The sequence below is a fragment of the Streptomyces sp. NPDC090499 genome (genome assembly GCF_044769305.1).
Classification (GTDB): Bacteria; Actinomycetota; Actinomycetes; order Streptomycetales; family Streptomycetaceae; genus Streptomyces.
Window position 1 is genome coordinate 56,144 of sequence record NZ_JBIVXP010000012.1, and the last position, 54,823, is coordinate 110,966.

A 54,823-nucleotide genomic window follows, 5' to 3' on the forward strand; every position below is an offset into this window, starting at 1 on the left:
GCGAGTTCTACGACCTGGCCGCCGACCCCTACCAGCTCACCAACCGCCTGCACGGCGCCACGGCCGGGCAGGAAGCGGCACTCGGGATACCGGAGTCGGCGGCGCGGCTGGCGGCGGCGCGGCGCGGGTGAGCGCTCAGGGGGCCACGGGGACGGCGCCGGCCAGGGCCTGCACCCGCTCCCGCCGCCAGCGCCGTACCACCGGCCAGAGCCCGGTGCCGATGGCCAGCGAGATCAGGTGGCCCCAGTTGGTCATCGGGTCCTGGAAGGCGATGAGGTCGGTGACGAGGCTGTAGCCGACCAGGGCGAGCAGCGGCCAGCGCAGCCAGGGGGCGAGGAGGCCGGAGAGCGCGCCGATGCTGGCGGCCACGCCGAAGCTGATGCCGTAGTCGAGGCGGTGCAGCGAGGTGTCGGGAAGGTGGCCGGCCAGGACGGCGAGGCCGACCGGGACCTCGGTCGCGAGGGTGGCGAGGACATGGCCCGCCAGGAAGACGAGGATCGCGCGGGCACCGCCTATCCGCCGCTCCAGCGCGGTCAGGACGAGCACGAAGGCCAGCGCGTACGGCGACAGCAGCCCGCCCGCGATCCACAGCGCGCTGGCCAGCAGGACGAAGACCGGGGTGCGCAGCAGGTGGGCGACGTCGGTGCTGGAGTCCTGGTAGAGCGCGTACCGCAGGCCGGGGCCGGCCCAGCTCGCGAAGAGCGAGGTGAGGGCCAGGATCACCGTGTAGGTGAACGTGACGGGGGTGCCGGTGGGGGTGGGGAGGAGCCGCCAGGGCAGCACGCGCCAGGGGCGCAGGGGGAGGGCGGTGCGCGGGGGCTTCGGGGCGGGCGCCGCGACCGGGCCGCGCTGGCGGGGCACGCCGTCCAGGAGGGCGGCGACGTCCCCGGCAGGAAGGGGCTCGGGCGTGGGCGTCGATGAGGCCCTCGCGGTCCGTTGCACGGTGAGGCGCTCCTTCCGTTTCACCCCACCTTTCGCTGTCCCGCGAACCGCTGTCTATGACCGAGGCCACCCACGGCACGATTCAAAGGATTTTCTGAAGAACCAAGAGGGGTCAGGAGGAACCATACGAGCCGCTTCCCGTCCCCAACGGGCGCGAAGCGCCGTGCGGCCCCTCGAACGGGTGACACCCGGGCGGCTGCCCGACACCCGTAATTCGGGTGGCCGCAAAGCCCTGTTGGGGCAGGATGGCCGCCATGACGACCTCGGCCTCCGCACCCGACAGCCCCCCGGTGGTCCTGGACCGGCGCGACGGGCCGTACGGCGAGGTGGTGCTGCGCAGGCACGGCGGACTCCTGCAGATCATCGCCAACGGCTGCTTCCTGATGGACACCTCCGACGGACGCTCGGAACGGTTGCTGGTGGACGTCGCGTTCCGGGCGCTGGACGGACGGCGCGAGCCGGCGGTGCTGATCGGCGGGCTGGGCGTGGGGTTCTCGCTCGCCCGTGCCGCGCAGGAGCCCGGCTGGGGGCGGATCACGGTCGTGGAGCGGGAGCGGGCGGTCGTCGACTGGCACCGGGACGGTCCGCTGGCCGCGCTCTCCGCCCACGCGTTCGCCGATCCGCGCACGGTGATCGTCGAGAGCGACCTCGTCACTTACGTCAATGAGACATCGGACACGTTCGACGCCCTGTGCCTGGACATCGACAACGGCCCCGGCTGGACCGTCGACGAGGCCAACGAGGGGCTCTACTCGGCGGCCGGACTCGCAGGCTGCGCAAGGGTGTTGAGGCCCGGCGGGGTACTTGCCGTATGGTCGGCACAGCCCTCTGCGGAATTCGAGGGAACCTTGTGGAATGCCGGTTTCCAACGGGTGCGTACCGAAGAGATCCCCGTTGCCCGGGGCGTTCCGGACGTCGTTCACCTTGCCGTCCGCCCTGGATAGCGGGTGCGCCTCCTGTCCCCGTAATGTGCATCCCTGACGCGGATCATTCAAGCGTCAATCGCAGTCATGGGATCACCCCACTGGTTCCGGAAAGCACACAGGGGCGGGCGATGGAGCAGACACACACCTCCCACAACGGCGCGGCTACGGCGACCCAGGGCGCCCAGCGCCGGGTTCTGGTCGTCGAGGACGACCCCACGATCGTCGACGCCATCGCGGCCCGCCTGCGCGCCGAGGGGTTCCTCGTGCAAACAGCGGGCGACGGTCCGGCGGCCGTCGACACCGCCGAGGCCTGGCAGCCCGACCTGCTGATCCTCGACATCATGCTGCCCGGCTTCGACGGTCTGGAGGTCTGCCGGCGCGTGCAGGCCGCCCGGCCGGTGCCGGTGCTGATGCTCACCGCGCGGGACGACGAGACCGACATGCTGGTCGGCCTCGGGGTGGGCGCCGACGACTACATGACCAAGCCGTTCTCCATGCGGGAGCTGGCGGCACGCGTGCACGTGCTGCTGCGGCGGGTGGAGCGGGCGGCCATCGCGGCCTCCACGCCCCGCTCCGGCATCCTGCGCCTCGGCGAGTTGGAGATCGACCACGCGCAGCGCCGGGTCCGGGTGCGCAGCGAGGACGTGCACCTCACCCCGACCGAGTTCGACCTCCTGGTGTGCCTGGCGAACACCCCGCGCGCGGTGCTCTCCCGTGAGCAGCTGCTCGCCGAGGTGTGGGACTGGGCGGACGCCTCCGGCACCCGCACGGTCGACAGCCACATCAAGGCGCTGCGCCGGAAGATCGGCGCCGAGCGCATCCGCACCGTGCACGGTGTGGGCTACGCGCTGGAGACCCCGACGCCATGAGCGCCGGGCCGGCCGGACCAAGAGGCCCCGGGGGTCCCGGGGGCCCGGGGGGCTCCGCGGAGGAGCCCTGGGGCGGTGTACGTCCGTTCTCGATCAAGACCAAGCTGGGCGCGCTCGTCGTCGTCTCGGTCCTGATCACCACCGGTCTGTCGATCGTCGCGGTGCACACCAAGACGGAGCTGCGCTTCATCACGGTCTTCTCGATGATCGCCACACTGCTGATAACGCAGTTCGTCGCGCATTCGCTCACCGCGCCGCTGGACGACATGAACGCGGTGGCCCGGTCGATATCGCAGGGCGACTACACGCGCCGGGTGCGCGAGAACCGCCGGGACGAGCTGGGCGACCTGGCCGAGACGATCAACGTCATGGCCGACGAGCTGGAGGCCCAGGACCGCCAGCGCAAGGAGCTGGTCGCGAACGTCTCGCACGAGCTGCGCACGCCCATCGCGGGGCTGCGGGCCGTCCTGGAGAACGTCGTCGACGGGATCGCCGAGCCGGACACCGAGACGATGCGCACGGCCCTGAAGCAGACCGAGCGCCTCGGACGGCTGGTGGAGACCCTCCTGGACCTGTCCCGGCTCGACAACGGCGTGGTCCCCCTGCGCCAGCGCCGCTTCGAGGTGTGGCCGTACCTCTCGGGCGTGCTCAAGGAGGCCAACATGGTCGCCGGGGCACGCGGGGGCATGACCTCGGGCTCGGGCAACCACACGCGTACGGACGTCCATCTGCACCTCGACGTCTCGCCGCCCGAGCTGACCGCGCACGCGGACCCGGAGCGCATCCACCAGGTCGTGGCGAACCTCATCGACAACGCGGTCAAGCACAGCCCGGCGCACGGCCGGGTGACCGTGAAGGCGCGGCGCGGACCGCAGCCGGAGTCGCTGGAGCTGGAGGTCCTGGACGAGGGTCCCGGCATTCCGCGCTCGGAGTGGCACCGCGTCTTCGAGCGCTTCAACCGCGGCACGGTACGGCGGCCGCACGGTCCGGGCAGCGACGGCGGCACCGGACTCGGCCTGGCGATCGCCCGGTGGGCGGTGGATCTGCACGGCGGCCGGATCGGCGTGGCCGAATCCGACCGGGGCTGCAGGATTATCGTCACCCTCCCAGGGCTTTCATCCGTCCCAAGTTGACGTAAAGTTCGATCCGGAGCCTCAAGATCCATCTGTGATCGGCACGGCCGTCCGCGCAGCCGGACACGTGTGATCAGGTGCGGCCCCCGCGCATGTCGCGCGGGGGTTCGGCGCGAGGTGATCACCGGCCTGGCGGAGCCATGCCTGGTTCGGTCCCTTTTGCAGCGCAACCACGCTTGTTTCCCGCCACATCAGGCCTCGAAACACAGTTTTCGATGTGACTTACGCGACGATGAACCGGCCCGACCTGACCTTCACGGTCTTGGAGGCGTAGCCTTTATTCCCGCTGTCCATAACCTTGTGAAGCGGAAGAGGGCGGTTGCCGCCGTGTCGCCACAGTCCCCCAGTAACTCGAGCATCTCGACCGACGCAGACCAAGCGGGCAAGAACCCCGCAGCCGCGTTCGGACCGAACGAGTGGCTCGTCGACGAGATCTATCAGCAGTACCTCCAGGACCCGAATTCGGTAGACCGAGCCTGGTGGGACTTCTTCGCCGACTACAAGCCGGGGGCGCCCGCCGCCTCGGCTCCGGCGGGTACCGCGGCCGCGGGGGCCGCGGGCACCACCTCCACGACGCCCGCGCCGGCCCAGCCGGCGGCTCCGGCGCCCGCCGCGGCCGCTCCCGCCGCCCGGACGCCCGTCGCGCCCGCTCCGGCCGCGCCCGCCGCCCCGAAGGCCGCAGCGCCGGCCCCGGCGCCCGCGAAGCCCGCCGCCGCACCGGCCCCGGCCCCCGCCCCGGCTCCGGCCGCCGCGAAGCCGGCCGCCGCCAAGGCCGCGGCGCCCGCCGCCGAGGCCCCTGAGGGTCCCGAGCTGGTCACGCTGCGTGGTCCCGCCGCGGCCGTCGCGAAGAACATGAACGCCTCGCTGGAGCTGCCGACGGCCACCTCGGTCCGCGCGGTCCCGGTGAAGCTGCTCTTCGACAACCGGATCGTCATCAACAACCACCTGAAGCGCGCCCGGGGCGGGAAGATCTCCTTCACGCACCTGATCGGCTTCGCGATGGTGCAGGCGATCAAGGCCATGCCGTCGATGAACCACTCGTTCGGCGAGAAGGACGGCAAGCCGACCCTGGTCAAGCCGGCCCACATCAACCTGGGCCTGGCCATCGACCTGGTGAAGCCCAACGGTGACCGCCAGCTGGTCGTCGCGGCCATCAAGAAGGCCGAGACGCTGAACTTCTTCGAGTTCTGGCAGGCCTACGAGGACATCGTCCGTCGCGCCCGCGACAACAAGCTGACGATGGACGACTTCACCGGCGTCACGGTCTCCCTGACCAACCCCGGCGGCCTCGGCACCGTCCACTCGGTCCCGCGCCTGATGCCCGGCCAGTCGGTCATCATGGGCGTCGGCTCCATGGACTACCCGGCGGAGTTCCAGGGCACCAGCCAGGACACCCTGAACAAGCTCGGCATCTCGAAGGTCATGACGCTCACGTCGACCTACGACCACCGGGTCATCCAGGGCGCCGCCTCCGGCGAGTTCCTGCGCTCGGTCGCCAACCTCCTGCTCGGCGAGAACGGCTTCTACGACGACATCTTCGAGGCCCTGCGCATCCCCTACGAGCCGGTCCGCTGGCTGCGGGACATCGACGCCTCCCACGACGACGACGTCACCAAGGCCGCCCGGGTCTTCGAGCTGATCCACTCCTACCGGGTCCGCGGCCACGTCATGGCCGACACCGACCCGCTGGAGTACAAGCAGCGCAAGCACCCCGACCTGGACATCACCGAGCACGGCCTCACCCTGTGGGACCTGGAGCGCGAGTTCGCCGTCGGCGGCTTCGCCGGCAAGTCGATGATGAAGCTGCGCGACATCCTCGGCGTGCTGCGCGACTCGTACTGCCGCACCACCGGCATCGAGTTCATGCACATCCAGGACCCGAAGCAGCGCAAGTGGATCCAGGACCGCGTGGAGCGCCCGCACTCCAAGATGGAGCGCGAGGAGCAGCTGCGGATCCTGCGCCGCCTGAACGCGGCGGAAGCCTTCGAGACCTTCCTGCAGACGAAGTACGTCGGCCAGAAGCGCTTCTCCCTGGAGGGCGGCGAGTCCGTCATCCCGCTGCTCGACGCGGTGATCGACTCCGCGGCCGAGTCCCGCCTGGACGAGGTCATCATCGGCATGGCCCACCGCGGCCGCCTGAACATCCTCGCGAACATCGTCGGCAAGTCGTACGCCCAGATCTTCCGCGAGTTCGAGGGCAACCTCGACCCGAAGTCGATGCACGGCTCCGGCGACGTGAAGTACCACCTGGGCGCCGAGGGCACCTTCACCGGCCTGGACGGCGAGCAGATCAAGGTCTCGCTGGCCGCCAACCCGTCCCACCTGGAGACGGTCGACCCGGTCATCGAGGGCATCGCCCGCGCCAAGCAGGACATCATCAACAAGGGCGGCACGGACTTCACGGTCCTGCCGGTCGCGCTGCACGGCGACGCGGCCTTCGCGGGCCAGGGCGTGGTGGCCGAGACCCTGAACATGTCGCAGCTGCGCGGCTACCGCACCGGCGGCACGGTCCACATCGTCATCAACAACCAGGTCGGCTTCACGGCGGCGCCCGAGTCCTCGCGCTCCTCCATGTACGCCACCGACGTGGCCCGCATGATCGAGGCCCCGATCTTCCACGTGAACGGCGACGACCCGGAGGCGGTCGTGCGCGTCGCGCGCCTGGCCTTCGAGTTCCGCCAGGCGTTCAACAAGGACGTGGTGATCGACCTCATCTGCTACCGCCGCCGCGGTCACAACGAGTCGGACAACCCGGCCTTCACCCAGCCGCTGATGTACGACCTGATCGACAAGAAGCGCTCGGTGCGCAAGCTCTACACCGAGTCCCTGATCGGTCGCGGCGACATCACCCTGGAAGAGGCCGAGCAGGCCCTGCAGGACTACCAGGGCCAGCTGGAGAAGGTCTTCACGGAGGTCCGCGAGGCCACCGCGCAGCCGGCCGCCGCGCCCGCGCACGAGCCGCAGGACGGCTTCCCGGTCGCCGTGCCGACCGCGATCTCCACGGAGGCCGTCAAGCGCATCGCCGAGTCCCAGGTCAACATCCCGGACTACTTCACCGTCCACCCGCGTCTGCTGCCGCAGCTGCAGCGCCGGGCGGCGATGATCGAGGACGGCACGATCGACTGGGGCATGGGCGAGACCCTGGCCATCGGCTCGCTGCTGATGGAGGGCACCCCGGTGCGGCTGTCCGGCCAGGACTCCCAGCGCGGCACCTTCGGCCAGCGGCACGCGGTCCTGATCGACCGGGAGACGGGCGCGGACTACACCCCGCTCCTCTACCTGTCCGAGGACCAGGCCCGCTACAACGTCTACAACTCGCTGCTCTCCGAATACGCGGTGATGGGCTTCGAGTACGGCTACTCGCTGGCCCGTCCGGACGCGCTGGTGATGTGGGAGGCGCAGTTCGGTGACTTCACCAACGGCGCCCAGTCGATCGTCGACGAGTACATCTCGGCGGCCGAACAGAAGTGGGGCCAGACCTCCGGCGTCACGCTGCTCCTCCCGCACGGCTACGAGGGTCAGGGCCCGGACCACTCCTCGGCCCGCATCGAGCGCTTCCTGCAGCTGTGCGCGCAGAACAACATGACGGTCGCGATGCCGACCCTCCCGTCGAACTACTTCCACCTCCTGCGGTGGCAGGTGCACAACCCGCACCACAAGCCGCTGGTCGTCTTCACGCCGAAGTCGATGCTGCGCCTCAAGGCGGCGGCCTCGAAGGCGGAGGAGTTCACGAGCGGGCAGTTCCGCCCGGTCATCGGCGACGCCTCGGTGGACCCGGCCGCGGTCCGCAAGGTCGTCTTCTGCACCGGCAAGGTCTACTACGACCTGGAGGCCGAGCGGCAGAAGCGCGGCGTCACGGACACCGCGATCATCCGCCTGGAGCGCCTGTACCCGCTGCCGGGTGCGGAGCTCCAGGCCGAGGTCAACAAGTACCCGAACGCCGAGAAATACCTGTGGACCCAGGAGGAGCCGGCGAACCAGGGTGCCTGGCCGTTCATCGCGCTCAACCTGATCGACCACCTGGACCTGGCGGTCGGTGCCGACGTCCCGGCCGGCGAGCGCCTGCGCCGCATCTCGCGGCCGCACTCCTCGTCCCCGGCGGTGGGTTCGGCCAAGCGCCACCAGGCCGAGCAGGAGCAGCTGGTGCGTGAGGTCTTCGACGCGTAGGCCTGCGGAGCACTGCCAGGAAGGGCCCGGTTCCCGTACGCGGGGGCCGGGCCCTTCGGCGTCCGCCTAGGCTGGTAGACGCCCACCACCGGGCACCCATCCATGCAGGCAGCAGGAGAGCACCCCATGTACTTCACCGACCGAGGCATCGAGGAACTGGAGAAGCGGCGCGGCGAGGAAGAGGTCACCTTCGAGTGGCTCGCGGAACAACTCCGCACCTTCGTCGACCTCAACCCCGACTTCGAGGTCCCGGTGGAGCGCCTGGCGACGTGGCTGGCCCGACTGGACGACGAGGACGAGGACGACGAGTAGGGCGCCGAGGGGGGCGCCCCCGCCAGGGGCGCGGGGAACCGCGCGACCAGCCCCCACCGGGCCCGCAGCCGAAGTACGGCCCGCCGGCCCCGGAACCTCGCTCAGTCCCGCGGAAACACCGCCTCGTACGACAGCTCCAGCCCCCCGTGCACCATCAGCACCGCCCCCACCACGGCCCACCCCACACTGCGCCGCCGCATCCCCCACGCGGCGGCCGGCAGCCCCACCGCCACCTCGGCCAGGGCCAGCCGATGGGCCCTGGGCACGCCTTCCGCACCCTGCGCCCCCGACGGCCGGGATACGGCCCTGGATTCATCCGTCGACATGAACACACGGTAAGCAATTCATCCAGTTATCGCCCGATATACGCCCCACTCGGACCCCGCCGACGTCAATGCGACCCCAACCAACCACCCCCACGGGTGTCTTGACTTCCGACGTCCGCGATATATCGTGTTTCATGGAAGACGCGATATGGCGCGAGCCGACCCTCGCGTTCGCGTCCGGCCCGAGGAGGTCCGCACCATGCCCAAGTCCGAGTGGTCCGTCGCCGAGCCCGAGAAGCTCGACTTCGACACCCCCGTCAGCGACCTGCACGTCCGCATCGTCAACGGAACAGTCAACGTCGTGGGCACCGACGAGGGTTCCACCCGCCTGGAGATCTCCCAGATCGAGGGCCCGCCCCTGGTCGTCACGCACGAGGGCGGCACCCTCACGGTGGCCTACGAGGACCTCCCCTGGAAGGGCTTCCTCAAGTGGCTCGACCGCAAGGGCTGGCGGCGCAGCGCGGTGGTCTCCCTCGCCGTCCCGGCAGACACCCGCGTGGAGGTGGGCGTGGTCGGCGCGGCGGCCGTCGTCTCCGGGATCACCGGCACCTCGGTGGTCAAGGGCGTCACCGGCGACACCACCCTGGTCGGCCTCTCCGGCGAAGTCCGCGCGGACACGGTGTCCGGGAACCTGGAGGCCCAGGCCGTCACCGGCAACCTGCGGTTCAACTCCGTCTCCGGCGACCTGACCGTGGTCGAGGGCTCGGGTCCCGCCGTGCGCGCCGACTCGGTCAGCGGCTCCATGATCATCGACCTGGACCCGGACGGTCCGACCGACGTCCGGCTGACCAGCGTCTCCGGCGAGATCGCCATCCGGCTGCCGCACCCGGCCGACGCCGAGGTCGAGGCCAACACCGCGAGCGGCACGATCTCCAACGCCTTCGACGGGCTGCGGGTGCACGGCCAGTGGGGCGCCCACAAGATCACCGGGCGGCTCGGGGCCGGCACCGGCAAGCTCCGCGCCACCACGGTCTCCGGCTCCATCGCCCTGCTGCGCCGCCCGCCCAAGGAGGACGACGACGAGCGCACGGCCTGGGTGGCCGAGCCGTCCACGGGCCCGGCAGAACCGGGAGCCGCCCCGGCCGATGCCCCGGCCGACGGCACGACCGACGGCACGACCGACAAGAAGGTGCTCTGACATGCCTCCCGTCTTCGCCCACGGCCGTCTCCGCCTCTACCTCCTCAAGCTGCTGGACGAGGCCCCGCGCCACGGCTACGAGGTGATCCGGCTGCTGGAAGAGCGCTTCCAGGGCCTCTACGCCCCGTCGGCGGGCACCGTCTACCCCCGCCTCGCCAAGCTGGAGGCCGAGGGCCTGGTCACGCACACCACCGAGGGCGGCCGCAAGGTCTACGCCATCACGGACGCCGGCCGCGCCGAACTGGCGGACCGCAGCGGTGAGTTGGCCGACCTGGAGCTGGAGATCCGGGAATCGGTGGCCGAACTGGCCGCCGAGATAAGGGCCGACGTACGCGGAGCCGCCGGTGACCTGCGCCGCGAGGTGCGCGAGGCCGCCTCCGAGGCCCGGCACGGCGCAGGCACAGGCGCGGGGGCCGGGGAGTACGGCGACCTCGGCGACAAGGAGTCGTGGCGGGCCGCCAAGGAGGAGATGCGCCGGGTCAAGCAGGAGTGGAAGGAGCAGGCCCGCCGCGCCAAGGACGAGAGCCGCCGCGCCCGTGACGAGGCCCAGCGGGCCCGTCGTCAGGCCCAGGAGGCACAGGCCCGGGCGCGGGCCCAGGCACAGGAGGAGATGCAGCGCATCGGCCGCCGGGTGCAGGAGCACGTCCAGGACCACTTCGCACGCGGCGACTGGCCGACGGGGGTGCGCGAGGGCCTCACCGAACTCGCCAAGGAGCTCGGCGACTTCGGAAAGGACTACGGCAAGGAGTTCGGCAAGAACTTCGGTGCCCGCACCGACCCGGACCCCGGCACCGGCACCGGCACCGGCACGAACCTGCGCAAGCCGGCGCCGCCGTCCGCGCCGGGTCCGGAGTACTCGCAGACCCCGGAGGACTTCCCGGCGCAGTACGTCCCCGTGTGGGCGCACGACGACGAGACCGGCACCGGCGACGCCGCCCGCGACCTCGACCGGCTCCTGGACCGTTTCCGCGACGACATCCGCGACGCGGCCCGCGACCACGGCGTCACCACGGACCAGCTCCGCGAGGCCCGTCGCCACCTCTCGACGGCAGCGGCCCGCATAGGAGCGCTGCTGCGCACCCCGGAAGCCTGAGGACCGTCCGTACGGGTCGGGCCCCTCAGGAACCGGTCAGCACGATCTTCCCGAACTGGTCGCCCGACTCCAGCCGTTCGAATCCCTCGCGGGCGCGGTCGAGCGGGAGCAGCTCGTCGATGACGGGACGCACCCCGGTGGCGGCGCAGAAGGCGAGCAGGTCCTCCAGTTCGTCCTTGGTGCCCATGGTCGAGCCCACGACCTTCAGCTCCAGGAAGAAGATGCGGGTCAGCTCGGCGTGCGAGGGGCGGTCGCCGCTGGTGGCGCCGGAGATGACGATGGTGCCGCCGGGGCGCAGCGACTTCACCGAGTGGGACCAGGTGGCGGCGCCGACGGTCTCGATGACGGCGTCCACGCGCTGCGGCAGCCGGGCCCCCGGCTCCACGGCCTCGACGGCACCGAGCTCCAGGGCCCGCTTCCGCTTGGCCTCGTCGCGGCTGGTGGCGAAGACCCGCAGCCCGGCGGCCTTGCCGAGCACGATCGCGGCGGTGGCGACACCGCCGCCCGCGCCCTGGACGAGCACCGAGTCGCCGGGCCGTACGCCCGCGTTGGTGAAGAGCATCCGGTAGGCCGTCAGCCAGGCGGTCGGCAGGCAGGCGGCCTCGGCGAACGACAGTTCCCTGGGCTTGGGCAGGATGTTCCAGGTAGGCACGGCGACCTGCTCGGCGAAGGTGCCCTGGTAGCGCTCGGTGAGGATGGACCGGGGCTCGTGGGGCCCGACCCCGTGCCCGCTCTGCCCGATCACGGAGTGCAGGACGACCTCGTTGCCGTCCTCGTCGACACCGGCGGCGTCACACCCGAGGATCATCGGCAGCCGGTCCTCGGGAAGACCGACGCCGCGCAGGGACCAGAGATCGTGATGGTTGAGGGAGGCGGCCCGAACGTCGACGGTGCTCCAGCCGGGCCGGGCCACGGGGGCGGGGCGCTCCCCCAACTCAAGGCCGGAGAGCGGCTGGTCGCGGTCGATTCGGGCGGCGTAGACGGCGAACATGAAGCCGACGATAGGTTCCCGGAGCCGAGGGCGAAACCGGGGACCGCTGTGACACATACCCTCTTGCGCACAGCGCCCCGCAAGGGGCGCGGGGAACTGCGCGCTCAGCCCCCACCAACCGGCACCCGACGACGGCGCGAACCACCCCGACACGGCGGGGGCCTGGGGGCGGCAGCCCCCAGCACACCGGTCACCTCGTAGGCACCCGATCGGGTGGGCGGGTGGGCAAAGAATGGCCCCGCCCAAACAGAGCGAGGCCATTCGAGGTCACCGCCGCGCAACCCCTTCGGCCCGCGCGGCCGCGGCCACCGCCGCAGTCACCGCAGGGGCAACCCGCTCGTCGAAGGGAGACGGAATGACGTAGTCGGCGGCAAGATCGTCGCCGACGACCGCCGCCAGCGCCTCCGCCGCCGCGATCTTCATCCCCTCGGTGATCCGGGAGGCCCGCACCTGGAGCGCGCCCGCGAAGATGCCGGGGAACGCCAGCACGTTGTTGATCTGGTTCGGGAAGTCCGACCGCCCGGTGGCCACGACCGCCGCGTACTTGTGGGCGACGTCGGGGTGCACCTCGGGGTTCGGGTTGGCCATGGCGAACACGAACGCGCCCTCGGCCATCGAGGCGACGGCCTCCTCCGCGACCGTACCGCCGGAGACGCCGATGAAGACGTCGGCGCCGGCCAGCGCGTCCTCCAGGGTGCCCTTGAGCCCGGCCTTGTTGGTGAACCCGGCGACCTGGCGCTTGACGTCGGTGAGGTCGTCGCGGTCGGCCGAGATGATGCCCTTGCGGTCGGCGAGGGCGACGTCTCCGATACCGGCCTCGACCAGCATCTTCGCGATGGCGACCCCGGCCGCGCCGGCGCCCGAGATGACGGCCCGGAGCTGCCCGATCTCCCGCCGGCTGAGCCGCGCGGCGTTCCGCAGGGCCGCCAGGGTGACGACGGCGGTGCCGTGCTGGTCGTCGTGGAAGACCGGGATGTCGACCCGCTCCTGGAGCTTGCGCTCGATCTCGAAGCACCGCGGTGCCGAGATGTCCTCCAGGTTGATCCCGCCGAAGGAGGGAGCCAGCCGGACGACGGTCTCCACGATCTCGTCGACGTCGGTGCAGGCCAGGGCGATGGGAACCGCGTCCACGCCGCCGAACTGCTTGAAGAGGATCGCCTTGCCCTCCATCACGGGGAGGGAGGCCTCGGGACCGATGTCCCCGAGGCCGAGCACGGCCGTGCCGTCGGTGACGACGGCCACGACGGACGACTTCCACGTGTAGTCGTTGACCAGCTCGGGCTGTTCCGCGATCGCGGTGCACACGCGCGCGACTCCGGGCGTGTACGCGAGGGAAAGGTCGTCCTTGTCACGGAGCGGCACGGTGGCCTGCACGGCCATCTTGCCGCCGCGGTGCAGCGCGAACGCCGGATCGAAGGAATCGAGGGGCTCGGCCCCGCCGTCCTGGTCCGTACTGCCCGACGCGCTGTCGCTGCGAGGATTGACGATCTCCGCTGCCACTTGTCTTACCCCTTAGGTATGCATGGTTTGAGGGTCGGCCGCTCCCGGTGAGGGAGCGGGCGGGCACCGCGCAGGGCCCGATCACTGATACGTACGAGTGGCACGTACGAGCACCTGCGCGACGGGCGCGCCGCACACGCGCCCTGAGCCCCGGATGAGGGGTGTAAAGAACCTTCTTACCGGACGGACCGCGCTCACGACGAGTCGAATAGGCGCAAGGTCACATCACGGATGTCGTAGAGAGCCGACAGATGAGCGGCCCGGTGGCCGGCGGAAGATCGCGGGGTGCAGCCCGAGGTGAACCGGCGGTGAACCGAAGATCTTCCGGCCAGAAGGTCGGATTCCCGCAGATGTGCGGGGCGGCGGGTCGGGGAGGGACCGGCCTGACGCGTCACGGGGGTCACCCGTTATCCGATTTTGACATGGTGACACGTCTGCTTGGAGCAATCCCAATGGCAGGATGCCGTAAACCCACGAGGTCGCGACACCCGAAGGTGTGTGTTTCCGTCGACCCATCGGCATATCGACATATCAGACGCATCGGTATATCGGCTTGTCCTACCCACTGCCGGAGGAACCCACCATGACCGCAGGCTTCACCCGTCGTACCACCGCCTCGCGCTCCCGGATTGCCGCGTTCGGTGCGATCGCGGTCGCAGGCACCCTGATCCTCACCGGCTGCGGTGACCAGACGGACAAGGGCGGCGACAACGGCTCCTCCTCGACGTCCTCGGCCCCGCTGGCGAGCAAGCTGCCGGCCGACATCCGCAAGGCCGGCGTGATCAAGGTGGGCTCGGACATCGCCTACCCGCCGGTCGAGTACATGGAGAACGGCAAGGCCGTCGGTGTCGACCCGGACATCGCGGACGCGCTGGGCAAGCAGCTGGGCGTGAAGTTCGAGTTCCAGAACGGCAAGTTCGACAACCTGATCGTGGGTCTGCAGGCCAACCGCTTCAACGTGATCATGTCGGCGATGAACGACACCAAGGACCGCCAGGACGGTATCGACTCCGACACCGGCAAGAAGGTCGGCAGCGGCGTCGACTTCGTCGACTACTTCACCGCCGGCACCTCGATCCTGGTCCAGAAGGGCAACCCGAAGGGCATCAAGTCCCTGGACGACCTGTGCGGCAAGGTCGTGGCGCTGCAGAAGGGCACCACGTCCGAGGGCATCGCCAAGGCGCAGAGCGAGAAGTGTACGAAGGACGGCGGCAAGGCCATCGACCTGCAGACCTTCGACACCGACCCCGAGGCGCTGCTCCGGCTGAAGCAGGGCGCCTCCGTCGCCGACCTGAACGACTTCCCGGTGGCCGCCTACAACGCCAAGACGTCGGGCAGCGGCAAGGACTTCGAGGTCGTCGGCGAGCAGATCGAGGCCGGCCCGTACGGCATAGCGGTCAGCAAGGAGAACACCCAGCTGCGCGACGCGCTCCAGGCCGCGATGGCCGCCATCATCAAGAGCGGCGACTACCAGAAGATCCTGGAGAAGTGGAACGTCACGCAGGGCGCGGTGACCGAGGCCAAGACCAACGGCGGCTCCTGAACGCCCGGCACGACTGAAGGGCCGTCACTGTGACTGACACGGTCGACAAGACCCCGGCGCCGTCCGTGCCGCCGGAGCAGATCAAGGCCATCCCGGTGCGCCACTACGGGCGCTGGGTGTCCGGCGTCGTGGTCGTCGCACTCCTGGTGCTGATCGGGATCGCCTTCTCCAACGCGAAGATCAACTACAGCGTCATCCCCGACTACCTCTTCGACCAGGGCATCGTCTCCGGCGCCTGGACCACGCTCTACATCTCGGTCCTCGCCATGGTGCTCGGCGTCGCGCTCGGCGTGGTCCTCGCGGTGATGCGGCTGTCGTCGAACCCGGTCACCAGCACGGTGTCCTGGTTCTACATCTGGTTCTTCCGGGGCACCCCGGTCCTGGTCCAGCTGCTGCTCTGGTACAACATCGCGCTCGTCTTCCCCATCCTGAACCTGGGGTTCTACAAGGACGAGATGAACCAGGTGATGACGCCGGTCCTCACCGCGCTGCTGGGACTCGGCCTGAACGAGGCCGCGTACATGTCGGAGATCGTCCGCGCCGGCATCCAGTCGGTCGACGAGGGGCAGACCGAGGCCTCGCACGCGCTCGGCATGACCCAGGGTCAGACGCTGCGCCGGGTGATCCTCCCGCAGGCCATGCGGGTCATCATCCCGCCGACCGGCAACGAGTTCATCAACATGCTGAAGACCTCGTCGCTGGCCTACGCGGTCCAGCTCCCGGAGCTGATCAAGAAGGCCACGGACATCTCCAGCACCTCGCTCGCGGTGGTCGAGATGTACTTCGTCGCCTGCATCTGGTACCTGTTCCTGACCACGATCTTCAGCATCGTCCAGTACTACATCGAGCGCCGTTACGCCCGCGGCTCCTCGCGCAACCTCCCGCCCACCCCGCTGCAGCGGCTGCGGAGGAATCTGTCCCAGTGGGGTTCGTTCCGTCGCCCGGAGGTGGCCCGATGACCTCTCTCGCCAAGGACATCACCCCGCCGAGCAGCGGCGCCCCGATGGTCAAGGCCGAGGGCGTGCACAAGTCGTTCGGGCTGTCGCACATCCTCAAGGGCATCGACCTGGAGGTGCTGCCGCGCGAGGTGTTCTGCCTGATCGGCCCGTCCGGTTCCGGCAAGTCCACGTTCCTCAGGTGCATCAACCACCTCGAGAAGATCAGCGCCGGCCGCCTCTATGTCGACGGCCACCTGGTCGGCTACCGCCAGCACGGCGACAAGCTCTACGAGCTGAAGGAGAAGGAGGTCGCGGCGCAGCGGCGGGACATCGGCATGGTGTTCCAGCGCTTCAACCTCTTCCCGCACATGACGGCCCTGGAGAACGTCATGGAGGCGCCGGTCCAGGTCAAGCGCGAGTCGAAGGCGTCGGCCCGGGAGCGGGCGCAGCGCCTGCTCGACCGGGTCGGCCTCGGCGACCGCACCGGCCACTACCCGGCGCAGCTCTCCGGCGGCCAGCAGCAGCGCGTCGCGATCGCCCGCGCGCTCGCCATGCAGCCGAAGCTGATGCTCTTCGACGAGCCGACCTCCGCGCTCGACCCGGAGCTGGTCGGCGAGGTCCTGGACGTGATGCGGGACCTGGCCGAGGACGGCATGACGATGATCGTCGTCACCCACGAGATGGGCTTCGCCCGCGAGGTCGGCGACAGCCTGGTCTTCATGGACGACGGCGTGGTGGTCGAGTCCGGCCACCCGCGCGACGTCCTGGGCAACCCCCAGCACGACCGGACGAAGTCGTTCCTCTCCAAGGTCCTGTAGACCCGGAGACGGCGGTACGACACGAAGGGGCGGTACGAGGATCCTCGTACCGCCCCTTCGGCCGTCCGGCCTGCTACTTGAGGGCGAGCAGCAGCGTGTCCGACGGCGAGCACCACACCGGCCGCGCCTCCCCGAACCCCTTCTCCCGCAGCACGCGCGCGTGCCACTCCGCCGACGGCATGTCGCCGTCCGCGTGCTCCCCGTAGATCTCGAACCGCCGTGCGGTGGGCCCGGCGAGCACCGGGTCCTGCGCCGCCAGCTGCCACCACTCGGCCCAGTCCAGCGCCCCCGCCGCCTTGGCCTGATCCATACCCTGGTGCCGCCGCGCCCGTTCCGCGGCGTTGATCCGGGGCGTGCTGTCGTCGATCATGTGGTCCGCGTTCATGAAGACACCGCCGTCGCGGACGAGCTCCGCGACCTGACCGTAGAGGGCCGCGAGGGGTTCGCTGTGCAGCCAGTGCAGGGCCGTGGCGGTCAGGACGGCGTCGTACGAGTCGTACGGCAGCCGTGCGGTCCAGTCCGGGTCCTTGAGGTCGGCGGTGACGAGCGTGACCCGGCCGTCGCCCGCGAAGGTGCCCTCGGCGATGGCGAGGAGGGCCGGGTCGAGGTCGACCCCGGTGCTCACCGCGTCCGGGAAGCGGGCGAGCAGCCGGGCGGTGACAGTGCCGGTGCCGCACGCGAGGTCGAGGACCCGGGGTGCCGTACCGACCAGCGCCTCCACCATGTCGAGCATGATCCGGAACCGCTCCTCGCGGTCCGGCATGTACCACTCCTGCTGCCGGTCCCAGCTCTCCTGCCAGGCACCCCAGTCGGCCCCGGTCGTGGTCGTGGTCGTCGGCGCGTCCGTCATGGCAACCCTCCACCGCACAAGTCCCGTAATACCCTGGAAGCACGACCGGCTGTTACCCGACCGCACGACCGACCATAGAGTGCCCGCGTAAGGACTACAAGTGGAACTGGCCTATTACTCGGACTACGCCGTCCGGCTCGTCAACAGCGAGGAACCGGCCCGGGGCAAGGACTCCCTGACCTCCGTCGAGGCCGTCCGCGATCTGTTCGGCGGCAACCAGCAGGCAGCCCGCCGCGCCACCGAGGCCGACCTCACCCGCTTCCGCTCGGTCCGGTCCCGGCTGCGTGCGGTCTTCGAGGCGGCCGACAAGGGCGAGGAGACCCTCGCGGTGGACCTGCTGAACTCGCTCCTGCTGGAGTTCCCGGTCAGCCCGCAGATCTCCGGGCACGACTTCCGGGACGAGGACGGCCGTCCGCTGTGGCACATGCACCTGGCCGACCACCCGTCCAACGCCACCGCCGGCTACACCGCGATCGCGGCGATGGGCCTGGCCTTCCACCTCACCGAGTACGGCGTCGACCGGCTCGGCCTGTGCGAGGCTGCGCCGTGCCGCAACGCCTACCTCGACACCTCGACCAACCGCTCCCGGCGCTACTGCTCGGACCGCTGCGCGACCCGCGCCAACGTGGCCGCCTACCGGGCCCGGAAACGCCTGGAGGCGGAGCGCCCCGAACGGCCGGTGCGATCGGCCGGCACCGGCCTGGCGGCCGAGACCGCCCAGCGCACCAGCGCCAGCGGCGAACGCTGACCCGCCCTGCGCGGCCGCCAGCGGAACAGGGCCCGGCCGAGGATCAGCTCCTCCGGCACGGTCCCGTAGTCCGTGCTGTCCCCGCCCGCGTACGCGTTGTCCCCGAGCACCCACCAGCCGCCCTCGCGCGGCTCCGCGGCCCGCTTGACGACCAGCAGGTCCTGCTGGAAGGGATGACGCAGGACGACGACGTCCCCGGCCCGCACCCTGGCCCCGTACCACACCAGGAGCTGATCCCCCTGGTACAGCGTGGGCACCATGGACGGGCCGGTCACCTCGGCCAGTCCGAAGAGCGCGGCGCCCCTCCCCCGCTCGGTCTCCTGCGACAGCTCCGGCATCCCCGGCACCTCCCCGGTCCGTTCCTCCACCAGTCTCAGTCTGACCCTGGACTTTTGTCCTAAGCCCATGGGGGCACTCGCGAAATCACGCTTCCCAGGGAGTAATGTCCCACCTGAGAAGACGATCACGAGGAAGGAATGCTCCATGCTTTCCCGCCTGTTTGCCCCCAAGGTCAAGGTCAGCGCACACTGCGACCTGCCCTGCGGTGTGTACGACCCGGCCCAGGCCCGCATCGAGGCGGAGTCGGTGAAGGCCGTGCAGGAGAAGATGGCCGCCAACGACGACCCGCACTTCCAGGCGCGCGCCACCGTCATCAAGGAGCAGCGTGCCGAGCTCGCCAAGCACCACGTCTCGGTGCTCTGGAGCGACTACTTCAAGCCCCCGCACTTCGAGAAGTACCCCCAGCTGCACCAGCTGGTCAACGACACCCTGAAGGCCCTGTCCGCCGCCAAGGCGTCCACGGACCCGAAGACCGGCGAGAAGGCCCTGGAGCTCATCGCCGAGATCGACACGATCTTCTGGGAGACCAAGAAGGCCTGACCCGGCGACCCGCATCGGTTGCCAAGGCCTCAACGGACCGCACCCGGCCCGACGGACCGCCGTTCACGGTGTTCCGGAGGGTTCGGGTGCGGTCCTCTTTCGGTTCGGGTGCGGTCCTTTCCGCCGGCGACGGCCTACGATGCGGCGGCAAGTTCCTTCAGCGGCTCGCCGGTCAGCCGGCAGATGCGCCAGTCGTCCAGGAACTCCGCGCCGAGCGACCGGTAGAGGCCGATCGCCGGTTCGTTCCAGGCCAGCACCCACCACTCGAAGCGCTCGAATCCGCTGCGCAGGCAGTGCGCGGCGAGGGCGGCGAGCAGGGCCCGGCCGTGGCCGCCGCCGCGGGCGTGCGGGCGTACGTAGAGGTCCTCCAGGTGCATGCCCCGGGTTCCGGTCCAGGTCGAGAAGGTGGGGAACCACAGGGCGTAGCCCGCGAGTCGGCCCGTGGTCTCGTCCTCGGCGACCAGCGCGCCGGCCGCCGGGTGGGGGCCGAACAGCGCCGCGCGGAGCTGCTCCTCGGTGGCCCTGGCCTGCTCCTCGGCCCGTTCGTAGGCGGCGAGTTCACGGATCATGGCGCGGATCTCGGGGACGTCGTTCTCGGTGGCGGCGCGGATCATGCAAGGGATCATCGGTCACCGGGCCGAACCCTGTCCATCCGGTCCCCCCGGCCCGTGGCACGGTGCCCTGTGCGGCCGTTCACGAGCGCAATCCCGGCCATGGGGTCCGCCTCGGGCGGGCGGGCACGAGGAAGGGCCGGCCGGATGTCCGGCCGGCCCCTGTCGGGTGACGGGCACTACTGCCCGCCGTGGTCGTCCTCGCCCGCCTCCAGCAGGCCGGCCGCCGCACCCACGACCCGCGGGTCCGGGCTGCCGACGACCTCCTCGTCCTTGTCGGCGTAGTCGAAGCGGGCGAGCACGCTGCGCATGGCCTCGACCCTGGCCCGCTTCTTGTCGTTGCTCTTCACCACGGTCCAGGGCGCGTACTCGGTGTCCGTCTCGCGGAACATCGCGACCTTCGCGGCCGTGTAGTCGTCCCAGCGGTCCAGCGAGGCCACGTCCATCGGGCTGAGCTTCCACTGCCGTACCGGGTCAACCTGGCGGATGGTGAAGCGGGTCCGCTGCTCGCTCTGCGAGACCGAGAACCAGAACTTCACCAGGTCCACCCCGTCGTCCACCAGCATCCGCTCGAACAGGGGCGCCTGGCGCATGAAGCGCCGGTACTGGTCGTCCGAGCAGAAGCCCATGACCCGCTCGACCCCGGCCCGGTTGTACCAGGAGCGGTCGAACATCACGATCTCGCCGGCGGTCGGCAGGTGTTCGACGTAGCGCTGGAAGTACCACTGACCGCTCTCGCGCTCGGTGGGTTTCTCCAGGGCCACCACACGCGCGCCACGGGGGTTCAGGTGCTCCGTGAAGCGCTTGATGGTGCCGCCCTTGCCGGCCGCGTCCCGGCCCTCGAAGACGATGACGATCCGGCGTCCCGTCTCCTTGATCCAGGTCTGCAGCTTCAGCAGCTCGATCTGCTGGAGCCGCTTGTGCCACTCGTACTCCTTGCGCTCCATGCGCTGCGCGTACGGGTAGTTCTCCCGCCAGGTGTCGATCGGGGACCCGTCCGGGCGGATGAGCACGGGGTCGTCGGGGTCGCTGTAGTCGACCTTCAGATGGGCCAGGTCGGCCAGGTCGGACAGCAGGTCCGGCGTCGTCATCCAGTCCTCCTCAGCGGCTTGGTGTCTCAGTGGAACTGCGGCACGATCAGGTAGATGCTGTACGCCACCACCGCCACGCAGGCGAGGAAGCACAGCCCTGCCTGGGCGGCGCCGACGGCGCTGGTGCCGCCCTCCTCCTTGGCTCCCTCGTAACGGGCGAGCCCGAGGACGCCGAAGGCGAAGACGACCACCACTGCGAATGTAACTCCGATGCTCACCGCGGTGACCTCGCCGAGTGCGGTCCAGTCGATGGTCATGGGAACTCCCTCACTCAGGCGGCGGTGCCGACGTTGGACGGGGGCGTGGTGCGGATGGCGACCTCGTGGCCGTCGTTGACGTTCTTCGCGTCGATCGGGTTGCGGCGCGACAGCACGACGATGCCGGCCGCGAGCGCGGCGCCGACCAGCGCGACCACGACCGTGCCGAAGTTACCGCCGTGCTTGACCGCGTACGCGGAGATGCCGCCGACCAGCGCGGCGCACGGCAGCGTGATCACCCAGGCGGCCACCATGCGGCCTGCGATGCCCCAGCGGACCTCCGCGAGCCGTCGGCCGACGCCCGCGCCGAGGATGGAACCGGAGGCCACCTGCGTGGTGGAGAGCGCGAAGCCCATGTGGGCGGAGGTCAGGATGACGGCCGTGGAGGCGGTCTCCGCCGCGAAGCCCTGCGGGGACTGGATCTCGGTCAGGCCCTTGCCCATGGTGCGGATGATCCGCCAGCCGCCGATGTAGGTGCCGAGGGCGATGGCGAGACCGGCGCTGAAGATCACCCAGACCGGCGGGCCCGCGTCGCCCGGGAGCGCGCCGACGGAGATCAGGGTCAGGGTGATGATGCCCATGGTCTTCTGGGCGTCGTTGGTGCCGTGCGCGAGCGAGACCAGCGAGGCCGAGCCGATCTGCCCGAGCCGGAACCCCCTGGTCACGGAGGACTCACGGCCGCGGGCGGTGAGCTTGTAGGCGCAGTACGTCGCGATCAGCGCCGCGACACCGGCCACCACCGGCGAGGCGAACGCCGGGATGATGATCTTCTCGAGAACCTTGTCGAAATTGACCGCGCCGGAGCCCGCGCCGACCCACACGGCTCCGATCAGCCCGCCGAACAGGGCGTGCGAGGAACTGGACGGCAGCCCGACCAGCCAGGTCATCAGATTCCACAGGATCGCCCCCACGAGACCCGCGAAGATCATCGCGGGGGTCACCTTGGCGTCGTTCACAATGCCGCCGGAGATCGTCTTGGCGACCTCCGTGGAGAGGAAGGCTCCGACCAGGTTGAGTACGCCGCTGATCAGAACCGCTGTCTTCGGTTTGAGCGCGCCGGTCGCGATGGACGTGGCCATCGCGTTCGCCGTGTCGTGAAACCCGTTGGTGAAGTCAAAGGCAAGTGCAGTGACGATCACGACCGCCACGAGGAACGTGATGTGGTCCATTCCTATATGCAAACAAGGACGGGCCAATTGCGCGAGAACCCGAGGCAAACGCGCGTCCAAAAACAAGCCCCCGGTGTGTGTGCGATGTGCATGCCATGCTGGACGGGTGACCCCCCTGGAGGACCTGCGGCGGCTGCGCCGGGCGCGCGACCGCATGGACCGCGAGTACGCCGAGCCGCTCGACATGGCCGAGCTCGCCCGTACCGCCCTGATGTCCCCCGGCCACTTCCAGCGCAGCTTCCGCAAGGCCTTCGGGGAGACGCCGTACAGCTATCTCATGACCCGGCGGGTCGAGCGGGCCAAGGCGCTGCTGCGCGGCGGCGACCTCACGGTGACCGAGGTGTGCATGGCGGTCGGCTGTACGTCGCTGGGGTCCTTCAGCTCACGCTTCACCGAGCTGGTCGGGGAGACGCCGAGCGCGTACCGGGCACGGGACCACCAGGAGAGCACGGTCATCCCGTCCTGCGTGGCCCGTACGTTCACCCGGCCGCGCCGCCGGCCGTACTGACCGCGCCGTACTGACCGCGCCGGACCGACCGTCCCGGATCGACCGCGCCGAACCGACCGCGCCGAACCGACCGTGCCGAACCGACCGTGCCGGACCAGCCGCACGCGCCTGGGGGCGTTTCCTCCTAGCCTGACCCCATGGACGTAAAACTCGCGCAGTGTTTCATCGCCGTCGACGACCACGACAAGGCGCTGGCCTTCTACCGGGACGTTCTCGGCCTGGAAGTCCACAACGACGTGGAGTTCGAGGGGATGCGGTGGGTGACCGTCGGGTCGCCGCAGCAGCCGGGCGTGGAGATCGTGCTGGAGCCGCCGGGCGCCAACCCGGACGCCTCGCCCGCCGACCGGCAGGCCATGGCCGAACTGCTCGCCAAGGGCATGCTGCGCGGGGTGATCTTCTCCACCACCGACTGCGACGCGCTGTACGAGCGGGTGCGGGAGCACGGCGGTGACGTGATCCAGGAGCCGATGGACCAGCACTGGGGCGTGCGGGACTGCGCGTTCCGGGACCCGGCGGGGAATCTGCTGCGCTTCACGGAGCGCCGGGCGGCCGATTAGCGCACTTACGATCACCGTATGAGCATCCGCTGGACGTACGCCTTCGCCGACCGCCCCGCCGCGCACCTCGCCTCCGCCCAGGCGTTCTGGACGGCCGTCACCGGCACCTTCCTGTCCGCGCCCCGCGGCGAGGACGACGAGTTCGTGACGCTGCTCCCGGCCTCCGGCGTCGACGCCTGCGTCAAGCTGCAGGGCATCTGGTCCGGCCCCGGCGGAGCCCACCTGGACCTGTGCGTCGAGGACGTGCCCGGCCTGGTGAAGCGGGCCCGGGAACTGGGCGCCGAGACCGTCGCCGAACACGACGGCTGGGCCGTGCTGCGGTCGCCCGCCGGGCAGTCGTGGTGCGCGGCGCCCTGGCAGGGGGAGTCGGTACGGCCGCCGGTCGTGGCGGGCAGCCGACTCGACCAGGTCAGCCTCGACATCCCGCCGTCCGCGTACGAGGCGGAGACCGCGTTCTGGGCCCAGCTCACCGGCTGGGAGCTGCTGACCGGCGCGCTGCCGGAGTTCCGGGTGCTCAGGCCGCCGGCCGGCCTGCCGGTGCGGATCCTGCTCCAGCGGCTGGACGAGGAGCAGCCCGCCGCCGCCCACCTCGACCTGGCCTGCGCGGACATCCCGGCGGCCCGCGCCCGGCACGAGGAACTCGGCGCCGTCCACGTGGCCGACGGCCCCCACTGGACGGTGATGCGCGACCCGGCGGGCGGCGTCTACTGCCTCACCGGCCGCGACCCGGAGACCGGCGGCCTGCCGGGCCGGGACCAGCTGCCGGGGGCGAGGGACTAGGCCGCCGGGTGCGGGGCCCAGGGCTCCACGTCCACCACGGCCGTGACCGGTATCGGTCCGTACACGTGCGGGAACTCCTCGCCGCCCGGCTCCGGCGCCTCCCACTTCACCGGCGCGCCGACCCGGGCCGGGTCCACGACCAGCACCACCAGTTCGTCCGGGCCGTCGTAGGCGCCGTAGAGGAAGGCCGCGACGCGCGGAAGCTGGTCGCGGGTGGAGCAGTGGATGAATCCCTCCTCCTGGAGGGTGCGGCCGCGGGTGGACAGCTCGAAGCTGCCCCGCGCGCGGGCCTCCTCCCAGAGGGAGCGCTCGGTGATGTGCAGGATGTTCGGGAGTGCGGTCATGTGTTCACGCTACGGTCCCCGCCCGGCGGGTCCAGGCGGCGGGGGCCTGGGGGGTGACGCCTCCTGGGGGCCTGGCGGCCCGGTGCGCTCGCCGCAGTGGGGGTTGCGGCAGGGGCCGGGTCCCCAGACCGGAACCCAGGCACCCAGCGTCTTGTGCCGCCGCACCACACGCGCGACGGGCTGTCCGCAGACCGGACAGACCTGGTCCTGGCTGTCCATGCCCCCAGCCTAGGCCGGGCCCGGCGGCCGCGCCCGCCGTCTGCCGGGCGGCCGCCCGGCGCGGCCGGGAGACGCCCCGGCCGGAGACGCCCCGGCCGGAGACACCCTGGCGGGAGACGCCCTGGCGGGAGACGTCCTGGCGGGAATCGGCGGGCCCCGCACACCGTGGGGATGCGCGGGACCCGTCGGACCGGAGCCCCCGGAGTGCCGTGCGGGGTCAGGAGCCGCACGGTCCCGGGGGCCCCGGGGTCTTCACCTGCTGCGCCGGGTCACGAACTCGGCGAGCGCGAGCAGGCCGCCGGCCGCCTCCGGGCCGGGCACGGCGCGGGCGAGTTCCTGCATCGCCCGTGCCATCCGGTCGGCCGCCTCGGACTGCGCCCAGTCCCGGCCGCCCGCCCGCTCGACGGCCTGTGCGGTCCGCGCGATCTCGTCGGCGTCGGACCGCACATGCGGCTCGGCGTACAGCTCGGCGAGGTCGGCGGCGGCCGGGGTGCCGGAGGTGAGGGCCGCGACGACCGGCAGGGACTTCTTGCGGGCCGCCAGGTCCGCACCGGCCGGCTTGCCGGTGCGCCCGGGGTCGCCCCATATCCCGATGACGTCGTCGATCAGCTGGAAGGCGAGTCCGGCCTGGCGGCCGAAGCCGTCGAGCGCCGCCACCTCCGCCGCTCCCGCCCCCGCGTACAGCGCGCCCAGGGCGCAGGCGCAGCCGAGCAGCGCCCCGGTCTTGGCCTCGGCCATGGCGAGCACCTCGTCGAGGGTGACCTCGTCGGGCGCCCGGTCCTCCATGGCCGTGTCCACGTGTTGTCCCGCGCACAGTTCGAGGACGCAGTCCGCGAGCCGGACGGCGGCGGCCGCGGACGCCGGGTGCGGGTCCTCGGCGAGCAGCCTGAGGGCCAGCGCCTGGAGGGAGTCCCCGGCGAGGATCGCGTCCGCGTCGCCGAACACGGTCCACGCGGTGGGCCGGTGCCTGCGGGAGGTGTCCCGGTCCATGACGTCGTCGTGCAGCAGGGTGAAGTTGTGCACCAGCTCCACGGCGGCCGCGGCCCGTACGGCGGTCGCGCGGGCCGCCGGGCCGCCGAGCGCGTCGGCGGCGGCGAGGACCAGCGCGGGCCGGATGGCCTTGCCCGCGTTGCCGTCCGCCGGGGTGCCGTCCGCGTGCTCCCAGCCGAAGTGGTAGCGCGCGATCCGCCGCATCGGACCGGGCAACGACGCCACGGCGGTGCGCAGTTCGGGGTCGACGGACGCCCGGACCCGCTCCAGGATCACGGTCGCCTCGGCCCCGTCGAGCGGCTCCGGCCTCCCCTGCGGCAGCTGCGTGGCACGCTGCTGCCGTTCCGTCACGAACTCGGCCATGGCCTCCCCCTCGCGGAGCGCGCGTACGGTGGCGTCTCCGCCCCGCCTCGGCACGTACCCCGAGGGTGTACCCGCCCCGGAGGGCGGGGACACGGCCACCAAGTGCGGAAACGTCACCTCCAGCGGCCGATCTCGACGTTCTCCAGCACGCCGAGGGCGTCCGGGACCAGCACGGCGGCCGAGTAGTAGGCCGTGACCAGGTAACTGATGATCGCCTGCTCGTTGATGCCCATGAAGCGCACCGAGAGGCTCGGCTCGATCTCGTCGGGAAGACCGGACTGCCGCAGTCCGACGACGCCCTGGTTGTCCTCGCCGGTACGCATGGCGATGATCGAGGTGGTCCGGGCCTCGGTGACCGGGATCTTGTTGCAGGGGTAGATCGGGACGCCGCGCCAGGTCGGGATGCGGTTGCCGGCGATCTCGACGGTCTCCGGGACCAGTCCGCGCTTGTTGAGCTCCCGCCCGAAGGCGGCGATCGCGCGCGGGTGGGCGAGGAGGAGCTTGGTGCCGCGCCGGCGGCTGAGCAGCTCGTCCATGTCGTCGGGGCTGGGCACGCCGTCGTGCGGCTGCAGCCGCTGGTCGTACTGGCAGTTGCTGAGCAGTCCGAACTCCCGGTTGTTGATGAGCTCGTGCTCCTGGCGCTCCTTCAACGCCTCGACGGTGAGCCGCAACTGGTGCTCGGTCTGGTTCATCGGCTGGTTGTAGAGGTCGGCCACGCGGGTGTGGATGCGCAGCACGGTCTGGGCGATGCTCAGCTCGTACTCACGCGGCCGGGCCTCGTAGTCGACGAAGGTGTGCGGGATGTCGGGCTCGCCGCTGTGACCGGCCGCGAGGGCGACCTCCTTCTCGCCGTACTTGTTGGTGCGCTGCTCGGGGATCGCACGCAGCTGCTGAAGGTGCTCGCGCAGCGAGTCGGCCCGCTCCGCGACCTGTTCGAAGTCCTGCCGGGACAGGGTCAGCACGGTGCAGGCCGTGTCCGCGCGGGCGGTGTACTCCCAGATGGCGTCCGGGTCGATCAGGCCCTGCTCGCCGAAGTACGCGCCGTCGCCGAGGACACCGAGCACCGCGTCGTCGCCGTACGGGCCGGTGCCGATCTTCTCGACGCGGCCGTGGGCCAGCAGGTGGACCTCGTCCGCCCCGTTGCCGAACGAGGCGATGACGTCGCCCGCGGCGAAGTCGCGCTGCCGGCAGCGCTGGGCCAGCTCGGCCAGCACCTCCTCGTCGTCGTACGACCGCAGGATGGGCAGCTCGCCCAGCTCCGCGGGGATGACCTCGACACGGTCGCCGGTCTTCAGGAACGTGATACGGCCGTCGCCGACCGTGTAGGTGAGCCGTCGGTTCACCCGGTACGTGCCGCCCTGGACGTCGACCCAGGGCAGTGTGCGCAGCAGCCAGCGGGAGCTGATCTCCTGCATCTGGGGCGCGGACTTGGTCGTGGTGGCCAGGTTCCGCGCTGCCGCCGTGTCCAGAGACTGCTGCGGCTTGCCCTGATCCGTGCGGACCTCTTCGCCTACCGACATAAGGAAATGCCCTCCCATACCTGCGTGGGCGCCGAACTGCCCACGCATCGGTCTCACGGGCCACCCTGTCATCACGGAGCGTGCCGAGACCATTACCCGAAAGAGCGGGAATAGATCATCGCACTACTGGGCATGCCGACATATCCCCTCATCCCTCGCTCCTCGATATGCCGACTTGTCCTGATCGGATCGCACAAGATCCGAACAGACTCCAACGAGGCTGGCCCGGTAAGCCCGACTTCTGTAGAAAGCCCAGAAGATCTGGAAGATGCGGATAGTTCGGATGCGAAGGAGGCGGTCATGGCCCCACCCATGTCCGCGGACGCTTTCCTCGACGCGCTGCGGGACGAGGGCGTCACCGTCGTCGAGGTCGGCGACTGGAGGGACCACAACCGGAACCACAAGGGCCCCTGGGGACCCGTCCACGGCGTGATGATCCACCACACGGTGACGCACGGCACCGAGACCACGGTCCGGATCTGCCGCGACGGCCGCCCCGGCCTTCCCGGCCCGCTGTGCCACGGCGTCATCACCAAGGACGGCACGGTCCACCTGGTCGGCTACGGCCGCGCCAACCACGCGGGTCCGGGCGACGACGACGTACTGCGCGCGGTGATCGCCGAGAAGGGGCTGCCCCCGGACAACGAGGCGAACACCGACGGCAACCGGCACTTCTACGGCTTCGAGTGCGAGAACCTGGGCGACGGCGAGGACCCCTGGCCCGAGGCCCAGCTGGACGCGATCGAGAGGGTGGCCGCGGCGGTGTGCCGACGGCACGGCTGGTCGGAGCGGTCGGTGATCGGGCACCTGGAGTGGCAGCCGGGAAAGGTGGACCCGCGCGGCTTCTCGATGGCCTGGCTGCGCGACCGCGTCGGGGAGCGGCTGAAGTGAGCCCGCGCCGGCGCCCCGGGCGACAATGACCACGTGACCAGCGCCGACATACTCACCCCCCGGCTCCCCTCCCCGCTGCAGGAGGTGACCGACGACCGTTTCGCCCGGCACGGCGTCCGTCTGCTGCTCAAGCGGGACGACCTGATCCACCCGGAGCTGATCGGCAACAAGTGGCGCAAACTGGTCCCGAACATCGAGGCGGCGGCCGGCCGGCCGCTCCTCACCTTCGGCGGGGCGTACTCCAACCACCTGCGCGCGACGGCCGCCGCGGGCCGTCTCCTGGGCTTTCCGACGGTGGGGGTGGTGCGGGGCGAGGAACTGGCGGACCGGCCGCTGAACCCTTCGCTGGCGCGGTGCGCGGCCGACGGGATGCGGCTGCACTTCGTCGACAGGTCGGCGTACCGGCGCAAGGCCGAGCCGGCGGTGCTGGCCGGTCTGCTGCGGGCCGCGGCGGCCGAGGACGCCTACGTCGTGCCGGAGGGCGGCAGCAACGCGGCCGCGGTACGCGGCTGCCGGGCCCTCGGTGCGGAGCTGCGCGGACGGGCCGACGTGGTGGCGATCGCCTGCGGGACCGGGGGCACGCTGGCCGGACTGGCCGCCGGGCTGGGGGCGGAGCAGCGGGCGTTGGGGGTACCGGTGCTCCGGGGCGGTTTCCTGGCGGGCGAGATACGGCGGCTGCAGGCCGAGGCGTTCGGGGGGCGGCGCGGGCAGTGGTCGCTCGACGAGCGGTTCCACTTCGGCGGGTACGGGCGTACGACACCGGAACTCGACGCCTTCGCCGCGGACTTCGAGGAACGGCACGGGGTGCGGGTGGAGCGGCTGTATGTCGCCAAGTTGCTGTACGGACTTGTCGAGCTGGCACGGGAGGGCGGCCTGGGGCGGGACGTGGCCGTGGCGGCGGTGCTGACGGCCTGACCGGAGTGGCGGCCCGACCGGAGTACGGGACCGTGGGAACCGCGTCCCGGCCGCCTCCTCCGTCGCTGCCACTGCTCACTCGGCCTCGCGGTACGCCGCCGCCTCCTCCAGGTCCAGCCGGCGCAGCAGGGTGCGCAGCATCTCGTCGTCGATGTAGCGGTGGTCGCGGAGCCGGACGAAGACCGTGCGCTCGGCGCTGATCATCTCCCGGGAGAGACGGCGGTAGGTGTCGTCGACCGACTCGCCGGTGACCGGGTTGGTCTGCCCGAGGCGCTCCCAGACGGCGTTGCGGCGGCGCTCCAGGACCGTGCGGAGGCGGTCGGCGAGCGGTGGCGGGAGGTCGTTGCGGTCGTCCGAGAGGAGTTCGTCGAGGCGGGCCTCGGCCGCGCGGGAGGCCTGGGCCTGGGCGTTCGCCTCGGCGAGGGTCTCGGCCTGGGCGTCCCGGGCCGGGAACTTCATCAGGCGGATCAGCGGGGCCAGGCTGAAGCCCTGCACCACGAGGGTGCCGATGACCGTGGTGAAGGTCAGGAACAGGATCAGGTTGCGCTGCGGGAAGGCGGCGCCGCCGTGCACGGTGAGCGGGATCGAGAAGGCGATGGCCAGCGAGACCACACCCCGCATGGCCGCCCAGGCGGTGACCGCCGGGCTTCGCCAGGTGGGGTTGTCCTCCCGCTCGCGGATCCGCCGGGACACGATCCGCGGCAGGAAGGCCGCCGGGTATATCCAGACGAACCGGGCCGCCACCACGACCAGGAAGAGGGCGAACGCGTACCAGGCGGCGTCGATGCCCTCGTAGGCGCCGAGGCCCTTGAGGACGACCGGCAGCTGCAGTCCGATCAGCGCGAAGACCGCCGACTCCAGCACGAAGGCCACCATGCGCCACACGGCCTCCTCCTGGAGACGGGTGGCGAAGTCGACCTCCCAGGCACGGTGGCCGAGATAGAGGGCGACCACGACGACCGCCAGGACACCGGAGGCGTGGAACTGCTCGGCGACGCTGTACGCGACGAACGGGATCAGCAGCGACAGCGTGTTCTGGAGCAGCGGCTCCTTCAGGTGCGTGCGCAGCCAGTGGATCGGCACCATGAGCAGCACGCCGACGATCACGCCGCCGAACGCGGCCAGGAAGAACTCGCCGATGCCGTGGGCCCAGGAGGCGCCCTCGCCGACGGCGGCCGCGACGGCCACCCGGTAGGCGGTGATCGCCGTGGCGTCGTTCAGCAGGGACTCGCCCTGCAGGATCGTGGTGAGCCGGGACGGCAGGCCGACCCGGCGGGCGATCGCGGCCGCCGCGACCGCGTCCGTGGGCGCCACGACCGCGCCCAGCGCGAGCGCGGCGGGCAGCGGCAGTCCGGGCACGATCAGGTAGGCGGCCCAGCCGACGACGAAGGTCGCGAAGAGCACGTACCCCACCGAGAGCAGTGCCACCGGCCGGATGTTCGCCCGCAGGTCGAGGTACGAGCTCTCGGTGCCCTCCTTGTACAGCAGCGGGGGCAGCACCAGCGGCAGCACGATCTCCGGGTCGAGGGTGTAGTCGGGGACCCCGGGCACGTACGACACCACCAGGCCGACCGCCACCAGCAGCAGCGGCGCCGGCACCGGAGTGCGCCGGGCCGCACCCGCGATCGCGGCGCTCCCCGCCACCAGCAACAGCAGTGGCATCACGTCCATGGTCCTCGCCCGCCCTCGTTTTTCGCGCGGCCACCCGCACACCCGTCGTAATCTGGCAATCATGAAACAGTGCACGCACCGCGACGCGCTGCCGCTCCCGGAACCCGAGCCACAGAACGAGACCTGCCCGGAGTGTCTCGCCAAGGGCTGGCACCCGGTACAGCTGCGGCTCTGTCTGACCTGTGGCCACGTCGCCTGCTGCGACTCGTCGCCCGGAAGACATGCGACAGGCCACCACGAATCGTCCGGCCACCCGATAATGCGGACGTTCGAGCCCGGCGAGGACTGGCGCTGGTGCTTCGTCGACCACGTCCTCGTGTGACACTGCACTACGGCTGCTGAAGACGACAGCACCGACGGTTCGACGGTTCGGCACCGGGGTACGTCAACCCGGCGCGCGCTCTTCCCAATTGAGCAAGGCAGACCTCTAGACACGGAGCGTATCCACAGGTTTACTGTGAGTGACGCCAGGGGGTTGGGGTCCCGGGGACAGAGAAGTTCGGAGCGCGGTAGCGTCACCGCTGAACCACGTAGTGCGTTACCCCGGGGGGCGACCCTCGGCCCCGAAAAGCTTGTACCACCATGGAGGTGAGGGTGTCCCAGATCGCAGGCGAGCCCGCGACCCAGGACTTCGTGGAAGTCCGGCTGCCGGCTGCGGGTGCCTACCTGTCGGTGCTGCGCACGGCCACGGCCGGTCTCGCCGCCCGCTTGGACTTCACCCTGGACGAGATCGAGGATCTGCGCATCGCTGTCGACGAGGCGTGCGCGATCCTGCTCCAGCAGGCCGTTCCCGGCTCGGTGCTCAGCTGTGTCTTCCGCCTCGTCGACGACTCGCTGGAGGTCACGGTCTCCGCTCCGACCACGGACGGCCACGCCCCCTCGCGCGACACTTTCGCCTGGACCGTGCTCTCGGCCCTGGCGGGCAAGGTCTCGTCGGCCGTCGACGAGGACAAGACCGTGTCGATCAGCCTCTACAAACAGCGCGGCGCGGGACCCGGGCCGGCGTGAGGAACGGGGACGGGCCGGTGCGGGACGAAGAGCGCGGCACACGGGAGCTGCCGGCCGGGGGCGAAGACCCCGGCGCCGGCTCCCGCCGCATGGCTGACGGCATCGACGGCATCCCGGAGCAGGCCAGGCCGCACCCGGAGGACCCCTCCGCGCGGGCCGGTCTGGAGGGTGCCGTGCAGAGCGCGCCCCCGGAAGGGCGGAACGGGGTCGCGGCCCCGGACCGAGCCGGGGCGAAGGCTCGTGGAAGGGCGACGGGCGGGACGATGAGCGAGCACGAGCGATACGCGGAGGACGAGGCGCTGGCCGCGGAGGTGGTGCAGGCGACCCAGCACGAACCTCAGGACCGCAGCGCTCAGGACCGCAGTGCTCAGGACCGCAGCGGCGCGCGCGCCCTGTTCGTCGAGCTGCGCGGGCTGAAGGAGGGCAGCGCCGAGTACGCGGAGCTGCGCAATCGGCTGGTCCGGATGCATCTGCCGCTCGTGGAGCACCTCGCGCGCCGGTTCCGCAACCGCGGCGAGCCGCTGGACGACCTCACCCAGGTCGCCACCATCGGCCTGATCAAGTCGGTCGACCGGTTCGACCCGGACCGGGGCGTGGAGTTCTCGACGTACGCCACCCCGACCGTGGTCGGCGAGATCAAGCGCCACTTCCGCGACAAGGGCTGGGCCGTCCGCGTCCCGCGCCGTCTCCAGGAGCTGCGGCTCGCGCTCACCACCGCCACGGCGGAGCTGTCCCAGCAGCACGGCCGCTCCCCCACGGTGCACGAGCTGGCCGAGAAGCTCGCGATCTCGGAGGAGGAGGTCCTGGAGGGCCTGGAGTCGGCCAACGCCTACTCCACGCTGTCCCTGGACGTCCCCGACACCGACGACGAGTCGCCCGCGGTCGCCGACACCCTCGGCGCGGAGGACGAGGCCCTGGAGGGCGTCGAGTACCGCGAGTCCCTCAAGCCCCTCCTGGAAGACCTCCCGCCCCGTGAGAAGCGCATCCTTCTCCTGCGCTTCTTCGGCAACATGACCCAGTCCCAGATCGCCCAGGAGGTCGGCATCAGCCAGATGCACGTCTCCCGGCTGCTGGCGAGGACCTTGGCTCAGCTGCGGGAGAAGCTGCTGGTGGAGGAGTAGTTCTCAGCGCCCCGAGGTGCAGTGCGCCCCAAAGGGGCGCTGGGGGTACCCTCGGCCGAAGGCTGGGGGGGAACTGCGCGACCAGCCCCCACCGCCCCGCAGATCAGCTACTACGCCCGGGCCCCTTGATCCCTAGGGCCTGGGTGGTAGCCGAGTTCACGAGAAGCACCAGCGAGGCGATCGAGACCACCGCAAGAGCGATCCCCACCGGAATCGCCACACTGTCGGCCTGCAGCAGGTTGTACGCCACCGGCAGCGCCATGATCTGCGTGATCACCGCCGGCCCCCGGCTCCAGCTCTTCCGCAGCAGCAGCCCGCGCGCGGCGAGCAACGGCAGCAGCGCCAGCACGACGACGGTGACGCCCCCGGTGATCGCCTGCCCCCGGTCGTCCGGATCCCCGGTGACCCCGAGCACGGCCAGCCACACCCCGCCGGCCAGCAGGGCGAGCCCTTCCAGCCCGACCAGCGCGGCGGCGTACGTCAGCCGCCGCGGACGGGAGTCCTCGATTCCGTCGGTCTTCTCAGCCATAGGTGCTTCACTCACCCCAGCAGGGTAGCCCTCGGCCGGCACCCGTAAGTGTTGAGGCTCACGCCCCTATCTCTTACCGGATCCCTAACTCGGTCTGGGATCGGTACTTTCCAGTAGGTACGCTGCAATCCATGCGTGCACTTCTCGTGGTCAATCCGGCGGCAACCACCACAAGCGCACGTAGGCGCGACGTCCTCATCCACGCGCTCGCGAGCGAAGTGAAGCTGGAGGCGGTCACCACCGAGTACCGCGGCCACGCCCGCGACCTCGCGCAGCTCGCGGCGGAGAGCGACGACATCGACCTCGTCGTGGCGCTCGGCGGCGACGGCACGGTCAACGAAGTGGTCAACGGCCTCCTGCACGGCGGACCCGACCCGGACCGGCTGCCCGGCCTCGCCGTGGTCCCCGGCGGCTCGACCAACGTCTTCGCCCGCGCCCTGGGCCTGCCCAACGACCCGGTCGAGGCCACCGGCGACCTGCTGGACGCGCTGCGCGAGAAGCGCGAGCGTTTCGTCGGCCTCGGCCTGACCGCCGGCACCCCCGGCACCGAGGACGAGGCGGTCCCGCCCCGCTGGTTCACCTTCAACGCGGGGCTCGGCTTCGACGCGGGCGTCGTCGGCCGGGTCGAGCAGCAGCGCGAACTCGGTAAGAAATCCACGCACGCGCTGTACGTTCGTCAGGTCGTCCGGCAATTCCTCGGCGAGCAGCACCGCCGGCACGGAACGATCACGCTGGAGCGGGCCGGTGCCGACCCGATCACGGATCTTGTGGTGGCGATAGTCTGCAACACCTCGCCGTGGACGTATCTCGGCAATCGTCCGATGTACACGTCACCTAAGGCCTCGTTCGATAAGGGCATCGACGTACTCGGTCTCAGCCGCCTGTCGACCGCCGCGGCTGCCCGGTATGGCACGCAGTTGCTCACTTCGTCCCCCGAGAAGGGACCCCACGGCAAGCACGCGGTGTCCCTGCACGATCTGGACCAGTTCACCTTGCATTCGAAGGTGCCGCTCCCCCTCCAGATGGACGGCGACCACCTAGGACTGCGTACGAGCGTGACGTTCACAGGCGTACGCCGCGCACTGCGTGTGATTGTGTGAGCGGAACGGGCTAAAGTCCTTTCACTCGAACGTTTAGGCCAGGATCCACCCCATGGAAGTACGGCTGTGACCCAGTCGACACCGAGGAATCAAAAAAAACTTTCCGGAAGGGGTTGTATCCGTCGCTGAGGTTTGCGAGGCTCTACGTGGCGGTCGGGACAGCCCGCAACACCGGCGTCCGCTGATCACCGGAATCCCCCTTCAACTCACAGGACCCCTGCCAGGGAACCTGGCGGTCGGCCCTTCACTTGTTGAGGGATTCGTGAAAGCGTTCACATTCACAAGCAACGTGCATGTAATACCAAGGAGAGGTAGCAGCCATGGACTGGCGTCACAACGCCGTTTGCCGCGAGGAAGACCCCGAGCTCTTCTTCCCCATCGGCAACACCGGTCCTGCGCTGCTGCAGATCGAGGAAGCCAAGGCCGTCTGCCGGCGCTGCCCCGTTATGGATCAGTGTCTGCAGTGGGCGCTCGAGTCCGGTCAGGACTCCGGCGTCTGGGGTGGTCTCAGCGAGGACGAGCGTCGCGCGATGAAGCGCCGTGCCGCCCGCAACCGGGCCCGTCAGGCCACCGCCTGACAGTCCCACCCCTGGTGACAGCCTGAGCTTGGCGGCGCGTACAGCGAGTACGCATCTCCCGCCCCCGAGCCGCAGCGCGCAGTACCCCCGATGCGCTTAGCAGTAAGAGCAGCAACGAGCGAGCAGCCCCGGACCCACCAGGTCCGGGGCTCTTTGCTGTGCCCGAACATCCCGGTGGTGCATCCGAACACCCCGCCGACGCGGCCTACTTCTGCGGGCGCACCGGCACGTCCAGGATCACCCGGGTGCCGCGCCCGGGCGCCGGCACCATGTCGAACGTGCCGCCCAACTCGCCCTCCACCAGCGTCCGTACGATCTGCAGGCCGAGGTTGCCGGAGCGGTGCGGGTCGAAGCCCTCGGGCAGGCCGACGCCGTCGTCCTGGACGGTGACGCGCAACCGGGCCTCCTTGGTGGTGCCGCCGCGCACCGCCGAGACCTCGACGGTGCCGGTCTCGCCCTCGCGGAAGCCGTGTTCCAGTGCGTTCTGCAGGACTTCGGTGAGCACCATCGACAGCGGGGTGGCCACCTCGGCGTCGAGTATCCCGAAGCGGCCGGTGCGCCGGCCGGTGACCTTCCCGGGCGAGATCTCGGCGACCATCGCGAGCACCCGGTCCGCGATCTCGTCGAACTCGACGCGCTCGTCCAGGTTCTGGGACAGCGTCTCATGGACGATGGCGATCGAGCCGACCCGTCGTACGGCCTCCTCCAGGGCCTCCCGGCCGCGTTCCGACTCGATGCGCCGGGCCTGCAGGCGCAGCAGCGCGGCGACCGTCTGGAGGTTGTTCTTCACCCGGTGGTGGATCTCCCGGATGGTCGCGTCCTTGGTGATCAACTCCCGCTCGCGGCGCCGCAGTTCGGTGACGTCCCGGAGCAGCACCAGGGATCCGATGCGGGTGCCCTTGGGCTTGAGCGGGATGGCCCGGAACTGGATGACGCCGTCCTCGGACTCGATCTCGAACTCGCGCGGCGCCCAGCCGCTGGCGAGTTTGGCGAGCGCCTCGTCCACCGGCCCCTTGCTCGGGGCGAGTTCGGCCGTGGTCTGGCCGAGGTGGTGGCCGAGCAGGTCGGTGGCGAGGCCGAGCCGGTGGTAGGCGGAGAGGGCGTTCGGGGAGGCGTACTGGACGATGCCGTCGCCGTCCACCCGGATCAGGCCGTCGCCGACACGCGGCGAGGCGTCCATGTCGACCTGCTGGTTCGGGAAGGGAAACGATCCGGCAGCGATCATCTGCGCCAGGTCGGAAGCGCTCTGGAGGTAGGTGAGCTCCAGGCGGCTCGGGGTGCGCACGGTCAGCAGGTTGGTGTTGCGGGCGATGACTCCGAGGACCCGGCCCTCGCGCCGCACCGGGATGGACTCGACCCGTACGGGGACCTCTTCGCGCCACTCCGGGTCGCCCTCGCGGACGATCCGGCCCTCGTCCAGGGCGATGTCGAGCATGGGCCGGCGGCCGCGCGGGACCAGGTGGCCGACCATGTCGTCCTGGTAGGAGGTGGGGCCGGTGTTGGGGCGCATCTGCGCCACCGAGACGTACCGGGTGCCGTCCCGGGTGGGGACCCACAGGACCAGGTCGGCGAAGGAGAGGTCGGAGAGCAGCTGCCACTCCGAGACCAGCAGATGGAGCCACTCGAGGTCGGAGTCGTCGAGGGCGGTGTGCTGGCGGACCAGTTCGTTCATGGAGGGCACGTCTGTGAGCGTACCTGGCGGTATGTGGATGGCCGAAAACCGGCGAGTACGCGGGGCCGGGCGGGCCCGGAAACACCCGCGGGCCGCGGCGCCTGAGAGGGACCCTCAACCCTCCCGGCACCGCAGCCCGGAGCAGCAACGGCCGCGGGGTGTGCGGTCCCGGTCGGCCGATGGTGAGGAGCCGGGGCAGTCAGGGCAGAGAGCTCCGGTTCCTCGGTCCGCCTTCCTGTGCGGGGAAGACGGAAGAGTGTGACTGTGCCGTACGGCTGACGCCGTACTCGTTCAGCCCTCGTACGCAATTGTGGACTAGACCACGGTGTGTGTCCATGCGTTGGAGACTGTTCACAGTTGATGCGATCGCAGCGTAGCCCGCCGGGGGCGGCCGTGGGGCCGGATGTCCGGGGCAATTTTCGCCACCCCGGGCGGGACACGGCCCCCCGTTGTGGAAATTTTCCTCAATTCACCCCATCTGACGTATTCACGTAACCTCGCACTTGTCCCCTTTCTCTGCGTACGGCCTCCGGCGACAGGGGTCGGTTCTGTTAGATTGGTCCCACCAGATTGGTCTAAACCACATAGACCTTCCAGACCCTCCAGCCCTCTTCAGAACGGCAGGCCCAGCGTGGAAGTTGTCATCGTTCCGGACGCCGCCGCGGGTGGCGAGCTGATCGCCGAGGCCATGGCTCAGCTGCTCCGGCACAAGCCGGCCGCGCTGCTCGGGGTGGCCACGGGCTCGACCCCGCTCCCCATCTACCAGGCGCTCACCGCCAAGGTCCGCGCCGGTGCGGTGGACGCCTCGCGGGCGCGGATAGCCCAGCTCGACGAGTACGTGGGGCTGCCGGCCGACCACCCGGAGTCGTACCGGTCGGTGCTGCGGCGCGAGGTGCTGGAGCCGCTCGGGATCGGGATGGACGCGTTCCTCGGCCCGGACGGCGCGGCCGAGGACGTGCAGGCCGCCTGCGAGGCGTACGACGCGGCGCTGGCGATGGCGGGCGGCGTGGACCTGCAGCTGCTCGGGATCGGGACCGACGGGCACATCGGGTTCAACGAGCCCTGCTCGTCGCTGGCCTCGCGGACCCGGATCAAGACGCTGACCGAGCAGACGCGGGTCGACAACGCGCGGTTCTTCGACGGGGACATCACGCAGGTGCCGCACCACGTCATCACCCAGGGGATCGGGACGATCCTGGAGGCGCGGCACCTGGTGCTGCTGGCCACGGGTGAGGGGAAGGCCGACGCGGTCGCGGCGACGGTGGAGGGGCCGGTCGCGGCGGTGTGCCCGGCGTCGGCGCTGCAGTTGCACCGGCATGCGACGGTGGTCGTCGACGAGGCCGCCGCGTCCAAGCTGAAGTTCGCGGACTACTTCCGGTACACCTTTGCCAACAAGCCGGAGTGGCAGGGGATCTGACGGTTCCGTGTGCCGGGTCCGGTCTGGTTCGGGCTGACCGTGGGTGGCGGGTTGCTCGCGCAGTTCCTCCCCCAGCCTTCGGCCGGGGGGACCCCCAGCGCCCCTTTGGGGCGCGGGGCGTCGGGGCGTGATGGGCGTCGGATAGGTTGCCCGCCATGACTGTATTAGGAACCGACGTCTGGCCGCCTGCCCCGATCAGGACCGAGCGGCTCGTGCTGCGTGAGTCCGAGGCGCGGGACCGGGCGGCGGTCATCGAGATATGCGCCTCGCCCGAGGTGAACGCCTACGTCGGCGGCCCCCGACCGCGTGCCGAGCTGGAACGGACGGTGTCCGAGGTCCCCGGGCGGCAACCCGGCTGGTTCGTGGTCGAGCTCGACGGAGCGATGATCGGCACCGTTCAGCTCAAACCGCACGCCCCCGAGACGCCGGGCAGCGAACACCGCCGGGAGGCCGGCGGGACCGACCTCGGCTACCTGTTCCTGCCCGAGGCATGGGGACACGGGTACGCCGGCGAGGCGTGCGCGGCGGCGCTCGACTGGTTCTCCGGCGTACGGCCCGGTGAGCCGGTGGTGCTCTACACCCAGACCGCCAACGGCCGCTCGATGCGCCTCGCGGCGAAGCTCGGCTTCACCGAGCTGGAGCGGTTCGAGGCATGGGACGCCGAGCAGTGGTTCGGGGTGCGGTCCCCGGCCCGGTGACGCTGCCGGGCCGGGGACGCCGGGGTGGGGTGCGCTATGCGGTGACGCCCGCGATGACCTCGGCCGCCGCCACTCCGCAGACCCGCGCCGCGCCGTGCGTCGCGATGTGCAGGGCGCCCCGGGCCGGTGCCTGCGGTACGCCCATCTCCACCACGATCGTGTCGGGGCGGGCCTTGAGCAGGGTGTCCAGGGCCGCGGTCATCCAGGGGTGCCGGTGTTCGTCCCGGACCACGGCGACGATCCGGCGGTCCCCCGCCGCCACGATCGCCGCGTGGCCCGCGTCCTCGCCGGCGAAGCTGCCGGTCTCGGTGCCGGGCACCAGCCGGGTCAGCTCGGCGGAGACGCCCCACGGGGTCTCCGTGCCCACGGCGATGTTGGTCTCCGGGGTGAGGGAGGCGACGAAGAGCGGTGCGGCCGGGGGCGTGTAGGGGTCGACGCGCGTCACATGGAGCGCGCGGCGGGCGGCGACGAGGCCGATGTCCGTGAGGGACGGGTCCGGCTGGGCCACCTCCGTCGTGGCCGTCCAGGTCGCCAGGGCCCGCACCCGCTGTGCCGCGTCCGCCAGGCGTTCCTCGGGGAGTTCGCCCGAGCGGACCGCCGCGACCAGGGCGTCGCGCAGCCGTCGTACCGTCTCGTCGTCCGAGAGGCCGCCGCCCACGCAGATCGCGTCGGCGCCGGCGGCGAGCGCCAGGACGGTGCCGTGTTCGATGCCGTAGGTACCGGCGATGGCCTGCATCTCGATGCCGTCGGTGACGATCAGGCCGTCGTAGCCGAGTTCGCCGCGCAGGAGCTCGGTGAGGACGCGGTGGGACAGCGTGCCGGGCCGGGTCGGGTCCAGGGCGGGGACCAGGATGTGCGCGCTCATCACGGCACGGCTGCCGGCGGCGATCGCGGCGCGGAATGGCACCAGTTCACGGGCGTGCAGGACCTCGGTGCTCACGTCGATGCGGGGCATGGCGAGGTGGGAGTCGACGGCGGTGTCGCCGTGGCCCGGGAAGTGCTTGGTGCAGGCCGCCACCCCGGCCGCCTGGAGGCCGGTGACGTAGGCCGCCGTGTGCCGGGCGACCAGGTCCTGGTCGGCGCCGAAGGAGCGGACGCCGATGACCGGGTTGGCGGAGTTGGAGTTCACGTCGGCGACCGGGGCCCAGCTGAAGTTGACCCCGCAGGCGGCCAGGCGGCGGCCCAGTTCGAGGGCGACCTGCCGGGTCAGCTCCGGGTCGTCGACGGCGCCGAGGGCGTGGTTGCCGGGGAAGGAGGAACCGGTGCGCACCTCCAGGCGGGTGACGTCACCGCCCTCCTCGTCGACCGCGACCAGGACGTCGTCCCGCTCGGCGCGCAGCTGGGCGGTGAGGGCCGAGAGCTGCTCGGCCGAGATGATGTTGCGGCCGAACACGCCCACGGAGGCGAGGCCCTCGCCGAGCCGGCGGAGCAGCCAGTCGGGGGCGGTGGTGCCGGTGAAGCCCGGCTGGAGGACCGTCAGCGCGTCGCGCGTGAGTGTGTCCGTACCGCTGGCGAATGTCGTCATCGGATGGGGTTATCCCTTCACGGCGCCCGCGGTGAGACCCGCGGCCATCTTGCGCTGGACGAGGAGGAACAGGACGACGATCGGCACGGCGAGCATGGTGGCGCCGGCCATCATCGGGGCGTATTCGGTGCCGTGCTGCGTGGTGAAGTTGGCCAGCCAGACGGTCGCCGTCTGGTGGTCCTGGCTGAGCAGCATCAGGGCGTAGAGGTACTCGTTCCAGGCCTGGATGAAGCCGTAGACCGAGGTGGCGACGAGGCCCGGGGCGAGCAGCGGGAAGACCACGCGGACGAAGGCGCCGGTGCGGGAGCAGCCGTCGACCATGGCGGCCTCCTCCAGCTCCTTCGGGATGTTGACGATGAAGCCGCGCAGGGTCCACACCGTGAACGGCAGGATGAAGGTCAGGTAGGTGATGATCAGGCCGCTGAGCTTGTCGTACTGGTCCAGGTCGTTGAGGAGCAGGAAGACCGGGATGATCATGGCGACCAGCGGGATCATCTGGACCGCGAGGATGCCGACGATCACGATCTTGCGGCCGCGGAAGGCGAACCGGGAGATGGCCAGGGCGGCCAGCAGTCCGACGACCATGCCGATCACCACGACGGAGAGGGACACGATCAGGCTGCGGCCGACCGGGCCCCAGAAGTCGGCGATGTCCAGCGCGCGGCTGAAGTTGGACAGCGTGATGCCGGTGGGCAGCAGGCTCGGGTCCGGGTCGATGGCGTCCTTCGCCGGCTTGAACGCCGTGTTCAGCATCCAGTAGACGGGGAAGCCCGAGACGACGAAGACGAGGAGGCCGAGGAGGTTCCAGCCGGCCTTGGCCTTCCTGCGGCCGGGGGTGGCGACGGTGCTCATTCGACCTCTCCGATCTTCAGCATCTGGCGCATGTACACGGCGACGACGCCGAGCAGGAGGAGCACGGTGAGCAGGGCGATCGCGGAGCCCTGCCCGTAGTCGTTGACGACGAAGGCGCGGTCGTAGGACCAGGTGGTCAGCAGCTGGAACTCGGCCTCGGGGTGGCCGCCGCGCATCACGAAGACCTGCGGGAAGACGCCCATGTCCCAGATGACCGAGAGCGTCGTGAGCATCACGACGACCGGCTTGAGGATGGGCAGCGTGACGTAGCGGAAGACGCCCCAGGGGCCGGCGCCGTCGAGGCGGGCGGCCTCCTCCAGTTCCTTGGGGACCTGGGTGAGTCCGGCACTGAGCGTGATGACCACGAAGGGGACCGCTCCCCAGACCACCAGGAGCATGATCACCGCGAGGCCCTCGGGTCCGCTGGCGAACCAGTTGTGGCCGACCATCTCGACCCCGGGGAGCTTGCTGAGCAGGGCGTTGAGGATGCCGTAGTCGGAGTCGAAGAGCCACTTGAAGACCGTGGTGGCGACGATGACGGGCATGCCCCAGCTGGCCACCAGCGCGATGTTGACCAGCGTTTTCACCCAGCCGGAGACGCGCTGCAGCAGCAGGGCGATCAGCATGCCGACGACCATGGTGAAGATGACGCAGCCGGCCGCGAAGAAGATCGTGCGCAGCACGACCTGCCAGAACTCGCTGTCGCCCAGCACCTTGGAGAAGTTCCCGAACCCGACCCACTCGGCCGGCTTGAACCCCCACAGCTGGGTCTGCCCGAACTGCTGGAAGGAGAGGGTGACCAGCCGGTAGAGGGGGTAGCCGAGGACGAGCGCCAGGATCAGCAGGCAGGGGGCGAGCAGCAGCCAGGGCACGGCGGGCCCGCCCGAACGCCGGTTCGCACGTGGTCTTTGCGGGGAGTCCGGTGGAGGTGCCGGCACCTTGGCGGGTGTGGTCGTGTCAACGGCACTCATCGTGCGCTCCTAAGCAGATCAAGAAACGTCAGGCGCCGCGCCCCCCTGGGGACGCTGGGGGTCCCCCCGGCCGAAGGCTGGGGGAGGAACTGCGCGACCAGCCACCACGCGCCCGCAGCGGCTCCACAACCCAAGGCGGCACCCTCTTTCAAAGCCCACCGGCCGGACCTGGCCCCCCGTCGGCCAGGCCCGGCCGCAGGCCGTTACGGGGTGTTGATGACCTTGTCGATCGCCGCGTCGGCTTCCTTGGCCGCCGCCTCGACGCTCTCCTTGCCGGTGCCGATGTTCTGCAGCATCGTCTGGAGCACCTGGGCCTTCTCGACCTGGCCCCAGCCCGGCGCCATCGGCACGAACCAGTTGGACTCGGCCGCCTCGGCGGGCACCGCGGTCGCCGGGTCGTTCTTCAGCGTGGCGAGGTCGGTCTTGTTGTTCGGCAGGTTGCCCTTGGCCATCAGGCCCTTCTGGCCGGAGGGCCCGGTGAACGCGTTGATCCACTCGGCGGCGACGGCCTGCGCCTTGGACTTCACCGGGATGGCGAGGTCGGAGCCGCCCAGGAAGACCGGCATGTTCTTGCCGGACGGGCCGGGCATCACGAAGTTGACCAGGTTGTCCTTCAGCTTGCCGCCGGTCTTGTCGTTCTTCGGGTCGGCCGCGGTCGCGCCCTCCCAGGCGGCACCGAAGATCATGGCCGACTTGCCCTGGCCGTAGACGATGTAGCGGTCGGACTCGTCCTTGGTCTTGTCACCGTGCATGTACTTGTCGATGACGCTCTTGAACTCGGTGAGGCCCTTGATGGACTCGGCCGAGGAGAGGTTGCCCTGCCACTTGCCGCCGTTCTCCACGGCGATGGAGCCGCCGGCGTCGTAGACGAAGGACATGGCCGCGTACCAGTCACGGGTGGGCTGGTACCAGGCGCTGAACTTGTCGCCTTCCTTCTTCTGGATCTTGTCCAGGTCGGCGGTCAGCTCGGTGTAGGTCTTCGGCGTGGTCTTGATGCCGGCCGAGGCGGCGATGTCCTTGCGCCAGTTGGCGACGCGGCCACCGGCGTAGTACGGCACACCGTAGGTCTTGTCCTGGTAGGTGACGGAGGCCTTGAGGCCGTCGAGCCACTGGTCGGAGTTGGTGAACTGGGAGGCGTCGACGGGGGCGAAGGCGCCCTTGACCATGTAGCCGAGCATCTCGGTGTTGCCCATCTCGACCACGTCGGGGGCCTTGTCCGTGGCGAGGACGGCGTCCAGCTTGGTGTTCTTGTCCGGCCAGCCGTAGTACTCGTGCTTGATCTTGATGCCGGGGTGCTTCTTCTGCACGGCGGCGTCGGCGGCCTTGACCAGGTCGGGCCAGTTGTTCTGGGCGTCGACCGTGAGCCACACGGTCAGTGCCTTGGCGTCCGAGCCCTGGGACTTGTTGTCGTCCTTGTTGTCACTGCCACACGCCGCGACCGAGAAGACCATGCCCGCGATACCAATCGCGGCTATCAGCTTGCGCTTCACGCCACCCTCCTCAGGGATGCCACAAACCCCCCTGCCTCCCCGCACGAGCGTTGGGCCGGGACCTGGACCAATGGTGTAGACCAGTGCGGGAAGCTTGGCCCAGACCACCAGGCCTGTCAAGGGTGGCCGAATAGGCTCCGACCAGCCGTTATGCGACCTACATATGCAGGAACCTTTAAGTAAGAACCCCTCGAAAACCCGAGGCGCGGACGAGACAATTCCGGTAGACCACTCGCTCGGTGGACTAGACCAACAGCGCCCGCGACGGTATACAGAGGGGATCACGCAGCGTGCAGGGCGAATCCCGTACGCTGCCGTGGCCACGAGGCGAGCCGCATCAATGAGCCGGGAAGGCGGAGCATGAGCACCGACGTCAGCAGTGCGGAGAACGAGAGCGGGACAGCCGTCCGTACCGCGCGCGTGCCCAAGTACTACCGCCTGAAGAAGCACCTGCTCGAAATGACCGAGACACAGGCCCCCGGCACCCCGGTCCCGCCCGAGCGCACCCTGGCCGCCGAGTTCGACACCTCCCGCACCACCGTCCGCCAGGCCCTCCAGGAGCTGGTCGTCGAGGGCCGGCTCGAACGCATCCAGGGCAAGGGCACCTTCGTCGCCAAGCCCAAGGTCTCCCAGGCCCTCCAGCTCACCTCCTACACGGAGGACATGCGGGCCCAGGGCCTGGAGCCGACCTCGCAGCTGCTGGACATCGGCTACATCACCGCCGACGACCGGCTCGCCGGCCTGCTCGACATAAGCGCAGGCGGCCGGGTACTGCGCATCGAGCGGCTGCGGATGGCCAACGCCGAGCCGATGGCGATCGAGACCACGCACCTGAGCGCGAAGCGCTTCCCCGCCCTGCGCCGCTCCCTCGTCAAGTACACGTCCCTGTACACCGCCCTCGCCGAGGTGTACGACGTCCATCTCGCCGAGGCCGAGGAGACCATCGAGACCTCGCTGGCGACCCCGCGCGAGGCCGGCCTGCTCGGCACCGACGTGGGCCTGCCGATGCTGATGCTCTCCCGTCACTCCCTGGACCGCGACGGACAGCCGGTGGAGTGGGTGCGCTCGGTGTACCGCGGCGACCGCTACAAGTTCGTGGCCCGCCTCAAGAGGCCCCAGGACTGAGCAGGTTCACAGCCCGCCCCTTCTGACGGCATGTCACCCTTCTCCACCGAATCGACATACCGATATGCGGATGAGGTCTTCCGCTGACCTTTCGCGTTCGCCATGATTGCCTGCGCATTACACAGGTGAACAACGGTGATCGCCGTGCGGTCAGTGAGGGGACGGAGCCGCGAGATGTCAGATGCGTCCGATGTGACCAAAGTGGCGGTGGTGACGCCCATACGCGTCGCCATCGCCCTCTGCCTGATAGCGCCCTTCGTGGCGATGCTCTGGGTGGGCTCGTACGCCAAGACGGACCCGGTGTTCATCGGGATCCCGTTCTTCTACTGGTACCAGATGCTGTGGGTGCTGCTCTCCACCGCGCTCACCATGACCGCGTACCAGCTGTGGCAGCGCGACCAGCGCACCCGCAAGGCCGAGGCCGCGACGAGCACGGACGGGGGGGCGCAGCAGTGAAGGACGGTGTGAACGGCGTCGCGCTCGGCGTCTTCATCTTCTTCTTCCTGGCCGTCACGGCCATGGGCTTCCTGGCCGCGCGCTGGCGCAAGGCCGAGAACGAGCACTCGCTCGACGAATGGGGACTCGGCGGCCGGTCGTTCGGCACCTGGGTCACCTGGTTCCTGCTCGGCGGCGACCTGTACACGGCGTACACGTTCGTCGCCGTACCGGCGGCGATCTACGCGGCGGGCGCGGCCGGCTTCTTCGCGGTCCCGTACACGATCCTGGTGTACCCGCTGATCTTCACGTTCCTGCCGCGCCTGTGGTCGGTCTCGCACAAGCACGGCTACGTGACGACCTCGGACTTCGTGCGCGGCCGCTTCGGCTCCAAGGGCCTCTCGCTCGCCGTCGCGCTGACCGGCATCCTGGCGACGATGCCGTACATCGCACTGCAGCTCGTCGGCATCCAGGCGGTGCTCGACGTGATGGGCGTCGGCGGCGGCGACGGCACCAACTGGTTCGTGAAGGACCTCCCGCTCCTCATCGCCTTCGGTGTGCTGGCGGCCTACACCTACTCCTCGGGCCTGCGCGCCCCCGCCCTGATCGCGTTCGTGAAGGACGCGCTGATCTACATCGTCATCGCGGTGGCGATCATCTACATCCCGATCAAGCTGGGCGGCTTCGACGACATCTTCGCCAAGGCGGGCGACAAGTTCACGGCGGCGGGAGCGGGCGGTCTCGTCCCGCCCGCGGCCGGCCAGTGGACGTACGCCACCCTGGCGCTGGGCTCCGCCCTCGCGCTCTTCATGTACCCGCACTCGATCACCGCGACGCTCTCCTCGAAGAGCCGTGACGTGATCCGCCGCAACACCACGATCCTGCCGCTGTACTCGCTGATGCTGGGCCTGCTCGCCCTGCTCGGCTTCATGGCCATCGCGGCCGGCGTCAAGGTCACCAACGGCCAGCTGGCCATCCCCCAGCTGTTCGAGAACATGTTCCCGGACTGGTTCGCGGGCGTGGCCTTCGCGGCGATCGGCATCGGCGCCCTGGTCCCCGCGGCCATCATGTCCATCGCGGCCGCGAACCTCTTCACCCGCAACATCTACCGGGACTTCATCAAACCGGACGCCACGCCGAAGCAGGAGGCCCAGGTCTCCAAGCTGGTCTCCCTGCTGGTGAAGGTGGGCGCGCTGGTCTTCGTCCTCACCATGGACAAGACGGTCGCCATCAACTTCCAGCTGCTCGGCGGCATCTGGATCCTGCAGACCTTCCCGGCCCTGGTCGGCGGCCTGTTCACCCGCTGGTTCCACCGCTGGGCCCTGCTGGCAGGCTGGGCGGTCGGCATGGTCTACGGCACGGTCGCCGCGTACGGTGTGGCCTCCCCCACCCAGGCGCACTTCGGCGGCTCGTCCAAGGACATCCCCGGCCTCGGCCAGATCGGCTACATCGGCCTCACCGCCTTCGTGATGAACGTGGTGGTCACGGTGGTCCTGACCTTCGCCCTGAAGGCCCTCAAGGCCCCCGAGGGCATCGACCAGACCAGCCCCGAGGACTACACGGCGGACGCGGGCGACCCGGACGTGGAGGTCGAACTCCCGCCGGCTGTCGCGCCCCTCTAGGGGCGCGGGGAACTGCGCGAGCAACCACACACAACCCGTAGCGGGCCGCCGAGAAGTTCCATCCTCGGCGGCCCGCCTTCGGCTTTCTCCCGGAGGGGTTACTCCCGAGTCCGCCGGGCCATCTCGTCCCAGAAGCGGTCCAGTTCACGGACCCGCATACCCACCCAGCGCGGTGTCTTGCGGTGCAGCCCGCGCGGCAGCCAGCGCCGCACGCTGCCGGGCAGCAGAGCCTGCTGCTGACGGCAGAACGGCTCGCGGATCTCCCCACGGGGCAGCCAGCCGCGAGGAGGGTACGGGCAGAGCTGGAACTTGCAGTCGGGCAGACAGGTCATGCCCGGTGCAGGCGGCGTGGACGTGCCGATCCGCAGGCCGGGCCGCAGCGGCTCCCGGTTCGTACGGATGCACGGCGGCAGCGGCATACCGGGCTGCTCCGCACGGGCCAGGCGCTCCTCGACCCCGTCCGGCTGCCCGTCCCGTTCGATGAGGTTCAGCATGACCAGGACGTCGGCGACGAGCCGCTGGGCACGCGGGTCCAGGGTGCTCCAGCCGACCGACGGCGGAATCCACAGGCTGTGTTTGCGGTAGCCCCCACCGGTGTCGGCGCGGGCACCGATGTTGTCCGCCGCGCCCTTCTCGTCGATCCACAGGAACCGCTCCGGCTGTCCGGTCTCCAGGGCGAGAGCCACCAGATCACCGGCTTCGGCGACGAACGGATGCAGACACCTCCGGGGCGTCCCGCCGGACCCATCGGCCGGAACCGGCGGCGCGTTCACCGTGCCCGTCATCGACAGCCACCGCCGCACGGTCTGAACCGCGGTGGCCCCGCCGCCGTCGGCGCAGTCCTCGAGTTCCCACAGGCACAGTGCCTGCAACAGGCTGAGCTGGGCGTACCAGCAGCGGGACTGTTGCAGCACGGTCTCCGCCTGCCGGATGAGATCGGCGCGCCCGCCGGGGTAGGTCTCCGGATACCGCTGACGCCGGTTGGCCGCGTACTTGAAGCCCTGGGCCAGCGCGGCCTCCAGGGCGAGCGGCAGGTCGGGGGCGCCGTCGGTGAAGTTCGGGTCGAGGTGGCGCAGCCACTTGGTGAGGCGTTCCCGCGCCTCGTCGCGGTGGGCCTCGTCGACGGAACCCAGGAGCATCGGGACCATCCAGGCCCGCATCACGAACTCGCGGAACAGGCCGACCCGTTGCTTGCGGTAGCGGTCGTTGAGCTCCTTGCGGTCCTGCTGCAGCCGCCGGACGCGCTCGGTCGACACGGTGCCCGAGAGCGACTTGGCCGACCTCGCACGCCCCATGTCCTTGGCCCACGTCTCGTACTCCCGCCGCTTCCAGGCCTTCAGCTTGTCGAGTCGGTCCTCGTACTCCCGCACCGGGTCGCTGTTCAGACCGACCCGCTCGCGGATCACGGCGAACGCGGCGTTGCCGCCGGCGCCGAACTCCTGCGCGAGGGCCAGACGGGTGGAGTAGGAGGACTCCTCGATGCCGATCTCGAAGAGCTCCCAGTACAGCGGGGTGGTGTCGACCCGGTCGGACACCTTGCGCAGCGCGGCTCCGAGTTGCTTGAGCAGCCTGCGCTTTGCGTCCCTCAGCGTGCGCCGGTCCCCCTTGAAGGCGGGCCAGCGTGCGCGCACCGCGGCCACGATGTCGCCCAGGTGCCGGGGATCGGCCTCCGCGCTCTCGATCTCCACAGCCGCGGCGTAGAGGTCGAGGGCCTTCGGATCGTCCGTGCGACGGCTCGCGGCGTCGCACAGCCGCTGGGCCGGAGTGCGGCCCCCGACGGTCGACTGCCGGACCCGGTCGGCGAGGCTCTTGCGCACGACGGCCCGGATCCCGCTCCCCGGCTCCGGCAGCCCCGCCTCCCGTGCCCGGGACAACAGCACCAGCGCGATGAGCAGTTCCCGGCTGGGACCAGGCGGCTGCAGCGCCTCCTCGACCAGTTGCCCGGCACCCCGCTCCCCCAGCTGGTTCAGCAGGCGGTAGCCGAAGTAGGCCTGGATGATGCTGTGCGGGAAACGGACCCTTCGCTCGGAGCCCTCCACCAGCTTGAGCCTGCCCGCCTGGGCCGCGAGACGGGCCAGGCCGGCCTGGCACTGGTCCAGGTTCCCCGCGCGCAGTCGTCGGCGTTCCTCGTCGCCGAGCCGTTCGCACAGCGCGTCCCAGATCTGCCGCCGGTGCCAGTCGGAGAGGGCGTTGGCGTGTCTGCCGTAGTGGTCGAACGCCCGGTCGGCCCAGACGCGTTCCGCCAGGGCCCGGGCGCGCCGGGCCGGACCCGGGTGCAGGACCTCCGGGTCGAGCAGCTCCGAGAGGCCGACCTCCAGCTTGTCCTGGAGCAGTCCGACACAGGCCAGGGCCGAGACCAGTTCGAGGGCGTCGCGGCGCTCCTGCGGGGCCAGCGCGACATCCTCCCGCAGCTTCCCCTCGCACAAGGCCTCGGCCCAGCTCTCCATCAGCCACAGCCGCAGGGTGGCCCGGTCGCGGCCGCGGGCGTTCCGGCGATGGGGATCGTGGTGCCGAAGGTCCTGTTCCAGGGCGCCACGCCGGTGGAGTTCGCGGGCGATCTGGAGGTAGATCGGCGACTCGGTGACCTCTGCCGTCTCCACGATCCAGTCCACCCCGCGCTCATCGCTCTCCGGTACGCCGGCTTCGACGAAGCGCACCGCCGCCTCCTCGCCGAGCGGTTCCAGTTCGACGATCGCGGCCGAGGTGTTCTCCAGCGGGCTGTGCGGCCGGGAGGCGATGACCAGGGGCAGCTTCTCCTCGTGGGCGCGTTCGATGGCCCGGCGGATGATGTTGTCCCGGTTCTGCTCCTGGCCGTCGTCCAGGAGTGCCTCCTCCAGACCGTCGGCGAGGACGACCGGCTTGTCGTCGGCGAGGAGTTGCTGCCAGACCCGGTCGGTCTTGGTGCGCGCCAGGATGCCCTTGGGCGCCTCGTCCGCGAAACGCCGCCTGGCCAGGAGTTCGAAGTTCAGGCCGGCTCCGTCCACCGCGTCACGGAGCCGGATCGGCACCGGGACGGCGTTCTGGTGGGCCAGGAGTTCGGTGAGCCGTACGAGGACGGCGGTCTTGCCGGCGCCGACGCCGCCGACCAGCAGATAGGGCCGACGCGTGTCGCGCTCCCGCAGCCGTTCGGCGATGACCTGCGCGACCTCGTCCCTGCCCACGATCTCGGCAGTGTCGGGGCCGGCGGTGGGCACCAGCTTGCGGGGATCCCGCAGCGCCTTGGCGAGATAACGCCGTTTGGTCCACCGGTACCACCAGAACAGGAACAGTGCGGCGGCGACGGAGGCGGCGAGGACCGGACCGACGAACTTGAAGACTGTGTTGAAGCCCTCTCCGTGCTGCCGCCAATGCTCGAAGACGGTCGACTTGCTTCTGATGAGGATGACCAGACCCTCGACCATCCAGGCGAGCAATGCCAGCGCGGCGACCGTCCAGACCGCCCGCGTGACGTTGGCGTAGGAGACCCACCGGTGCCACTTCCTGGGACGGGTGGCGCCGCGGTGGGCCTCCATACGGATCGTCAGGGCGTGCCAGCGGCCCACGAGACCGGCTCCGACCCGGTTGCCCGCGCGTCGCAGGCCCAGTGTCGCCATCGGCGCGTCGCGGGGTAGCTCCTTGCCGGGCGGGTGACGGACGACCCTTGTCATGGTGCCTTCTCCTTGCGCGTCCCAGGAGTGGTTCTCGGAACGGAGGGCCCCCGCAGGCACCGGCACCTCCTTCCATGGAAGCACTCCCGGCACAGCCCGCAACCCGGGCGCCCCACCGGGGAAAACGGGAGGTTCCCGCGTGCGGGAGTCCGGCAGACTCGCACCATGGACATCACGATCCGGCCCGTGGATCCCACCGAACACGCCGCACTCGGCGAGCTCACCGCCGAGGCCTACCTCCGGGACGGGCTCCTCGACTACGGCGAGGACGACGCGTACCTGCCCGTGCTGAAGGACGTGGCGAGCCGGGCGGCCGCCGCCGAGGTGCTCGTGGCGGTGGACGGCGAAAGACTCCTCGGCGGCGTCACCTTCGTCCCCGGCCCCGGCCCGATCACCGACATCGCCCGCCCCGGCGAGGCCGAGATCAGGGCGCTCGCGGTCGCACACGAGGCCCGCGGCCGAGGCGCCGGCGAGACTCTCGTCCGCGCCTGCGTCGACCGCGCCCGGGCCACGGACGGCTGCACGGCCGTCGTCCTGTCGAGCCAGCGCGGCATGCACACCGCCCACCGGCTCTACGAGCGCCTCGGCTTCGTCCGCACACCGGAGCGCGACTGGAATCCCGTGCCGCACCTGGACGACATCACTCTCCTCACCTACGAGCTGACGCTCCGACACCTCCGCGACACAACATCTGGGGGTGACACGACAGCCCGGCACTAGATGTATGCTCATGCTCGCTGTCGCCGCAGGGGAATCCGGTGCGAATCCGGAACTGTCCCGCAACGGTGTGCTTGTGCATGTTCGTGCACAGGAGTCAGTCCGAGGACCTGCCGACAGCACGCCCGGCCACCCGGTTCGGGCGTTCTGACGTCCGGGCCTCGTGGAGTGGGCCGGGGTCTCGACGCGTGCCCGCGCGCTCGTGCTGCCCGCTGCCCTCCGCCAGGCCCCGTGCCCAGCGAGGGAGAGCCCCACGTGACCATCGCGCCAGCCGACCCGGCTTCGGCGACCATCTCCGTGGAATCCGTGGAATCCGTGGAAGAGGACGGTCCCGGTACCGCGTTGCTGCGGACCCTGACCGAGCTGACCGCCGACCTCCCCGACGCCGACCCCGGCCGGGTCGCCGCCGCCGCGTTGCGCGGCCGGTCCGCGCGGGCCGACGCGTCGGAACTGCGCGAGCTGGCCACCGAGGCCGCCGCCGGTCTGATCTCGGAGGACCCCGCCTACTCGCGGCTGGCCGCACGTCTGCTCACCGTCTCCATCCGCGCCGAGGCCGCCTCGCAGGGCGTGACGTCCTTCACCGAGTCCGTCGCGGTGGGGCACCGCGAGGGCCTCATCGCCGACCGGACCGCCGAGTTCGTCCGGCTGCACACGGCCCGCCTCGACGCGCTGGTCGACCCGGCCGCCGACGACCGCTTCGGCTACTTCGGCCTGCGCACGCTGCACAGCCGCTATCTGCTCCGGCACCCGATCACCCGCCGCGTGATCGAGACGCCCCAGCACTTCATGCTCCGGGTCGCCGCCGGTCTCGCCGAGGACGACACCGCGCGGTCGGTCGACGAGGTCGCCGCGCTCTACGGGCTCATGAGCCGCCTCGACTACCTCCCGTCCTCCCCCACCCTCTTCAACTCCGGCACCCGGCACCCCCAGATGTCGTCCTGCTACCTCCTCGACTCCCCGAAGGACGAGCTGGACTCGATCTACGACCGCTACCACCAGGTCGCCCGGCTCTCCAAGCACGCCGGCGGCATCGGTCTGTCGTACTCCCGCATCCGCAGCCGGGGTTCGCTGATCCGCGGCACCAACGGGCACTCCAACGGCATCGTGCCGTTCCTGAAGACGCTGGACGCCTCGGTCGCCGCCGTGAACCAGGGCGGCCGGCGCAAGGGCGCGGCCGCGGTCTACCTGGAGACCTGGCACTCCGACATCGAGGAGTTCCTGGAGCTGCGCGACAACACCGGTGAGGACGCCCGCCGTACCCACAACCTGAACCTCGCGCACTGGGTCCCGGACGAGTTCATGCGCCGGGTGAACGCCGACGAGCAGTGGTCGCTGTTCTCCCCGGCCGACGTGCCGGAGCTGGTGGACCTGTGGGGCGAGGAGTTCGACGCGGCCTACCGGAAGGCCGAGGCCGCGGGACTGGCCCGCAAGGCCGTCCCGGCACGTGACCTGTACGGCCGGATGATGCGGACCCTCGCGCAGACCGGCAACGGCTGGATGACCTTCAAGGACGCGGCCAACCGGACCGCCAACCAGACGGCCGTCCCCGGCCATGTCATCCACTCCTCCAACCTCTGCACGGAGATCCTGGAGGTCACGGACGACGGCGAGACGGCCGTCTGCAACCTGGGGTCCGTGAACCTCGGTGCGTTCGTGGACACGGCGACCGGTGACATCGACTGGGACCGCCTCGACGAGACCGTCCGCACCGCCGTCACCTTCCTCGACCGGGTCGTCGACATCAACTTCTACCCGACCGAGCAGGCCGGCCGGTCCAACGCCAAGTGGCGGCCGGTCGGGCTGGGCGCCATGGGGCTCCAGGACGTCTTCTTCAAGCTGCGGCTGCCCTTCGACTCCGCCGGGGCGAAGGCGCTGTCCACCCGGATCGCCGAGCGGATCATGCTCGCCGCGTACGAGGCCTCCGCCGACCTCGCCGAGCGCAGCGGCCCGCTGCCGGCCTGGGAGAAGACCCGCACCGCACAGGGTGTGCTGCACCCCGACCACTACGGCGTCGAGTTCACCTGGCCGGAGCGCTGGGCCGCGCTGCGCGCGCGGATCGCGACGACCGGCCTGCGCAACAGCCTGCTCCTCGCCATCGCGCCCACCGCCACCATCGCCTCCATCGCGGGCGTCTACGAGTGCATCGAGCCGCAGGTCTCGAACCTCTTCAAGCGCGAGACGCTGTCCGGTGAGTTCCTCCAGGTCAACTCCTACCTGGTGCAGGACCTCAAGGACCTCGGCGTCTGGGACGCCCGCACCCGCGAGGCGCTGCGCGAGGCCAGCGGCTCGGTGCAGGACTTCGTCTGGATCCCCGAGGAGGTGCGCGACCTCTACCGCACCGCCTGGGAGATCCCGCAGCGCGGCCTGATCGACATGGCCGCCGCCCGCACCCCGTACCTGGACCAGGCCCAGTCCCTGAACCTCTTCCTGGAGACGCCGACCATCGGCAAGCTCTCCTCGATGTACGCGTACGCCTGGAAGTCGGGCCTGAAGACGACGTACTACCTGCGTTCGCGCCCGGCGACCCGGATCGCCCGCGCCGCCCAGGCCCAAGCCACCATCCCCGTCCAGCAGGCGGCCCCCGAAGACGCCGTCGCCTGCTCCCTGGAAAACCCCGAGTCCTGCGAGGCCTGCCAGTAATGTCCAGCAAGAACCTTCTCGACCCCGGCTTCGAGCTCACGCTGCGCCCGATGCGCTACCCGGACTTCTACGAGCGCTACCGGGACGCGATCAAGAACACCTGGACCGTGGAGGAGGTCGACCTCCGCTCGGACGTCGCCGACCTCGCGAAGCTGTCCCCGATGGAGCAGCACCTGATCGGCCGGCTGGTGGCGTTCTTCGCGACCGGCGACTCGATCGTGGCGAACAACCTGGTGCTGACGCTGTACAAGCACATCAACTCCCCCGAGGCGCGGCTCTACCTGAGCCGTCAGCTGTTCGAGGAGGCCGTGCACGTCCAGTTCTACCTGACGCTCCTGGACACCTACCTGCCCGACCCGGAGGACCGCGCTGCCGCCTTCGCGGCGGTCGAGAACATCCCCTCCATCCGCGAGAAGGCCGAGTTCTGCTTCAGGTGGATGGACTCGGTGGAGAACCTGGACCGCCTGGAGTCCCGGGCCGACCGCCGCCGCTTCCTGCTCAACCTCATCTGCTTCGCCGCGTGCATCGAGGGCCTGTTCTTCTACGGCGCCTTCGCGTACGTCTACTGGTTCCGCAGCCGGGGTCTGCTGCACGGTCTCGCCACCGGCACCAACTGG

The 54,823-nt window shown here is 70.4% G+C and carries 53 protein-coding genes and 1 riboswitch (2 of these 54 cut by a window edge); of the genes, 31 read left to right on the forward strand and 22 right to left on the reverse strand.

From position 1 onward, the window contains the following. Window positions 1-131: the 3' portion of a sulfatase gene (locus ACIQVL_RS35105; protein WP_403477356.1), read on the forward strand. 1,360 nt of this gene lie to the left of the window's left edge; the window shows 131 of its 1,491 coding nt (coding positions 1,361-1,491); the start codon falls outside the window, past its left edge; its stop codon occupies window positions 129-131. Window positions 132-135: 4 nt separating this feature from the next. Here ACIQVL_RS35105 and ACIQVL_RS35110 read toward each other — a convergent pair whose 3' ends face one another. Next, window positions 136-942 (reverse strand): rhomboid-like protein, encoded by an 807-nt coding sequence (locus ACIQVL_RS35110; protein WP_403477357.1) that lies wholly within the window; start codon window positions 940-942, stop codon window positions 136-138. A gap of 254 nt (window positions 943-1,196) precedes the next feature. On the opposite strand from ACIQVL_RS35110, the gene ACIQVL_RS35115 reads away from it, so the two are divergent. The 5 genes from ACIQVL_RS35115 to ACIQVL_RS35135 all read left to right on the forward strand — a co-directional run bounded on the left by ACIQVL_RS35115 (window position 1,197) and on the right by ACIQVL_RS35135 (window position 8,349). After that, window positions 1,197-1,886: a spermidine synthase gene (locus tag ACIQVL_RS35115; RefSeq protein ID WP_403477358.1), complete on the forward strand. Its 690-nt coding sequence runs from the start codon at window positions 1,197-1,199 to the stop codon at window positions 1,884-1,886. 110 nt (window positions 1,887-1,996) lie between these two features. Beyond that, window positions 1,997-2,737 (forward strand): response regulator transcription factor, encoded by a 741-nt coding sequence (locus ACIQVL_RS35120; protein WP_366358617.1) that lies wholly within the window; start codon window positions 1,997-1,999, stop codon window positions 2,735-2,737. Continuing rightward, window positions 2,734-3,870: an ATP-binding protein gene (locus ACIQVL_RS35125; protein ID WP_403438990.1), complete on the forward strand. Its 1,137-nt coding sequence runs from the start codon at window positions 2,734-2,736 to the stop codon at window positions 3,868-3,870. Before ACIQVL_RS35120 ends, ACIQVL_RS35125 begins: the two co-directional genes overlap by 4 nt. 327 nt (window positions 3,871-4,197) lie before the next feature. Then, on the forward strand, window positions 4,198-8,037 hold the full coding sequence (locus tag ACIQVL_RS35130) for a multifunctional oxoglutarate decarboxylase/oxoglutarate dehydrogenase thiamine pyrophosphate-binding subunit/dihydrolipoyllysine-residue succinyltransferase subunit (protein ID WP_403438992.1): 3,840 nt from the start codon (window positions 4,198-4,200) through the stop codon (window positions 8,035-8,037). A gap of 126 nt (window positions 8,038-8,163) precedes the next feature. After that, window positions 8,164-8,349, forward strand: a complete 186-nt coding sequence (locus ACIQVL_RS35135) for a DUF6104 family protein (protein WP_007266501.1) — start codon at window positions 8,164-8,166, stop codon at window positions 8,347-8,349. 101 nt (window positions 8,350-8,450) lie between these two features. On the opposite strand, the gene ACIQVL_RS35140 is transcribed toward ACIQVL_RS35135, so the two are convergent. Further along, window positions 8,451-8,675, reverse strand: coding sequence for a hypothetical protein (locus tag ACIQVL_RS35140; protein WP_403477359.1), 225 nt, complete (start codon window positions 8,673-8,675; stop codon window positions 8,451-8,453). A gap of 199 nt (window positions 8,676-8,874) precedes the next feature. Here ACIQVL_RS35140 and ACIQVL_RS35145 point away from each other — a divergent pair, with 199 nt between their 5' ends. Then, window positions 8,875-9,813 (forward strand): DUF4097 family beta strand repeat-containing protein, encoded by a 939-nt coding sequence (locus tag ACIQVL_RS35145; RefSeq protein ID WP_403438996.1) that lies wholly within the window; start codon window positions 8,875-8,877, stop codon window positions 9,811-9,813. Between the two features lies 1 nt (window position 9,814). Continuing rightward, window positions 9,815-10,906: a PadR family transcriptional regulator gene (locus ACIQVL_RS35150; RefSeq protein ID WP_403438998.1), complete on the forward strand. Its 1,092-nt coding sequence runs from the start codon at window positions 9,815-9,817 to the stop codon at window positions 10,904-10,906. A 25-nt stretch (window positions 10,907-10,931) separates the two neighbouring features. Here ACIQVL_RS35150 and ACIQVL_RS35155 read toward each other — a convergent pair whose 3' ends face one another. Together ACIQVL_RS35155 and ACIQVL_RS35160 are read right to left on the reverse strand one after the other, a co-directional pair. Next, window positions 10,932-11,897: a zinc-binding dehydrogenase gene (locus ACIQVL_RS35155; RefSeq protein WP_403439000.1), complete on the reverse strand. Its 966-nt coding sequence runs from the start codon at window positions 11,895-11,897 to the stop codon at window positions 10,932-10,934. Between the two features lie 267 nt (window positions 11,898-12,164). After that, entirely contained in the window at window positions 12,165-13,397 is a 1,233-nt protein-coding gene (locus ACIQVL_RS35160) for an NADP-dependent malic enzyme (RefSeq protein ID WP_403439002.1), read from the reverse strand. Window positions 13,398-13,980: 583 nt separating this feature from the next. Between ACIQVL_RS35160 and ACIQVL_RS35165 the strand changes: the two genes are divergently transcribed. From ACIQVL_RS35165 to ACIQVL_RS35175, 3 genes are read left to right on the forward strand one after another with little or no spacing between them, the layout of a single operon-like run. Then, the gene (locus ACIQVL_RS35165; protein WP_403439004.1) at window positions 13,981-14,940 is read left to right on the forward strand and encodes an ABC transporter substrate-binding protein; all 960 of its coding nucleotides are present in this window, start codon (window positions 13,981-13,983) and stop codon (window positions 14,938-14,940) included. Window positions 14,941-14,969: 29 nt separating this feature from the next. Continuing rightward, window positions 14,970-15,899, forward strand: a complete 930-nt coding sequence (locus ACIQVL_RS35170) for an amino acid ABC transporter permease (RefSeq protein ID WP_403439006.1) — start codon at window positions 14,970-14,972, stop codon at window positions 15,897-15,899. Beyond that, entirely contained in the window at window positions 15,896-16,696 is an 801-nt protein-coding gene (locus ACIQVL_RS35175) for an amino acid ABC transporter ATP-binding protein (protein ID WP_362596637.1), read from the forward strand. The genes ACIQVL_RS35170 and ACIQVL_RS35175 overlap by 4 nt, the downstream gene beginning before the upstream one ends. 73 nt (window positions 16,697-16,769) lie before the next feature. On the opposite strand, the gene ACIQVL_RS35180 is transcribed toward ACIQVL_RS35175, so the two are convergent. Beyond that, window positions 16,770-17,546, reverse strand: coding sequence for a class I SAM-dependent methyltransferase (locus ACIQVL_RS35180; protein ID WP_403439008.1), 777 nt, complete (start codon window positions 17,544-17,546; stop codon window positions 16,770-16,772). Window positions 17,547-17,646: 100 nt separating this feature from the next. Between ACIQVL_RS35180 and ACIQVL_RS35185 the strand changes: the two genes are divergently transcribed. After that, window positions 17,647-18,294, forward strand: a complete 648-nt coding sequence (locus ACIQVL_RS35185) for a CGNR zinc finger domain-containing protein (protein WP_403439010.1) — start codon at window positions 17,647-17,649, stop codon at window positions 18,292-18,294. Here ACIQVL_RS35185 and sodX read toward each other — a convergent pair. Then, window positions 18,180-18,632, reverse strand: coding sequence for a nickel-type superoxide dismutase maturation protease (gene sodX / locus ACIQVL_RS35190; RefSeq protein ID WP_403439203.1), 453 nt, complete (start codon window positions 18,630-18,632; stop codon window positions 18,180-18,182). The two genes, ACIQVL_RS35185 and sodX, sit on opposite strands and share 115 nt — an antisense overlap. Before the next feature lie 145 nt (window positions 18,633-18,777). Here sodX and sodN point away from each other — a divergent pair, with 145 nt between their 5' ends. Next, window positions 18,778-19,173 (forward strand): superoxide dismutase, Ni, encoded by a 396-nt coding sequence (gene sodN / locus ACIQVL_RS35195; RefSeq protein WP_351719271.1) that lies wholly within the window; start codon window positions 18,778-18,780, stop codon window positions 19,171-19,173. 134 nt (window positions 19,174-19,307) lie between these two features. On the opposite strand, the gene ACIQVL_RS35200 is transcribed toward sodN, so the two are convergent. The 4 genes from ACIQVL_RS35200 to ACIQVL_RS35215 form a co-directional block, all read right to left on the reverse strand. Then, window positions 19,308-19,787 (reverse strand): GNAT family N-acetyltransferase, encoded by a 480-nt coding sequence (locus ACIQVL_RS35200; protein ID WP_403439012.1) that lies wholly within the window; start codon window positions 19,785-19,787, stop codon window positions 19,308-19,310. 176 nt (window positions 19,788-19,963) lie between these two features. Next, window positions 19,964-20,875, reverse strand: coding sequence for a polyphosphate kinase 2 (ppk2, locus tag ACIQVL_RS35205; RefSeq protein ID WP_403439014.1), 912 nt, complete (start codon window positions 20,873-20,875; stop codon window positions 19,964-19,966). Window positions 20,876-20,901: 26 nt separating this feature from the next. Beyond that, entirely contained in the window at window positions 20,902-21,132 is a 231-nt protein-coding gene (locus ACIQVL_RS35210; RefSeq protein WP_403439016.1) for a hypothetical protein, read from the reverse strand. A 14-nt stretch (window positions 21,133-21,146) separates the two neighbouring features. Further along, a complete protein-coding gene (locus tag ACIQVL_RS35215) occupies window positions 21,147-22,301 on the reverse strand; it encodes an anion permease (protein WP_403439018.1) in 1,155 nt (384 codons plus the stop codon). A gap of 154 nt (window positions 22,302-22,455) precedes the next feature. Between ACIQVL_RS35215 and ACIQVL_RS35220 the strand changes: the two genes are divergently transcribed. From ACIQVL_RS35220 to ACIQVL_RS35230, 3 genes are all read left to right on the forward strand, one after another. Then, window positions 22,456-22,809, forward strand: coding sequence for a helix-turn-helix transcriptional regulator (locus tag ACIQVL_RS35220; protein ID WP_403439205.1), 354 nt, complete (start codon window positions 22,456-22,458; stop codon window positions 22,807-22,809). Between the two features lie 137 nt (window positions 22,810-22,946). After that, on the forward strand, window positions 22,947-23,366 hold the full coding sequence (locus ACIQVL_RS35225; RefSeq protein ID WP_403439020.1) for a VOC family protein: 420 nt from the start codon (window positions 22,947-22,949) through the stop codon (window positions 23,364-23,366). A gap of 18 nt (window positions 23,367-23,384) precedes the next feature. Continuing rightward, complete coding sequence (locus ACIQVL_RS35230; protein WP_403439022.1) at window positions 23,385-24,146, forward strand: VOC family protein; 762 nt, start codon at window positions 23,385-23,387, stop codon at window positions 24,144-24,146. Here ACIQVL_RS35230 and ACIQVL_RS35235 read toward each other — a convergent pair. The 4 genes from ACIQVL_RS35235 to ACIQVL_RS35250 form a co-directional block, all read right to left on the reverse strand. After that, window positions 24,143-24,490: a DUF952 domain-containing protein gene (locus ACIQVL_RS35235; protein WP_403439024.1), complete on the reverse strand. Its 348-nt coding sequence runs from the start codon at window positions 24,488-24,490 to the stop codon at window positions 24,143-24,145. The genes ACIQVL_RS35230 and ACIQVL_RS35235 overlap by 4 nt on opposite strands. A 9-nt stretch (window positions 24,491-24,499) precedes the next feature. Then, window positions 24,500-24,709: a hypothetical protein gene (locus ACIQVL_RS35240; RefSeq protein ID WP_403439025.1), complete on the reverse strand. Its 210-nt coding sequence runs from the start codon at window positions 24,707-24,709 to the stop codon at window positions 24,500-24,502. Window positions 24,710-24,961: 252 nt separating this feature from the next. Further along, window positions 24,962-26,062 carry a family 2 encapsulin nanocompartment cargo protein polyprenyl transferase gene (locus tag ACIQVL_RS35245; RefSeq protein WP_403439027.1) on the reverse strand — a complete coding sequence of 367 codons (1,101 nt, stop codon included), beginning with the start codon at window positions 26,060-26,062 and terminating at the stop codon, window positions 24,962-24,964. Window positions 26,063-26,175: 113 nt separating this feature from the next. Continuing rightward, window positions 26,176-27,582 (reverse strand): family 2B encapsulin nanocompartment shell protein, encoded by a 1,407-nt coding sequence (locus tag ACIQVL_RS35250; protein WP_403439029.1) that lies wholly within the window; start codon window positions 27,580-27,582, stop codon window positions 26,176-26,178. A gap of 300 nt (window positions 27,583-27,882) precedes the next feature. On the opposite strand from ACIQVL_RS35250, the gene ACIQVL_RS35255 reads away from it, so the two are divergent. Together ACIQVL_RS35255 and ACIQVL_RS35260 are read left to right on the forward strand one after the other, a co-directional pair. Further along, window positions 27,883-28,473 carry an N-acetylmuramoyl-L-alanine amidase gene (locus ACIQVL_RS35255; RefSeq protein ID WP_403439030.1) on the forward strand — a complete coding sequence of 197 codons (591 nt, stop codon included), beginning with the start codon at window positions 27,883-27,885 and terminating at the stop codon, window positions 28,471-28,473. A 33-nt stretch (window positions 28,474-28,506) separates the two neighbouring features. Further along, window positions 28,507-29,388 carry a 1-aminocyclopropane-1-carboxylate deaminase/D-cysteine desulfhydrase gene (locus ACIQVL_RS35260; protein ID WP_403439031.1) on the forward strand — a complete coding sequence of 294 codons (882 nt, stop codon included), beginning with the start codon at window positions 28,507-28,509 and terminating at the stop codon, window positions 29,386-29,388. A 75-nt stretch (window positions 29,389-29,463) separates the two neighbouring features. Here the strand turns inward: ACIQVL_RS35260 and ACIQVL_RS35265 are convergent, their stop codons facing one another. Further along, window positions 29,464-31,059, reverse strand: coding sequence for a Na+/H+ antiporter (locus tag ACIQVL_RS35265; protein ID WP_403477360.1), 1,596 nt, complete (start codon window positions 31,057-31,059; stop codon window positions 29,464-29,466). A gap of 61 nt (window positions 31,060-31,120) precedes the next feature. On the opposite strand from ACIQVL_RS35265, the gene ACIQVL_RS35270 reads away from it, so the two are divergent. From ACIQVL_RS35270 to ACIQVL_RS35280, 3 genes are all read left to right on the forward strand, one after another. After that, window positions 31,121-31,381, forward strand: a complete 261-nt coding sequence (locus ACIQVL_RS35270; RefSeq protein ID WP_351957889.1) for a UBP-type zinc finger domain-containing protein — start codon at window positions 31,121-31,123, stop codon at window positions 31,379-31,381. Between the two features lie 272 nt (window positions 31,382-31,653). Beyond that, a complete protein-coding gene (locus ACIQVL_RS35275; protein ID WP_004925829.1) occupies window positions 31,654-32,067 on the forward strand; it encodes an anti-sigma regulatory factor in 414 nt (137 codons plus the stop codon). After that, window positions 32,064-33,188, forward strand: a complete 1,125-nt coding sequence (locus tag ACIQVL_RS35280) for an RNA polymerase sigma factor SigF (RefSeq protein WP_403477361.1) — start codon at window positions 32,064-32,066, stop codon at window positions 33,186-33,188. The genes ACIQVL_RS35275 and ACIQVL_RS35280 overlap by 4 nt, the downstream gene beginning before the upstream one ends. Window positions 33,189-33,291: 103 nt before the next feature. Here the strand turns inward: ACIQVL_RS35280 and ACIQVL_RS35285 are convergent, their stop codons facing one another. Next, window positions 33,292-33,717, reverse strand: a complete 426-nt coding sequence (locus tag ACIQVL_RS35285; protein ID WP_403477443.1) for a hypothetical protein — start codon at window positions 33,715-33,717, stop codon at window positions 33,292-33,294. 131 nt (window positions 33,718-33,848) lie between these two features. Here ACIQVL_RS35285 and ACIQVL_RS35290 point away from each other — a divergent pair, with 131 nt between their 5' ends. Further along, on the forward strand, window positions 33,849-34,817 hold the full coding sequence (locus ACIQVL_RS35290) for a diacylglycerol/lipid kinase family protein (protein ID WP_403439039.1): 969 nt from the start codon (window positions 33,849-33,851) through the stop codon (window positions 34,815-34,817). Between the two features lie 320 nt (window positions 34,818-35,137). After that, the gene (locus ACIQVL_RS35295; RefSeq protein ID WP_010353616.1) at window positions 35,138-35,395 is read left to right on the forward strand and encodes a WhiB family transcriptional regulator; all 258 of its coding nucleotides are present in this window, start codon (window positions 35,138-35,140) and stop codon (window positions 35,393-35,395) included. Window positions 35,396-35,600: 205 nt separating this feature from the next. On the opposite strand, the gene ACIQVL_RS35300 is transcribed toward ACIQVL_RS35295, so the two are convergent. Next, window positions 35,601-37,067, reverse strand: a complete 1,467-nt coding sequence (locus ACIQVL_RS35300; protein WP_403439207.1) for a sensor histidine kinase — start codon at window positions 37,065-37,067, stop codon at window positions 35,601-35,603. A gap of 631 nt (window positions 37,068-37,698) precedes the next feature. Here ACIQVL_RS35300 and nagB point away from each other — a divergent pair. Together nagB and ACIQVL_RS35310 are read left to right on the forward strand one after the other, a co-directional pair. Next, window positions 37,699-38,484 (forward strand): glucosamine-6-phosphate deaminase, encoded by a 786-nt coding sequence (gene nagB, locus ACIQVL_RS35305; protein WP_403439041.1) that lies wholly within the window; start codon window positions 37,699-37,701, stop codon window positions 38,482-38,484. A 155-nt stretch (window positions 38,485-38,639) separates the two neighbouring features. After that, window positions 38,640-39,182, forward strand: coding sequence for a GNAT family N-acetyltransferase (locus tag ACIQVL_RS35310; RefSeq protein ID WP_403439043.1), 543 nt, complete (start codon window positions 38,640-38,642; stop codon window positions 39,180-39,182). A gap of 34 nt (window positions 39,183-39,216) precedes the next feature. On the opposite strand, the gene ACIQVL_RS35315 is transcribed toward ACIQVL_RS35310, so the two are convergent. The 4 genes from ACIQVL_RS35315 to ACIQVL_RS35330 all read right to left on the reverse strand — a co-directional run bounded on the left by ACIQVL_RS35315 (window position 39,217) and on the right by ACIQVL_RS35330 (window position 44,020). Then, complete coding sequence (locus ACIQVL_RS35315) at window positions 39,217-40,707, reverse strand: glycoside hydrolase family 3 protein (protein ID WP_403439045.1); 1,491 nt, start codon at window positions 40,705-40,707, stop codon at window positions 39,217-39,219. 9 nt (window positions 40,708-40,716) lie between these two features. Continuing rightward, window positions 40,717-41,559 (reverse strand): carbohydrate ABC transporter permease, encoded by an 843-nt coding sequence (locus ACIQVL_RS35320; protein ID WP_403439047.1) that lies wholly within the window; start codon window positions 41,557-41,559, stop codon window positions 40,717-40,719. Further along, on the reverse strand, window positions 41,556-42,530 hold the full coding sequence (locus ACIQVL_RS35325; protein WP_403439049.1) for a carbohydrate ABC transporter permease: 975 nt from the start codon (window positions 42,528-42,530) through the stop codon (window positions 41,556-41,558). The genes ACIQVL_RS35320 and ACIQVL_RS35325 overlap by 4 nt, the downstream gene beginning before the upstream one ends. 203 nt (window positions 42,531-42,733) lie before the next feature. Then, complete coding sequence (locus tag ACIQVL_RS35330) at window positions 42,734-44,020, reverse strand: extracellular solute-binding protein (protein WP_403439051.1); 1,287 nt, start codon at window positions 44,018-44,020, stop codon at window positions 42,734-42,736. Window positions 44,021-44,380: 360 nt separating this feature from the next. Here ACIQVL_RS35330 and ACIQVL_RS35335 point away from each other — a divergent pair, with 360 nt between their 5' ends. The 3 genes from ACIQVL_RS35335 (at window position 44,381) to mctP (ending at window position 47,202) form a co-directional block, all read left to right on the forward strand. Next, entirely contained in the window at window positions 44,381-45,145 is a 765-nt protein-coding gene (locus tag ACIQVL_RS35335) for a GntR family transcriptional regulator (RefSeq protein WP_403439053.1), read from the forward strand. 174 nt (window positions 45,146-45,319) lie between these two features. Then, window positions 45,320-45,601, forward strand: coding sequence for a DUF3311 domain-containing protein (locus ACIQVL_RS35340; RefSeq protein WP_403439054.1), 282 nt, complete (start codon window positions 45,320-45,322; stop codon window positions 45,599-45,601). Then, a complete protein-coding gene (gene mctP / locus ACIQVL_RS35345) occupies window positions 45,598-47,202 on the forward strand; it encodes a monocarboxylate uptake permease MctP (protein WP_403439056.1) in 1,605 nt (534 codons plus the stop codon). The genes ACIQVL_RS35340 and mctP overlap by 4 nt, the downstream gene beginning before the upstream one ends. Window positions 47,203-47,300: 98 nt before the next feature. Here the strand turns inward: mctP and ACIQVL_RS35350 are convergent, their stop codons facing one another. After that, entirely contained in the window at window positions 47,301-50,849 is a 3,549-nt protein-coding gene (locus ACIQVL_RS35350; RefSeq protein WP_403477362.1) for an ATP-binding protein, read from the reverse strand. Window positions 50,850-51,014: 165 nt separating this feature from the next. Here ACIQVL_RS35350 and ACIQVL_RS35355 point away from each other — a divergent pair, with 165 nt between their 5' ends. The 3 genes from ACIQVL_RS35355 to ACIQVL_RS35365 all read left to right on the forward strand — a co-directional run. Further along, window positions 51,015-51,569, forward strand: a complete 555-nt coding sequence (locus ACIQVL_RS35355; protein WP_403439060.1) for a GNAT family N-acetyltransferase — start codon at window positions 51,015-51,017, stop codon at window positions 51,567-51,569. Then, window positions 51,564-51,722, forward strand: a riboswitch (cobalamin riboswitch). Its footprint overlaps the gene before it by 6 nt. A 99-nt stretch (window positions 51,723-51,821) precedes the next feature. Next, entirely contained in the window at window positions 51,822-54,206 is a 2,385-nt protein-coding gene (locus ACIQVL_RS35360; RefSeq protein WP_403477363.1) for a ribonucleoside-diphosphate reductase subunit alpha, read from the forward strand. Beyond that, a protein-coding gene (locus ACIQVL_RS35365; RefSeq protein WP_403477364.1) for a ribonucleotide-diphosphate reductase subunit beta crosses the window boundary here: on the forward strand, window positions 54,206-54,823 show its 5' portion. It continues 390 nt past the right edge of the window; 618 of the gene's 1,008 nt are visible here — the first part of the coding sequence; the start codon lies at window positions 54,206-54,208; the stop codon falls past the right edge of the window. The genes ACIQVL_RS35360 and ACIQVL_RS35365 overlap by 1 nt, the downstream gene beginning before the upstream one ends.

Excerpts from the sequence above, each read along its gene's own strand:
- ACIQVL_RS35115 (WP_403477358.1), top strand. The coding sequence starts at position 1,197 with ATGACGACCTCGGCCTCCGCACCCGACAGCCCCCCGGTGGTCCTGGAC.
- ACIQVL_RS35120 (WP_366358617.1), top strand. The coding sequence starts at position 1,997 with ATGGAGCAGACACACACCTCCCACAACGGCGCGGCTACGGCGACCCAG.
- ACIQVL_RS35125 (WP_403438990.1), top strand. The coding sequence starts at position 2,734 with ATGAGCGCCGGGCCGGCCGGACCAAGAGGCCCCGGGGGTCCCGGGGGC.
- ACIQVL_RS35135 (WP_007266501.1), top strand. The coding sequence starts at position 8,164 with ATGTACTTCACCGACCGAGGCATCGAGGAACTGGAGAAGCGGCGCGGC.
- ACIQVL_RS35140 (WP_403477359.1), bottom strand. The coding sequence starts at position 8,675 with ATGTCGACGGATGAATCCAGGGCCGTATCCCGGCCGTCGGGGGCGCAG.
- ACIQVL_RS35145 (WP_403438996.1), top strand. The coding sequence starts at position 8,875 with ATGCCCAAGTCCGAGTGGTCCGTCGCCGAGCCCGAGAAGCTCGACTTC.
- ACIQVL_RS35150 (WP_403438998.1), top strand. The coding sequence starts at position 9,815 with ATGCCTCCCGTCTTCGCCCACGGCCGTCTCCGCCTCTACCTCCTCAAG.
- ACIQVL_RS35155 (WP_403439000.1), bottom strand. The coding sequence starts at position 11,897 with ATGTTCGCCGTCTACGCCGCCCGAATCGACCGCGACCAGCCGCTCTCC.
- ACIQVL_RS35165 (WP_403439004.1), top strand. The coding sequence starts at position 13,981 with ATGACCGCAGGCTTCACCCGTCGTACCACCGCCTCGCGCTCCCGGATT.
- ACIQVL_RS35175 (WP_362596637.1), top strand. The coding sequence starts at position 15,896 with ATGACCTCTCTCGCCAAGGACATCACCCCGCCGAGCAGCGGCGCCCCG.
- ACIQVL_RS35180 (WP_403439008.1), bottom strand. The coding sequence starts at position 17,546 with ATGACGGACGCGCCGACGACCACGACCACGACCGGGGCCGACTGGGGT.
- sodX (WP_403439203.1), bottom strand. The coding sequence starts at position 18,632 with ATGCCGGAGCTGTCGCAGGAGACCGAGCGGGGGAGGGGCGCCGCGCTC.
- sodN (WP_351719271.1), top strand. The coding sequence starts at position 18,778 with ATGCTTTCCCGCCTGTTTGCCCCCAAGGTCAAGGTCAGCGCACACTGC.
- ACIQVL_RS35200 (WP_403439012.1), bottom strand. The coding sequence starts at position 19,787 with ATGATCCGCGCCGCCACCGAGAACGACGTCCCCGAGATCCGCGCCATG.
- ppk2 (WP_403439014.1), bottom strand. The coding sequence starts at position 20,875 with ATGACGACGCCGGACCTGCTGTCCGACCTGGCCGACCTGGCCCATCTG.
- ACIQVL_RS35210 (WP_403439016.1), bottom strand. The coding sequence starts at position 21,132 with ATGACCATCGACTGGACCGCACTCGGCGAGGTCACCGCGGTGAGCATC.
- ACIQVL_RS35215 (WP_403439018.1), bottom strand. The coding sequence starts at position 22,301 with ATGGACCACATCACGTTCCTCGTGGCGGTCGTGATCGTCACTGCACTT.
- ACIQVL_RS35220 (WP_403439205.1), top strand. The coding sequence starts at position 22,456 with ATGGACCGCGAGTACGCCGAGCCGCTCGACATGGCCGAGCTCGCCCGT.
- ACIQVL_RS35225 (WP_403439020.1), top strand. The coding sequence starts at position 22,947 with ATGGACGTAAAACTCGCGCAGTGTTTCATCGCCGTCGACGACCACGAC.
- ACIQVL_RS35230 (WP_403439022.1), top strand. The coding sequence starts at position 23,385 with ATGAGCATCCGCTGGACGTACGCCTTCGCCGACCGCCCCGCCGCGCAC.
- ACIQVL_RS35235 (WP_403439024.1), bottom strand. The coding sequence starts at position 24,490 with ATGACCGCACTCCCGAACATCCTGCACATCACCGAGCGCTCCCTCTGG.
- ACIQVL_RS35240 (WP_403439025.1), bottom strand. The coding sequence starts at position 24,709 with ATGGACAGCCAGGACCAGGTCTGTCCGGTCTGCGGACAGCCCGTCGCG.
- ACIQVL_RS35245 (WP_403439027.1), bottom strand. The coding sequence starts at position 26,062 with ATGGCCGAGTTCGTGACGGAACGGCAGCAGCGTGCCACGCAGCTGCCG.
- ACIQVL_RS35250 (WP_403439029.1), bottom strand. The coding sequence starts at position 27,582 with ATGTCGGTAGGCGAAGAGGTCCGCACGGATCAGGGCAAGCCGCAGCAG.
- ACIQVL_RS35255 (WP_403439030.1), top strand. The coding sequence starts at position 27,883 with ATGGCCCCACCCATGTCCGCGGACGCTTTCCTCGACGCGCTGCGGGAC.
- ACIQVL_RS35265 (WP_403477360.1), bottom strand. The coding sequence starts at position 31,059 with ATGGACGTGATGCCACTGCTGTTGCTGGTGGCGGGGAGCGCCGCGATC.
- ACIQVL_RS35270 (WP_351957889.1), top strand. The coding sequence starts at position 31,121 with ATGAAACAGTGCACGCACCGCGACGCGCTGCCGCTCCCGGAACCCGAG.
- ACIQVL_RS35285 (WP_403477443.1), bottom strand. The coding sequence starts at position 33,717 with ATGGCTGAGAAGACCGACGGAATCGAGGACTCCCGTCCGCGGCGGCTG.
- ACIQVL_RS35290 (WP_403439039.1), top strand. The coding sequence starts at position 33,849 with ATGCGTGCACTTCTCGTGGTCAATCCGGCGGCAACCACCACAAGCGCA.
- ACIQVL_RS35295 (WP_010353616.1), top strand. The coding sequence starts at position 35,138 with ATGGACTGGCGTCACAACGCCGTTTGCCGCGAGGAAGACCCCGAGCTC.
- ACIQVL_RS35300 (WP_403439207.1), bottom strand. The coding sequence starts at position 37,067 with ATGAACGAACTGGTCCGCCAGCACACCGCCCTCGACGACTCCGACCTC.
- ACIQVL_RS35310 (WP_403439043.1), top strand. The coding sequence starts at position 38,640 with ATGACTGTATTAGGAACCGACGTCTGGCCGCCTGCCCCGATCAGGACC.
- ACIQVL_RS35315 (WP_403439045.1), bottom strand. The coding sequence starts at position 40,707 with ATGACGACATTCGCCAGCGGTACGGACACACTCACGCGCGACGCGCTG.
- ACIQVL_RS35320 (WP_403439047.1), bottom strand. The coding sequence starts at position 41,559 with ATGAGCACCGTCGCCACCCCCGGCCGCAGGAAGGCCAAGGCCGGCTGG.
- ACIQVL_RS35325 (WP_403439049.1), bottom strand. The coding sequence starts at position 42,530 with ATGAGTGCCGTTGACACGACCACACCCGCCAAGGTGCCGGCACCTCCA.
- ACIQVL_RS35335 (WP_403439053.1), top strand. The coding sequence starts at position 44,381 with ATGAGCACCGACGTCAGCAGTGCGGAGAACGAGAGCGGGACAGCCGTC.
- ACIQVL_RS35340 (WP_403439054.1), top strand. The coding sequence starts at position 45,320 with ATGTCAGATGCGTCCGATGTGACCAAAGTGGCGGTGGTGACGCCCATA.
- ACIQVL_RS35350 (WP_403477362.1), bottom strand. The coding sequence starts at position 50,849 with ATGACAAGGGTCGTCCGTCACCCGCCCGGCAAGGAGCTACCCCGCGAC.
- ACIQVL_RS35355 (WP_403439060.1), top strand. The coding sequence starts at position 51,015 with ATGGACATCACGATCCGGCCCGTGGATCCCACCGAACACGCCGCACTC.